The following is a 43,017-nucleotide window of genomic DNA, read 5'->3' as shown; positions in this document are numbered from 1 at the left end:
TTGGCTGGGCAGCAGGCGGACACGGGTGTCTGGTGCGCTGAGCTCGGTGCGCAGTTGTCGGTTCTCGGCGGTGAGTTGGTTGACGACCCGAACGAGGCTTTGTACGTCCTTCCGCAACTGCGCGAGTCCCTCGGCGTCCTTGACCCGCAGTTCCTTAAGCTTGGTGATCTGCTTGCGCAGCCGCTTCTCACTGTCCGGCATCTGCCCACGGACGCGGACCTTGCCGCAGAACTCGTTCTTCAGATCAAGGTGACGCTGGGTGAGCGGGTTGCGCGGGACCCCGGCTTCCATGGCGAGGGCGACCATGGTCAGGGCCCCCTCGGAGTGCTGCGGGGCGCCGGCCAGGATTCGGTCCATCACGGCGCGGATGCGGTCGCGCTCGTCAGGAAAGGGGGTCATGTGGTGGCTTCCTGGCTGGTGATGCGGGTGCGGTCGTGCTCGTCGGCGAGGTCCCGCCAGACGAGTCGCGTTGGCCCGGGCCCGCAGGCGGGTGCCGAGGGGGTCGGGGACGTGGCGGGCGCGGTTGCCCCGGTGAATGGCGTGCTCGCGCAGTTGGCCGGCGTGCCGGTCGGTGCGTGCGATGTTCAGGCAGGATCTGACGCAGCGGTCCAGGCTAGGGCTGCCCTTCACACCGTCGCGGTGACACAAGCCCCGGCCCCGGTTGTAGACGCACATCAGCAGCGTGTTCGGGTTGCCGTAGACGGCCAGGTCGGCGTTGACCGGATCTTCTGGTGGATCAACCTGCGGCAGTAATGTCAGCATCAGCCTCCCGCCCTGGACGCCGTGGCGTAACCTCCGAAGGACTACGCCACGGACCACCAAGAGGGACGCGGACGCGATGATCCAGCCCGGCGACTACGGCCTCCCCGGTTCGCTGACCCGGGTGCTGGCCGACGTGGCAGCCGAACGGGCCGCCCAGGACGCCCGATGGGGCCTGCAAGAACACCCCGACGGCACCGGACCGGAGTACGCGCCCGACGCTGACCTGGCCAAGCGCGCCGTGGCCGATGCCTTGGCCGAGGGCCGGCTGACCTGGCGGCACATCCTGCACGAAGAGGTGCTCGAGGCGTTCGCCGAGGACGACGCGAGCCGCCTGCGTGAGGAGCTGATCCAGGTCGCCGCCGTGGCGGTCACATGGGTCCAGGACATGGACAGGCGTGCCCAGTCCGCCGGCGGCCCGCCATCTGGAGAAGCCATCTCGCCTTCACGGGCCGCCGCGGAGGGAAGCACACCGCCATAACTCGATGGCGAGGGCGAGACCGCTTGTGGCACGGTGTGGACGTGTCCGAGCAGATCTTGTCGCCCCGCAGCGTGGACGAGGCGATCGCCGCGGAACAGGCGGGTTGTGCCCTTCGCTACCTGTACTTCTGGGGCCACCGGCCCGCGCGCGATGGCGGCGTCGGCCCCGGCTGCCTGTCACAGTGGTGGCCGGTCACCTTCACCGAGGACGGCCACACCTACGCCTCCGCCGAGCACTACATGATGGCGCACAAGGCATGGCTGTTCGACGACCCCCAGACCGCCGAGCGGATTCTCTCGGCAGGCCATCCGGGCGAGGCCAAGACGCTCGGCCGGGCCGTACGCGGCTTCGACGAGCAGGCCTGGAACGCCTGCCGCTTCGACATCGTGGTCCGCGGCAGCACCGCCAAGTTCGGCCAGAACCCCGAGCTCCTGCGGTACCTTCTCTCGACCGCGGACCGGGTCCTGGTCGAGGCCAGCCCGACCGATCGGATCTGGGGCATCGGCCTGACCGCCGATGACGACCGCGCCGCCTCCCCCACCACCTGGCAGGGCCTCAACCTGCTCGGCTTCGCGCTCATGGCGACCCGCGAAGCCCTGGAGACGAGACGATGAGCTTCGGCACCTACGCCCGGCGCGTACGCGACCGCACTCTTCCGTACGGCTCGCGCTACCTCGCGCTGCGCTCACCGACAGTTCCTCGGTTGAGCAACGTGCTCGATGGGGGCGAGATGCTGATCAACGTGACCATCGGGATGGACGTCGGTACCTGGAGTTCTGTGACGGTCGCCTCGCCGACTGATCTCCAGGACCAGCTTGACGAGCTCAGCGCCGCGTTTGAGGGTCGTGTGACCGATTACGAAAAGAGCGTCCCAGCGATACGAGACATTCCTGGTTTCCTTAGCGCCATGCGCAGGCTCGCCGCCCTTGATTGACGAGCCTCCGGTCGCTGTCCACCGACCTTCCCCCCTCTACCTGGACGCCGCGGTAAAGCAGCTGCGCGAACAGGGCTTCCCGGTCACTGACGCGATGTGCGCCCGACTGTCGCCGATCTTCTACGAGCACATCGACTTCCTGGGCCGTTACGCCTTCACCCGCGCCGATGTCACCACCGGGCTGCGTCCCTTCCATAAGGCCGCCCAGCAGCCGGAATGAGTACACCGCGCCGGATCGGCGTACATGACCGGCTCCCTGCGGCGGAGTTCTCACCGCGGCGGCCTCGGAGTCGTTGCTGGGCGCCGAGCTCGGCACCAGCGACCCGCCGTTGGGCTGGGTAACGCGTATCGCCACGAACGACTCCCGGCGCGTGACCGGGGGCCGTGACGTTGGACCAGGGTCGGCTTGCTGACCGGCCCCGGTCTGGAGCCGGAGCCCCTGGCCGACGAGTACGTCACCGGTCGCCTCGATGGCCCAGCCCGTTGACCTGCGTCTGTAACGCGCCTCTGAATGCGGTCGAGGACTGGAGACGGCGCATCATGCCACCGCGCCAGTCCCCCCTACTCAGGGCCTGCCGTGGGCCTTGGGCGTCAGGTGGAGTTTGGGGCTAACGCAGATGGGACTCGATGGCCTCGATGATGCGCGGGCGGAGTTCGGCGGCGCGGATGACGGCGTCGACGGAGCCGACCTCGACCGCGCGCTGGATGTTGTGCACGCGGTCGAACTCTGCGGCCACCTCGCCGAGCTTCTCCGCGCGGACCGACGAGCGGAGCTCGTCGAGCTCCGCGGTCAACGCGGCGCGGTCGGCGCCGGAGGTGGCCGCGACGCGGGCCTCCAGGTCCCACATGCGCGGGTCGGCCGCAGTGCGGGCGTTGACGTCGCCGGAGAACACCACCGCGGCGGCGGGGGCGCCGCCGAGCACCGAGGCGAACGAGCCTTCCAGCGCGAGTACGGTCATGTTTGGGTTCAGTGCCTTCGAGAACACCACGAACGCGCCGCCGTGGTACCGCGAGATCACGCAGAACACAATGGGCCCGCGGAAGTTCACGATCGCGCGGCCGATCTCGGCGCCGTACTCCAGCTGCAGCTTCCGCATCGACTCCGGCGAGCCGTCGAAGCCCGACAGGTTCGCCAGCACCACCAGCGGCCGGTTGCCGCTGGCCGCGTTGATCGCCCGCGCGGCCTTCTTCGACGACCGCGGGAACAATGTGCCCGCGGTGTAGGTGTCCGGGCCGTCGGTGGGCGGGAAGCCGCGCCGCGGCACCGCCCGTGACTCGATGCCGAGCAGGCACACCGGCATGCCGCCGAGATGCACGTCCTGCACCACTGCGGTCTCCGCGTCGGCCATGCCCGCCCAGCGTTCCAGCACCAGGTGGTCCTGGTCGGAGAGCGCCCGCATCACGGTCCGGATGTCGAACGGCTTCTTGCGGTCCGGGTTGGCCTCGGCGGAGAAGATCTCGCCGACGGTGGTGAAATCGCTGCCCTCCACGGCATGCGGGAAGTCGGAGATGTCGCGGTCGACGGGGTCGGTCGTCTTCGCGCGCCGCGGCGCCTCCTCGCCGGGTGCGACGTACGTGTGGTCGTAGTACGACATCAGCACGTCCCGCGCGGCGGCCAGGTTCGGCGCCCAGTACTGCGCCTGCCCGTTCGGGCCCATCACCCGGTCGTAGCCGCCGATGCCGTAGTTGTCCTCGGCCGACACGCCACCGGAGAAGTCGAGCGACTGCTTGCCGGTGAGCACCATCGCCGAGTCCGGCGTCATCACCAGGATGCCCTTGGTGTGCATGAGCATCGTCGCCTCGGCGTTCCAGTACGGCTGCGCGCCGACGTTGATGCCCGCGACCACGATGTTGATCTCGCCGCCGTCCTGGGTGAACTCGACGATCCGCTTGAGCGCCGCGGCCACCCAGTCCATGTTCTCCGTGCCAGACTCCATGGAGATCCGGGCGCCGGCGGACAGCGCGTACCACTCCAGCGGAACCCGCATCCGCTCGGCCAGGTCCAGCGCGGCGATCACGCGGCGGCACTCCGGCTCCGACAGCGCGCCGAGCGACTTCGTCGGGTCGCCGAGCAGCACGACCCTGGTGACGCCCTGCGGGTGCCGCCGGGTCGGCGTGGTGACCACGCCCGCGACGATCGCCGCGGTGTTGCGCCCCTTCGGCCGGTCAACCGGCACCAGCGCGTGGTCGTCGTCGAGGTCGTGCTCGACGAAGTCGCCGAGCAGGCCGGTCAGCTCGTACGGGTACACCGTGTTGCGGCTGCTCGCGCGGAGCACCTTCTGCCGGTAGTCGTCGAGCGGCTCGACCGGCTCGACCGACGGCTCGCCGACGGACAGCACGGTGCCGCCGGTGGAGTCGAAGGAGATGCGCACGGCGATCTTGGTCAGCTCGCCGGTCTTCCGGTCACGCTGCCGCGCGATGAACAGGATCTCCTCCAGCCCGGCGCCCGCGGTCGTCGGCAGCACGCGCCCGGCGATCATCTCCAACTCCGCGCGGGTGATGTCGCTCGGCGGCCAGACGTAGACCACGATCCGGTTGGTGTTGAGGCGTTTGTTCGACGGTCGCCGCGACTGCGCGCGGCGGATCGAGTCGAGGCAGGTGGCGATCATGTCCTCGGCCGTCGGCAACGCGACCAGCCTGCCGTCGTGCTCGCGCAGCTCGGTCAGGTCGCGCACCTGCGCGAACGCGACGAGGCGGTCGTCCGACGGGTTCTCCCGCGCCACGCACTGGAAGAGGTAGACCTCCTCGTCCGACGACGGCAGCCGGGTGAGGTCGAACTTGCTCAGCCGCTCCAGCTGCATCCGCTGCGCGATGTACGGGTGCAGGCCGCGGATCAGCCGCTCCTCGGTCATCCCCGTGGTCGACGGGCGGAACGTGAAGTGATGGTGCATCACCGCGCCGCCGCTGCCCGCGACGGTGGCGGTGAGCCTGCGAACCTGGTTTGGCAGCGAGTGCGCGCTAACGACCTTGTGCAGCGCGGCCGCCATCGCGTCGAAGTCCTCCGGCTGCTCCTCCCAGGCGAGATAGATGTCGGCGTCGATGGCCTCCTCGCCGCTCGCCAGCTCCGCGAGCCCGCGCAGAGCGCGGCCCAGCGCTTCGAAGCTCACCGCAGCAGAGACCACGCACGAGCCCGCGCGCTCGGCGACCACGAACGTGCAGCCCACGACCTCGCTGGCGCGGACGCCGGTGAGACCCTTGTTGCCGTAGTACCGCCGGGTCAGCACCTCCAGCATCACCGAATTGTCCAGGTCGGCGCGGACAAGCCGCTGGCCGAGCAGCCGCACCAGCGGCTCGGTGCTGCGCACCATCTCGGCGATGCGCTCGGCGCGGTCCGGCGCGTCCGGGTGCGCGTCCAGGTGGCGCAGGTGCTTGCGAACGTCGGCGTAGACGCGGGCGCGGTTTCGGCGCAGCAGCGGCTGGGCGAACCAGGCGAACACCACGCCGCGCGCGAGGTCCGCGACCACAGGGAAGCGGACCTGCGTCGCGGCCACCAGCCGCTCCAGCGCGAGACCGGCGGGCTCGCGCAGCGTCTCCTCCGGCGGCGGCTCCCACAGCCACGCGCGCAGCAACGTCGCGATCACCGTGGCGTCGGCGGACGCGCGTCGCTGGGCGAGGAAGATCCGGAACACCGCGGCTTCGAGCTCTGGGGAGCGCTCCAGCTCGCTGACACCGTAGTGCCCAAGCGCCTTGGCGAGCTTGGCCTGGAACGCCTCCGGCAGCCCGGCCCGCTCGACGTCGAGGCTCTGCAGGTAGGTGTGGAAGTACTCGCGGGCGCTGTACACGTGGCCGTCACCGCCGCCCTCGGCCGCCGGCCGGTTGCGGCTCAGCTCGGCGAGGTCGGCGAACACGTCGACGAGCTCGAGCTCCTCGGCCAGCGGCCGGCGGCCGTCCTCGATGACCGCCCGGCGCGCGGCGAGGTAGTCGTCGAGCACCCGGCGCTCGTCGTGCGGGTCGACGTCGAAGCCCAGCAGCAGGCTGCGCAGGTCCTCCTGGCCGCGCGTGGTGCGCTCCCGCGCCGGGATCGTCCCGGGCGCGGCGGGCAGGTCCAGCTCGACGGACCCGGCGGCCGAGGTGTCTTCGACTTCGGCGTCGGCGAGCGGCTCCAGCCGCAGCAGCGGTGCCCCGGTCTCCACCTGGCTGCCCACGGACACGACGCATTCCTTCAGCCGCGCCTTGAACGGCGCCCGCAGCACCGTCTCCATCTTCATGCTCTCCAGCACCAGCACCGGCGCGCCCGCCTCCACCTCGGCGCCGACCTCCAGCGGCGTGGCGACGACCAGCGCCGGCGCGGGCGAGCGGACGACACCGCCCTCGTCGCGGCTGACCCGGTGCGTCACGCCGTCCACCTCAACCAAGTGAATCGGCCCATGCGTGCCGGTGACCAGGCGGTACCAGGTGCCGTTGACAACGATCTGCCCGGTGTGCCGGTCGAAGCGGTCGAGCTCGACGTCGGCGGTGCGGACGTCGCCACCCGCTTCGACGCCGACGCGGAACCGATGCGCGCCGACCCGAGCGACGCGCACGCGGTAGCCGACGCCACGCAGCTTGAAATCCAGCGGCCGGCCGCTCTCGTGCTGCACCTGCGGGCGCCCCCCGAACGCCGTCCACAGCAGCCGCTGCCGCTCGGCGCGTTCCTCCTCCTCGTACGCCTCGATGGCGGCGGCCGCCAGCGCGACGCCGGAGTGCCGGTGCGAGACGAGCCTGCCCTCGCCGCGGACGCGGTCGATCCAGCCGGTGTCCGCGCTGGCGTCGATCACCTCGGGCTGGCCGAGCAGGTCGAGCACGAAGCTCTTGTTCGTGGCGCCACCCTCGATGATCACCGTGGTCTGCGCCATCGCCCGGCGCAGCCTGCCGAGCGCCTCGTCGCGGTCGCGGCCATAGGCGATAATCTTCGCGATCATCGAGTCGAAGTCGGCGGGGATGGTGTCGCCCTCGCTGACGCCGGTGTCCACGCGGATGCCCGGCCCGGCGGGCAGGTCCAGCCGCGCGATGCGGCCCGGGGAGGGCGCGAAGTCGCGGTCGGGGTCTTCGGCGTTCAGCCGGGCCTCGATGGCGTGCCCGCGCTCCACCGGCGGCTCGCCTTCGAGCCTGCCGCCTGATGCCACCCACAGCTGCGCCTTGACCAGGTCGAACCCTGTGGTGGACTCGGTGATCGGGTGCTCTACCTGCAGGCGGGTGTTGACCTCGAGGAACGCGAACAGCTTGTCGCCGGGGCGGTAGAGGAACTCGACGGTCGCCGCACCGCGGTAACCGACCGCGACGGCCAGCCGTTCGGCCGACGCCTTGAGCCCGGCTGCCTGCGCAGGGCTGAGCACCGGCGACGCCGACTCCTCGATGACCTTCTGGTTGCGCCGCTGCACCGAGCAGTCGCGGACGCCGAGCGCCCACGCGGTGCCCTCGCCGTCAGCGATCACCTGGACCTCGACGTGCCGGGCACCGGTGACCAGACGCTCCAGGAACACGATGCCGCTGCCGAACGCCCGCGCGGCCTCCTGGCTGGTGCGCTCGTAGGCGTCGGCGAGCTCGGCCTCGTTCGTGATCACGCGGATGCCGCGCCCGCCGCCGCCCGCGGTCGCCTTAAGCATCAGCGGGTAGCCGATCTCGGCCGCCGCCGCCAGGGCGGCGTCCAGGGTCTCGACCGCCCCGCGGCTCCACGGCGCGACCGGTACGCCGACCTCCTCGGCGATCAGCTTCGCGCCGATCTTGTCGCCGAGCTTGCGCATGGCCTCCGCGCTCGGCCCGACGAAGGTGACTCCGACCTTCTCGCACAGCTCCGCGAACGCCGGGTCCTCTGCGACGAAGCCCCAGCCGACCCACGCGGCGTCAGCCCTGGTCTCCACCAGCGCGCGCTCCAGCACCTTCAGGTCGAGGTACGGGCGCTTGGACGCGGGACCGAGATCGTAGGCGATGTCGGCCTCGCGCACGAACGTGGCGGTGCGGTCGACGTCGGTGTACAGGGCGACGGTTTCGATCGGTGTCGCGGTCTCCGCGGCCAGCTCCCGGACGGCGTGGATGAGCCGCATCGCGGCCTCACCACGGTTGACAATGGCGACACGACTGAACACCCGACCAAGCCCCTCCGTTGACTGTGCGCGCCCTTCCCTGCGGCGCCCCGCCCCGCGCCTGTACAGCCTTACCTCTACTGGCCGGTAGGGGAATGTCGCAGAGGGAGCATGCCACGGCTCCGCATTTGTGGATAACGACCAAAAGCACGCATGCGCGGGCGCGCCGGGTGGTCGGCGCGAGCTTGCACGATGGCGCGGCTCGGTGACGGTCCGGGACGGGGCGTGACGTCTGATCCCGCGGTCCAACGACGGTCCAGATGACGAAAGGCCGGATCCCCGATCTTGGGGTCCGGCCTCTGAAATGCGCTAACGTGGTGGGCGATACTGGGATCGAACCAGTGACCTCTTCGGTGTGAACGAAGCGCTCTCCCGCTGAGCTAATCGCCCGGGATGGTCCGCACCTCGCGGTGCCGACGGGGAAAACCATACCGCAACCTAGGGGGTGCTGGCGAAAGCAATGGCGACGAGGCTCGATCGTCCGGCCTTCGCCAACAGCGTCGAAAGGTTCCCCGGAGAGAGCCCGGCGTGACGGTGTGGTGTCATAGCATCGTGATGCCCCATGCTCGACCGATACGCACCACCTAAGATCGTTTGCCCGCAACAGCAGGACCGGGAAGGCTCCAACGACGCGCAAAGTCAGAGTAAACATGCGGCTCTTGACGATGTTTGAGCAGGTAGATGACCGAATGTCAAGCTGTGATCTGCGTTACAGAAGGGCCTGGAAGCGGAATCTTTCCTACGGGTCTCTTCGTTCGTCTCGTAGCACGATTCTCGCAGCGCGAGCAGCGGACGAAGTCCGTCAAAGCAGTGAAAGCCCCTGTTAGGGGACCCGACGACGAAAAGGTTTGGCTGACGATGCACAGCACCACCGTCTCTGCCGAGCTGGGCCTTCGGCTTGTGGTCCCCGACCGTACTACCGTCCCGCTCCTCGCCGGTCTGAGCTATACGGCCGAAGATCCGTACGCCATCCGGATGGCCTTCCACGTGGGGAACGACGAACCGGTCGAGTGGATCTTCGCCCGCGAGCTGCTCACCGTCGGCATCGTGAGGCGCGTCGGCGACGGGGACGTCCAGGTCTGGCCGGCCCGCTCCGACGGCGAGCGCACACTCAACATCAGCCTCACCTCGCCCTTCGGCCAAGCGCTGTTCGAGGTCCCGCTGGCTCCGCTGACCGAGTTCCTGCACCGCACCTACGAGCTCGTCCCCGCCGGTCGTGAGACCGACTTCATGGACCTCGACGAAGAGCTCACCAACATGCTTTGGAGCTCATAAGGCCGCTATGACCGGCCGTCCAGGATCTCCCGCATGCGGGTGATCTCGATCTGCTGGCCGGACACCACGTCCTGGGCCATCTTCCGCATGGCCCGGTCCGTGCCGTCGCGCAGTTCCTCCCCCGCCATGCGGACCGCGCCTTGGTGATGCCTGATCATCAACTGCAGGAACAGGCTGTCGAACGCGGCGCCCCTGGCCGCCCGCAGGCGGTTCAGTTCCTCCAGCGTCGCCATGCCGTACCCCGGCTTGTGATCATGGGCGGTGGGCGCCTCGCGGCCGAGCGACTCCAGCCAGGACGTCATCACGGTGATCTCCGGCCCCTGGCCCGTCGTGATCCGGTCGGCGATGGCGGTCACCAGCGGCTCCGCGGTCCTCGCGCCGGCCAGCCCGGCCATCTCCAGCGCCTGCCTGTGATGGGGGATCATCGCCTCCGCGAAGCGGACGTCCGCACCGGTCGACCTCGCCTCCGAGTCGCCCAGCCGCTGCCCGGGCTTCGCCGTACGGCCGGGCTCTCCTGGGGCTCCGGGGACGAGGACGGGAGCCTGGGAGCCGGCGACGAGCGGGGTGGGCGGGTTGGCGGCCGAGCATCCGGCGAGTGCCGTGCCCGTCACGAGCTCAACCGATACGAGCCCAACCGTTACGAAAGCCGCCCACGCTGATCGCCCGCCCGACATAGTTTCCATACTGGGCTACTTTCCACCCGGCGGGGGAGCCCAGGGAAACCCGGGCCCGATGGGGGGACAAGTGAAACGACCGATTCTCACGGCCGTCCTGGCCGCCGTCCTTTGTGCGGCCGCCTGCAGTTCCCCTCCCCCGGAGAATCACGAAACACTGGGAAACCCCACGTCACGCGCCACCGGCATCCCCGGGCCGGACGAGATCCGGCACAGCGACAACATGAAGGTGATCGCGAACGTCCCGCTTGACGCGCCGTTCAACGGGCCGGAGGCGTGGGGCACCGACCTCGCCTTCCAGGGCGGCTACGCCTTCGTCGGCAACTACGAGGGGTTCACCGTGGCCGACATCAGCGATCCGGCGCACCCGAAGGCGGTCGCCCGGGTGGAGTGCCCCGGCGGGCAGAACGACATCTCGGTCTCCGGCGACCTGCTCTTCCTCTCCATCGACGAGCCGCGCACGGACAACACCTGTGCCAGCTCCCCGGGCGACCCCATGAGCGAAACCGAGTGGGAGGGCATCCGGATCTTCGACATTTCGGAGAAGTCGGATCCGCACTACCTCGCGGCGGTGAAGACCGAGTGCGGCTCGCACACGCACGCCATCGTCCCCGGAACGACCTCGGACACGCTCTACCTCTATGTCTCCTCCCCCGGGCCGACGCCGGGCTCGAAGAGCTGCCCGCCGCCGCACGAGAACATCTCGATCGTGGAGGTGCCGGTCGACAGCCCGGCCCGCGCCAAGGTGATCGCGAAGCCCGAGCTGTTCAAGGACCGGAAGCTCGACCAGAGCGACGCGTACGCCGCGGCCGGATGCCACGACATCACCGTCTACCCGGAGAAGAAGCTGGCGGCGGGGGCGTGCTTCGGTGACGGCGTCCTGATGGACATCTCCGACCCGGTGAAACCAAAGGTGCTCCAGATGGTGACCGACAAGGAGAACTTCTCCATCTGGCACTCGGCGACGTTCAACGACGCGGGGACCAAGGTGGTCTTCAGCGACGAGCTCGGTGGCGGGATCGCCCCGACCTGCGACGGCTCCGGGAGCCCCACCAAGGGCGCGGACGCCGTCTACGAGATCACGGCGGACCGCAAGCTCGTACGGCACGGCTTCTTCAAGATCCCTCGGGTGCAGAGCTCGAAGGAGAACTGCGTGGCGCACAACGGGTCGCTCGTCCCGGTGCCAGGCCGGGACATCATGGTCCAGGCCTGGTACATGGGCGGCGTCTCGGTGTGGGACTTCACCGACTCCGACCACCCGAAGGAGATCGCCTACTTCGAGCGCGGGCCGCTGAAGCCGGGTTTGCAACTGGGCGGGTCCTGGTCGGCGTATTACTACAACGGCTACATCTATTCGAGCGACATCACCAAGGGCCTCGACGTCCTCCGCGTCGACGACCCGCTCACCGACCCCGCCAAGTCGGTCCGCATGAAGGAGCTCAACGTCCAGAGCCAGCACTCGTACGGCGGAGCCTGAACGCCGGCCCCGTCACGGGTCGAGGTCGGCCGCCGACCGCTCGGCGAAGGCCTTCATGGCCGCGAGGGTGACCGGTCCGGGCGCCTGCGGCAGGGCCTTGCCGTCCACCAGGCGGATCGGCTGGACGTCACGGGTCGTGGAGGTGAGGAACGCCTCCTCGGCCTCGTACAGCGCCGAGATCGGGACGTCGGCCTCCTCGCCGCCGCACCACTCCAGGGTGAGCGCACGGGTGACCCCGGCGAGGCAGCCGGAGGCGAGGGTCGGCGTCACGAGGCGGCCGCCGGTGACGATGAAGATGTTGCTGCCGGTGCCCTCGCAGAGGTTCCCGGCCAGGTTCTCGAAGATCGCCTCGCCGCCGCCGCGCTCCTTGGCGTACGCGAGGGCCTTGGCGTTGTCTCCGTAGGACGTGCTCTTGACGCCCGCCAGCGCGCCGCGCTCGTTGCGCAGCCACGGCACCACGGTGACGTCCGCGGTGGCGGGGAACGCCTTCTGCTCGGCCACGACGATGATCGTGGTCGTCCCCTCCGAGCCGCGGTCGGAGCCGAGCGGCCCCGGCCCGCTGGTGTAGGTGACCCTGATCCTGGCCAGCGGCCACTTCGGCGCGGCGGCCAGCGTCCGCCGCACCCCGTCGGCGATCGAGGCCAGGTCGGGCTCGGGAAGGTCCACCCGCTTGGCCGAGAGGGCGAGGCGGTCGAGGTGCCGCGTGAGGGCGAAGGACTCCCCCTCCACGGCCTTGATCGTCTCGAACACGCCGTCGCCGACCATGAGCCCGTGGTCGAACACCGAGACCACGGCTTTCCCGGGCTCGAGGAGCTCCCCGTTCACCCAGATGGGTACAGCCATCTCCACAACTCCATCTCTATGCTTCCGGCCCAATGCCTTCCCGCCCGTTCCGCGACGCGAGCCCGAGGAGCCGGGCCGCCTTCAGCTCGGTCTCGCGCCACTCCAGCCGGGGGTCGGAGCCCCACGTGATGCCCGCTCCGGTGCCGAACCGGAGCGTGTCGTGCTCGATCCAGAAGGTACGGATGCCGACGGCCAGCGCCGCTTCGCGGCGGTCGGCGTCGACCCAGCCCACCGCCCCACAGTACGGCCCGCGGGGCTCCGGTTCGAGCTCGTTGATGATGCGGACCGCCGAGTATTTCGGGGCCCCTGTCACCGAGCCTGGGGGGAACGTGGCGGCGAACAGCTCCGGCCAGCCGACCCCCTCGGCGAGCCTCGCGCGCACCGTCGACACCAGATGCACCAGCCCGGGGTGCTCCTCGATCTCGAAGAGCGAGGGCACCGACACCGAGCCTACCCTGGCCACCCGGCCGAGGTCGTTCCGGACGAGATCCACGATCATCAAATTCTCGGGGTAGTCCTTCTCCAGGAGATCACCCGCGGTGACCCCGGTGCCCTTGATCGGCCTGGACTCGACGACGTCGCCGCTGCGCGACAGGAACAGCTCCGGCGACGCCGACACCACGACCAGCCCGGGGACGCACACCACCGCCGCGTAGGGAGCGGGGTTTCCCTCCGCCAGCCGTACGGCGAGCGCGAGCGGATCCGCCCCTGCCGGAAGCGGGGCGGACAGGATCCGGCACAGGTTGGCCTGGTAGACCTCCCCCTGCTCGATGTAGTCCCTGATCCGCTGGACGCCGCGCTCGTATCCGGCCTGGTCGAGCGAGCTCCTCCACGCCTCGGGGGCCGGTCCGCGCCAGGGGTCGACCGGCCGCGGAAGCGGCGCCCGCCGTACGTCGCCGAAGCGGGCACAGGTCACCTTGCCCTCGTAGGACACGACGACCGCCCACCACCCGGAGCCGTCGAGAGCGGCCAGATCGGTGGTCACCTCCCGCAGTCCGGTGGCCAGATATCCCCCGATATGGGCGAAAGCGTCGCGCACGGGTCCATTCTTTCCGGGCCCCTCACCACGCCGGGCCGTCCCCCCTCTGGAGAAGCCGGAGCAGTGCGCGGGCCGCCGGGAGCGGGGCCGAACGCGGCAGGGCCGCGTAGACGTTCCGGCGCGGCGCGAAGTGGCCGAGCCCCCGGCCGGCACCACCGTCGAGGTGCCCCGGTTGTTCCGGCCGGGCCTGCTGATCGAGATCGAGATGGTGGCCGCCATCGCGTGAGCGACACGGTGCACGGCCGACACCCCGGGTGCGGTGCCCGGCCCACCGTCGGCCGTTCCACCGCTCCGGAGAGCTAGTGTGTCGTTGCGAACAGCGACAGAACGGGGGTTGATCAATGGAACTCGTGCCGGGCAACTCGCTGATCACCGCGAGTCCCGAGGACGGCCGGGCCCTGGCCGTCCTGATGGCCCGCAACACGATCCACGCGGTCCGGCCGGACGTGGAGGTGCTCACAAACACCATGGACTCGGAGACGCTGACCGCCGCGGCCCACATCGTCTCGATCGAGTTCGCCACCATCGCCGCGGCGAACGACTACTGGCGCTGATCCCCCTACGCGAGGGGACCGGTCGCGGTCTCCGCGGCGGCGACCACCGAGCCGTCGCCGACGAGCTGGACCACCGTCTCGATCTCGGGGGCGAGGAACCGGTCCGGCCCCGGACCTTCGACCGACTCGCGGAGCGCCCGGACCACCGCCCCGGTCCCCGCACCCGGCTCGTACGGCTTGCGCAGGTCGAGGGCGCGGGCGGCGGTGAGGACCTCGATGGCGAGCACCCGGGTGAGGCCGTCGATCGCGCGGCGCAGCTTCCGCCCGGCCGACCAGCCCATGGAGACGTGGTCCTCCTGCATCGCCGAGCTGGGGATCGAGTCGACGCTGGCGGGGGCGGCGAGCCGCTTCAGCTCGGACACGATGGCGGCCTGGGTGTACTGCGCGATCATGTGGCCGGAGTCCACACCGGGATCGTCGGCGAGGAAGGCCGGCAGCCCGTGGCTGCGCGCCACGTCCAGCATGCGGTCGGTCCGCCGCTCCGCGATCGACGCGACGTCGGCGACCGCGATCGCGAGGAAGTCCAGGACGTACGCCACGGGGGCGCCGTGGAAGTTGCCGTTCGACTCGACGCGGCCGTCGGCGAGGACGACGGGGTTGTCGATCGCGCTTGCCAGCTCGCGGGCGGCGACCGTCGCGGCGTGGGCGACGGTGTCCCTGGCCGCTCCGGCGACCTGGGGCGCGCAGCGCAGGGAGTAGGCGTCCTGGACGCGGGTGCAGGAGCCGTCCCGGTGGGAGGCCATGATGCCCGAGCCGTCGAGGAGTCCGCGCATGTTGGCCGCCGCGGCTGCCTGTCCGGGATGCGGCCGCAGCGCCTGGAGATCGGCGGCGAAGACGTAGTCGGTGCCCAGCAGGGCCTCGACGCTCATGGCAGCGCTGATGTCGGCGGTCTTGAGCAGCCGGGTGAGGTCGTGGATGGCCAGCACGAGCATGCCGAGCATGCCGTCGGTGCCGTTGACGAGGGCGAGCCCCTCCTTCGCGGCCAGCTCGACGGGCTCGATGCCGCTCTGCTTGAGCGCCTCCGCCGCCGGCTTCAGCCTGCCCTCGGCGTCGCGGACGACCCCCTCCCCCATGATCGTCAGAGCGACGTGGGACAGCGGGGCCAGATCGCCCGAGCAGCCGAGGCTGCCGTACTCGTGGACGACGGGCGTGACGCCCGCGTTGAGCAGCGATTCCAGGACTCTGGCCGTCGTGGGGCGGACGCCGGTGTGGCCGGTGGCGAGCGTGTGCAGGCGCAGCAGCATCATGGCCCGGGTGACCTCGGTCTCCACCTCGGGGCCGGATCCGGCGGCGTGGGACCGGATGAGGCTCCGCTGGAGCCGCGCCCGCAGCGCCGGGTCGATGTGCCGGGTGGCCAGAGCGCCGAAGCCGGTCGAGACGCCGTAGGCGGGCGTGTCCCCCTCGGCCAGCTCCTCGATCCTGCCCCGGGAGGCAGCCATCTCGGCGATCGCGTCGTCCGTCAGCCGTACGGCCGCTCCGTGCCTCGCGACCCGGATCACGTCGTCAAAGGTCAGCGGCTCAGGCCCGACCGCTACGGCCCCGCTGTCGTGCATCGTCCCACTCTTTCCTGGAAAGGTAACCAGCGTATTGCATGTTAGCTCCTTACAGCCGGTCGAGGGCACCACCCGGCCGGCGCCGATTTGGGGAGTCGGCGCGGATTCGATAAAGTGCTCTGCGTGAGTCCGGCCGGCGGACAGCCGGCGGACATCGCGCGGAAGTGGCTCAGTGGTAGAGCATCACCTTGCCAAGGTGAGGGTCGCGGGTTCGAATCCCGTCTTCCGCTCGGAGCTTCACCTGGTGGAGTGGCCGAGAGGCGAGGCAGCGGCCTGCAAAGCCGCGTACACGGGTTCAAATCCCGTCTCCACCTCTGGTAGTTCGAGGGCGATTAGCTCAGCGGGAGAGCGCTTCCCTGACACGGAAGAGGTCACTGGTTCAATCCCAGTATCGCCCACCATCCGCGAGAACCCCAGACCGGCCGGTCTGGGGTTCTCGCGTTTTTGGCCCCCCGCCCCCATCACGCCGTGATCATGCACAGATTCCCTCGCATGCCGTACGACCTGCGCGGACGTACGGCGCGATCATGCAATGCCAGATCACGAGGAACAAAGCCCCAGGCGGAGAGCCGCTCGCCGGAACCCGTGCATGATCACGAATGGTGAAGCGCGAGGTAGGAGATACCGCAGGGAACCTGTGCATGATCACGACATGATCACGAGGAAAGGCGGGCGGGATTTGGGCCCCCGCCACTACTTGACCTGATATATCACCCGATGATCCGATTTAGCTGTCAACAGGTGGCGCCTCGTCTGCTCTGGGTGGAGGCAACGGGGCGCGCGCTCGGCAGAAAGGGAAGCCGTGCATCAATCGACCCGTGCTGGGCTGGTCTTCTTCGCCCTGCTCGCTCTCATCCTCTCCGCCCTTCCGAACCTGGCCGCCCAGGCGGCTACCAACCGCTACGAGGCCGAGAACGCCACAATCTCCCAAGGAGTTCTCGAAACGACCCACACCGGGTTCTCCGGCACCGGCTACGTCAACGGCGACAACGTCACCGGCAGCTACGTCGAGTTCGCCGTGAACGCGCCCGTCGCGGGCAGCGCCACCGTCTCGATCCGCTACTCGAACGGGACCACCACCAACCGGCCCGCGAACATCGCGGTCAACGGGACGGTGGTGTCGGCCAACCGGGCCTTCAACAGCACCGGCACGTGGGACACCTGGGCCACCGCCACCCTCACCGCGACGCTCAACGCGGGCGCCAACACCGTGCGGATCACCTCGACGACGTCGAACGGCAACCCCAATCTCGACTACCTCGAGGTCGTGACCTCGGACACGCCGTCGAGCGAATATCAGGCCGAGAGCGCCACGCTTAGCCAGGCCGCCGTCGCGTCCAACCACACCGGCTTCACCGGCACCGGCTTCGTCGATTACGTGAACACGACCGGCGGCTACATCGAGTGGACCGTCAGCGCCGCGTCGGCGGGCACAGCCTCCCTCGTGCTGCGGTACGCCAACGGCACCACGACCAACCGCCCGCTGGACATCTCCGTCAACGGCACCGTGGTCGCGGCCGGCAAGGCGTTCAACGCCACGGCCAACTGGGACACGTGGGCCGACGCGACCATCAGCGCCCCGCTCAACGCCGGGACGAACACGGTCAGGGCCACCGCGACGACCGCCAACGGCGGGCCCAACATCGACAAGCTGACCGTCATCGGCGGCGGGACGGACGACACGCAGGCGCCGAGCGTCCCCACCGGCCCGCAGGTGACCGCCACGACCGCCGCCAGCATCTCCCTGTCCTGGACGGCCTCCACCGACAACGTCGCCGTCACCGGCTACCGCGTCTACGAGGGGTCCACGGTCGTCGCCACCCCGAGCGGGACCACGGCCACGGTCAGCGGCCTGGCCGCCTCCTCGACGCATACCTACACGATCACCGCCGTGGACGCCGCGGGCAACGAGTCCGGGCACAGCTCCGAGGTGACCGGCACGACGAGCGACGGCAACCCGTCCAACCCGTACGGCGACCCGAACCTGGTGTCGATGTTCAACGGCACGACCCTGGACGGCTGGACGCCGCACGCCGCCAACGGCTGGACGGTCCAGAACAACGCCATCCACGGCACGGGCGCCAGCAGGGGATGGATCTACTACAACAAGAAGCAGGTCGGCAGCTTCCGCTGGATCTTCAACGTCAGGCAGGTGGTCGGCGACCACGCGCCCACCGTGCTGATCTGGGGCACGACCGACCCGATCCGCGACGCTCTCAGCGCCATCCAGTTCCAGCCGCCGAACGGCGGGCACTGGGACTACCGGCCGGGGCACAACGACGGCGGCGGCAGCCTGTTCACTCAGCTTCCGCACACCAAGATCGACATCCACGTCTGGAGCCAGTGCGAGATCGTGGCCAACCAGACCACCGGAGTGGCCCGCATGGCCTGCTGCCCGCTCCCCTCGGGCGCCACGACCTGCAAGGGCGTCGAGGTCCTGCGCTTCAAGGACCCCACCGCCGGACGGGTCGGCCCGCTCGCGATCCAGGTGCACAACAGCGGGATCCAGGACGAGTACCGCAGCCTCTACGTCGAGTCGCCCGTCGTGACGAGCCCCGACGAGTTCATCACGACCTGACGGCTTCAACACGGTCTGACGGCGTGACGACCTGACGGCGGCGGCCGCCCGGGGGTCCGTCCCCGGGCGGCACGCCGTCAGGCGGACTCGGTCAGAAGCCGGTCCAGGAGCTCCAGGGCGGCCTGCCGTACGTCGTCCGGGGTAATGCCGTCCAGCGCGGCCCTGGCCTCGGCGAGGTCCCGTGTGGTGGCGCACGTGATCGCCACCGACTTGGCGGCGGCGTGGCTCAACGACCCGGCCGGCGCGCTGTCCGCGAGTTCCTGGGCGCTGGCGGCGACATCGAGGTTGTCTTTGGTGGATGAGGTCAACGGTTCTCCTCGAGTGGTGGCGGCGCCGCTGACGAGTGCGGTTCCCCGGATTCTCTCATCCCGGGAACGACCGGGTGCGCGGGAGCCACGCGACGAGGCCGCGTCATCCGTGGAGCGCGGCGCGGAAGGCCTGAGCGAGTTCGAGCAGGTGATGATCGTCGCGGGCGGTGAGCTGGAGGTCGACGAAGAGCTCATGGACCCCGGCGGCCGCGGTGGCGGAGAGGTAGCCGGCAACCTGCGACACCGTGCCGGCGCCTCCTCCGGGATGCTCCGTCTTCCCCGGGATAACCGTCCTTCGGAGCGAGCGAGGTCAGCAGCCGGTCGCCGACCCAGAGCCTGTCGGAGCCGAGCGACTCGGCTTCCCGCGCGACGAGCGTGACGATCTCCGGCGACCCGAACCGCCCGTACTGGGCGAGTGCCAGACCGATCTCCACGTCAGGGCTCGCCGTCAGATCTTGCGGCCCACGCCGCAATATATGAGTGACGACTCCGGCGGGTCGATGAATTCGGGCTGGAGGGGCCGCCATTCGGGCAGCCAGACCAGGCCCGGATCCACCAGCTCGAACCCGTCGAACAGGGCGCGGATCTCGTCACGGGTCCGCGGCGTCGCCGATGCGGTGGTCTTGGAGTAGACCTGCGTACCGGCCCTCACTGCCTCGGAGCGGCCGTCGAGGGTGCCGTGTGACAGGACGAGATAGCTTCCCGCTGGCAGCGCCTCCCGCAGAGTGGTGAGGATGCGAGCCGGCTCGTCCTCCTCGGAGATGAAGTGCATGACCGCGACGAGAAGCAGGCCGATCGGCTTGCTGAAGTCGAGGGCCTTGACCACGTCGGCATGGTTGAGGATCTCCTCGGGATCCCTCAGGTCACCCTTGACGACGGTGGTGTGACCGTCCCCTGCCAGGAGCGCTCTGGCGTGGCCGAGCACGATCGGATCGTTGTCCACATAGACAACCCGGGCTCCTCCGACGACCTCGCCCGCGACCTCGTGGACGTTGCCCTGGGTCGGCAGCCCCGTGCCGATGTCCAGGAACTGCGTGATGCCGGACTGCGCGAGAAATCTCACCGCCCGGCCGAGAAAGGCCCGGTTCTCCCGAGCGGCGAGCCGCACCTCCGGGGCGACGGCCAGCAGACGCTCGGCCGCCTCGCGATCGGCCGCGAAGTTGTCCTTGCCACCCAGGTAGTAGTCGTACAGCCGGGCCACACTGGGCGTGTTCGGGTCGAAGGCCCACGATTCACGTTCTTGCCCCAACAGGACTCCCCCGCGCGCGTTGATCCCAACAATGATCAGCATAACTTCCATCTGGATTTGTCAGCACTCGCGTGCCCGAGAAACCGTGCGGAAACCACGAAATCGTGCAAGGCGTCGAGCGCCGACGCCGTGTTGTGCGGGGAGACCTTACGGCGTGCTATCGCCCAGGATGAGATCGGCGGCTACCGACAGGTCCGTGGCGTACCGCTCCACGCCTTCAGGCGGCAGGCCCTGTTTCCGCCACAGCAGGACCGTCTGGATGCCGTGTCTCGCAGGCCCGAGAACGTCGGCCTCCACGCTGTCGCCGACCATCCAGAGGGCGGCGCCGTCGGGCAATGCCGCCCGAGCGGCCTTGTAGGCGAACTCATGCGGCTTTTCATAACCGGTCAGGGCTGAGGTGATGATCGCTTGAAAGTACGGGGCTAGGCCGAGGCGCTCGACCAGGTCGGCCAGCTCCGGTGCGTGGTTGGAAAGGATCACCTGCGGTATGCCGGCGTCGGCGATGCGCCGCAGGGACTCGTGCACGCCGGGGTACAGCCGCCAGCCCACCCCCTCATCCAGATAACGCTCGCGGACCTGGGGAGCCATCATGCGCGCCGACTCGTCGGGATAGCCAAGCCTGCGCAGGACGCCTCCGAGGAGTCCGGTTATCTTGTCCCACCAGGCATCTGGATCGCAAAGTTCGGGATGCCCCTGCTCAGGGGTATGCCAGGGGAATCCCGTGCGCATCAGCGCAGCGATATCCTCCCTGCGAATCGGATCGTCTGGATTCTCAGCCCGCACGATTTCCAGCAGGCAGCCCGACCACAGACCTGGCCGTTCGGCGAGAGTGCCGTCGAAATCCCAGATCACTCCACGGCTTTCGGTCATCTTGCCCTTTCCTTCAAGGGATGCGGCTGCTCGCGGGAATCTCGGCGAGCCAGTCCGGCAGGACGGCGGTCACAGGGAGGATCTCCGGGCGGTGATCAGGAAGTCCTCCACCGTGTCCCGGTCCGGGCGCTCGGGAAGGACGCTTCCGACCTCGGCGATCTGAGCCGCCAGTTCGTCACGCCACCGCCGCACCTCCGGCCAGTCCAGGTCGCCCCGCCGTACGGCGAGCAGGCGGTCGCGGTGGGCGTCCACACGGACGAGCGGCTCGCCGTGGCGGGCCAGGTGCAGGCCGCTGAGCAGCAGCCGGATCATGTGCATGGCCATCTTGCGCGGCCTCACGTCGCCGTCCGGCGAGTCAAGCGACCCCAGGCGGCGGAGCTGCTCATCGGCGTAGCCCGCGAACGTGCGCTCGGCCTTGCGGGACAGGAACGCCTGGCGGATCGCCAGCAGGCCGTCGCCCAGCGGGCCGGAGTGCTCGACGATCGGGGACCACAGGCACTCCAGCACCGTCGGGTTGGCCTGCAGAGCCAACACGCAGAAGCGCTCGATCTCCCAGGAGAACTGCTCCGGCATCGGCCCCTCGACATGCGTCGGAGGCTTGTCCAGGCGCCAGAACAGCGGCGTGGGCGCCACGAAGACCCCCCGCCGGTCGACGTCCGAACTTTCGGTTTCCAGCCCGTACGCGCGCGACCCGACGACCACGGACAGCACGGTGTGACCCGGCACCTGGAGTTCCATGACGGCGGATACTGCCACAGGCGCGCTACCGCCGGGTCAGCCCTTCCAGCCGAAGAGCTCATCAAGCCCGAAGAGGACCACCTCATCGGGATGGTTCCCGGCCTCTTTGAGCAACGCGTCGGAGAAGCCGTACATCGAGAAGATGACCAGCTTGGCGTCGGCGGCGCGGCGTCGCTTCGAGAGAAGCTCGCGGATCCGCCGCAGCCGCTCCAGGTCCTTCATGCCACGTGGCCGCCGTGTGGCCTTCGCCTCACCGATCACCACGATCCGCGCCTTCTTGTCACGCGGCACCGCGTACGGCTCCAGCCCAACGAGGTCGACCTCGTGGTTCTTGCGGGTCTCGGGGTCGTGGACGGTGGTCCAGCCGCGGTAGCCGATCTCGATGCCACGATTGCGTAGCATACGGGAGGCACTGGCGGACACGACCTCCTCGAAGGCCGGGCCCAGGACCTGGGAGCGGAAGCGACTCGCGGAGTGCTCCCAGACCTCGCCCGGATCGCCCGCGTCACGCAGCAGGTCTACCGCCGGCTCGACCACGGCGTAGTGGAAGCGGATGACCGGGTCGCGAAGCCGCAGCACATACTCGCTGGACGGAAAGAGCTCAGAGCGCTCGTCGACGTAGCCCATCGCGACCAGCCGGTCGACGATTGGCTCCATCTCCTCCTTGGGTTTCTCCAGCACACCGCCCACCTGGGTAGCCGTGGTGGCTCCATCGGCGATGGCTTTCATCGCCTGCTGGTAGATGACCTTGTCTCCGGCGCGCGGGTCCTCCCTGAGCAGGTGCCAGATCTCGGTCTCCGTGAGGAAACCCGGCTTGGGGGTGAGCAGAGTCCTGGCGACCCACGAGTCGAAGTCGGCGAGGGTCTGAGGGGGACGCAGGCCGGTGCGATCCTCGGTCAGCTCGAGGTAGCCGGCGGCACCGCCCAGTACGGCGTAGAGCAGAAGAGCGACCTCCCGATCGTGGATACCCCAGAACCGCGCCATGTCGATGTGGTCGAACGGCTCCACGGTCATCGTCCAGGCGAGCCGCCCGAAGAGGGGCCGCGAGCCATGACCCAGCTCTTGCATGATGGACATCGCCGAGCCACAGAGCAGCAGCTTCCCTTGGATAAGCCGGTCGAAGTAGCCGAGCCGCAGCCCGCCACGCGCGCTCTCGCGAGGCCGGAACATACGCGTGTCATACAGCTGGTGCAGGATCGACTGCAGGACAGGAGTGTCGCGGAGCAGGTAGGGGAACTCATCGATGATGACCGGCGGGACCATGTCCTCCGTCCGGCGGGCGAAGGTGACGTCCATCGCCGCCTCCAGCAGCCGGTCCCACGTGTCGGCCTGGCCGAGCGGCATCACGTTGATCTCCGCGGCGCGGGCCGGCTCGTAGGCGGCGATCTCGGCGCGGAGGCGTTCCTGGGCCTCCAGAAGGCTGTCCTCCTGGCGGGCCTCGTAATAGAGACCGCCGGCCTGCTCGCTGAAGCGCCCCAGTAAATAGGTCTTGCCAGCCCTCCGGCGTCCCGTGACAGCCGCGATCGACGCCCCGGGCCGTTCCGGCCGGCGCGGGCGCAGGAAGTCCGACAGGATCTCCCAGTCCTTGTCGCGGTCGACGATCTCCGCGGGTTTCTGCAGCACCTGTCCAGGTTAGGCTGCCGGGATCCGGCCTCGCCGGGCAATCGGGGAGGCGGTTCCGGAGGGGCGTTCCGCGGGGTAAGGCGGAAACCCCGCGGGGGAAAATCGGATGCCGGCCCGGTGGAGGTTTCCTATCCTCGCGAGCATGCGGGACCTCACGCGGCTGCCGAAGGCTCATCTGCACGTTCACCTGGAGAGCACGGTGCGGCCCTCGACACTCCGGGAGATCGCGACCGCGAACGGCGTGGACCTCCCTGGTGGGACACCGCTCGCCTTCAGCGGCTTCCGCGAGTTCGCCGACCACAACTCGCTGGTGCGCGGCTGCCTGCGCCGGCCGGAGGACTTCCGGCGGGCCGCGCTGGAGTTCTGCGAGGACGAGGCGGCGCAGGGCACCGGCTACGCGGAGGTGACGTTCACCGCGGCCTCCCATGGCGAGAGGCTCGGCGATCTGGAGATGCCGCTGGAGGCCGTGCTGGACGGCCTGGCGGAGGGGCGGGCGGCGTACGGAATCGAATGCCGCGTGTTGCTCGACCACTCCCGGCGGCGGTCGGTGGAGCGGGCCTGGCGCACCCTGCAGCTGGCGACCCGCTACGCCTCCGGCGGCGTCGCGGGCATCGGGGTGGCCGGGGAGGAGTCCTACGCGCTGGCTCCGTTCGCCGACGTCTTCCAGGCGGCCGGGGACGCCGGGCTCCATGTGGTGCACCATGCGGGCGAGTGCCGCGGAGCGGAGAGCATCCGCGAGGCCGTCGCTCTCGGCCGCACCGAGCGGCTGGGACACGGGATCCGCGTGCTGGAGGACGACGAACTGGTCGCGGAGGTGCGCGATCGCGGGATCCCGCTGGAGGTGTGTCCATCGTCGAACGTCGCGCTCGGCGTGGTCGGCTCCCTGGCCGCCCACCCGCTGCCCCGGCTCCGCGACGCCGGGCTGGTCGTCACGGTCAACACCGATGTCCCCTCCATCATCGGGACGTCGCTCGCGAACGAGTACGCCCGCGTCAGAGACGCCTTCGGGTACGGCGACGCGGTCATGGCCGAGCTCGCCCGCGCCTCGATCGACGCGTCGTTCGCGCCCGCGGAGACGAAGGACAGGCTGCGCCGCCAGGTCGACGCCTGGCTGGCCCCTCATCCGTCACATAAGTAGACAGGGGTTTCTTCACATAGGGTGCCGACATTCTGGAATGATCTCGGAGATATCCCCGTCGGACATCGAGAGCCAGTGACTGATGCCACCTATTGATCAAATAACCGCGTTCGCGTCGGCCCATCCGGTCGGAACAGTCATCATCTGCGTGTTCGCCCTGGTCCTCCTGGCCCTGGCCTACGTCGCCCTGCGCGCCGCCGTCCGCGCCACGACCCAGCTCTTCCGCCGCTACGCCGCCAACCGCCCCGCCGAGGACATCCTCACCATCGTCGCCGCTAGCATCGCGACCGGCGTGTCCGCACAGGGCATGTGGCGCTTCTCCGGCGACGTGCTTGGATTCGACGGGCCGCTGCGGCTGCTGCTCTTCGCGTTCATCGAAGTCGCCGTGATCACCAGTGCCGTGCGGGCCCGCCGCAACATGCGGGAGAACTACTCGGCGGGCATCGACGGCATCGCCGTGTGGGCGCTCACCGGCCTGTCGGCGGTGCTGTCGAGCATGGACGCCCGCAGCGTCGCCGAGGCGCTGTTCCGGCTCGCGGCCCCGCTGGTGGCCGCGTGGCTGTGGGAGCGCGGCATGGCGATCGAACGGCACCGCATCACCGGCCGTGCCCGGATCAACTGGCGGCTGACCCCCGAGCGGGTGCTCGTCCGCGTCGGCCTCGCCGAGGCCAGCGACCGCACGGCGAGCGAGGTGGACGCCCATCGAAGGCTGACCCGCGTCGCGCTGGCGGCCAAGAAGGCCCGCGCGCTGCGCGAGGCCGGGGCGTCGGACCGCAAGATGCGGACCGCCCTCGCCCAGCTCGACCGGGCGATGGACCGCGCGGTGGAGTACACCGGCCTCGCCATCGACGAGAAGCGCCAGGAGGCGCTGCTGTCGCAGATCGGTGCGCTGTACAACACGTCGGCGCTGATCGACCTGAGCCCGCCGGTGCCGTGGGCGCCCGAGGCGGAGCCCGCTCCCCCGGCGCTGCCCTCGGGAGCCGTCAGGGCCACCATGCTCGATGACGACGACGAGGAGGATTCGGGCGTCGCGGAGCCCGCCGCCCCGGTCGACACGGCCCAGCGCGCGGCACTCGTGCGGGCGGCCCGGGACTACTGGGACCAGCAGATCGAGCGCAAGTTCGTCCCCCGGGCGGCCGACATCGCCCAGGAGATCGGCATCCCGCTCAGCACCGCCCGCGAGTGCCGCGCCCTGTGGAAGCTGGAGCCGCGGGCGCACGCGCTGCTGGAGGCCGCGTACAACGAGCACGGCATCATCGACACGGGCACCTTCCCCGCCATCGAGGTGCCGGAGCGCGTCCTGACGGTGAACGGCTCCTCCGCGGAGCACTGATCCCCCGCCGGTCGCCTACGACACCAGGATCGCTCGCGCCTTCGCCGCCCGCACGGCGGCCGAGAGCGTCGTGATGTCGTAGGCGCCGTGGTGCCGCCGGCCGTTCACGAAGAAGGTCGGCGTGCCCGAGACGCCGCTGATGTCGGCGGAGTCGATGTCCTCGGCGATCCGGGCGGCTCCCACGTGGTCCTCCAGGTCCCGGCGGAACCGCTCGACGTCGAGCCCCAGGCCCTCGGCGTAGCCGACGAGGTCGGGAAGCAGAAGGTCGCCCTGGTGGTCGAGCAGCAGGTCGTGCATCTCCCAGAACGCGCCCTGCTCAGCCGCGGCCTCGGCCGCCTCCGCCGCGAGCTGCGCGGAGGGGTGGACGTCGCGCAGCGGAAGGTGCCGCCAGACGTAGCGGACGTCCCCGAAGTCCCTGAGCAGCTCACGCACGACCGGCTCCGCCATGCCACAGTAGGGGCACTCGAAGTCGCCGTACTCGACCACGGTCACCAGCGCTTCGTCCGGGCCCCGCAGGTGGTCGCGCTCCGGATCGACGGGAGCGGCGAGGTCGATGATGCTCTCGGCGGTGCCGAGCACCGCCCGGGTCCGCACCAGGGGCGGCAGCAGGGCGATGGCGCGGGAGAGGATCCAGGTCAGCACCGACGCCAGCAGCGCCGCCGCCAGAATGCCGAACTTGGCCTCCTCCAGCCGCTCCCCGCTGAAGGCGAGGGTGGCGATCAGCAGGGAGACGGTGAAGCCGATCCCGGCGATCGTGCCGCCGCTCGCGACGGCCGCCCAGCCGACGGGTGGCCGCACGCCGCCCCGGGTCAGGCGGGTGACGAGCCAGCTCGACCCGATGATCCCGATCGGCTTGCCCACGACGTAGGCCAGCACGATTCCCAGCGTGATGGGTGAGGTGAGGGCCCGCGACAGGAAGTCGCCGCTGATCGCGACCCCCGCGTTCGACAATGCGAAAAGGGGCACGATCAGATAGCTCGTCCACGGGTGGTAGATCTGCTGGAGCCGGTCGTTCGGCGAGAGAGCCCGGGCCAGCCCCACACCCGCCGATCTGGCCAGCTCGGGGGTCGGCTGCTCGCGGAAGAGCCGGAACAGGTCGGTCGCACGCTCCAGGTCGCCGCGCGCCGCCGGGGACGCGTAGGCCACCATCCCCATGGCCAGGCCGAGCACGACCGGCTCCACGCCCGACTTGAACAGCGCCACCCAGGCCGCCACCCCGAGCAGTGCGTACACGATGCCCTGCCGTACGCCGAGGGACCGGACGAGGAGGACCACGGCGAAGATCCCGGTCGCGGCGAGAAGCGCGAGCGGCCGCACGTGCTCGCTGTAGAAGATCGCGATCACGCACAGCGCGACGAGGTCGTCCACGACGGTGACGGTGAGCATGTAGGTGTGCGCGCGGGCGGGGAGCCGCCTCGCCACCAGGGCGAGCATCCCGAGGGCGAACGCCGTGTCCGTCGACATCGCGGCGCCCCAGCCGTGCACGGACGGCAGGCCGGCGTTGAACAGAAGGTAGATCGCGACGGGGACGATCATGCCGCCGACCCCGGCCACGAGCGGGAGCGCCAGCCGCCGGCGGTCGCGCAGCTCGCCCATGTCGAACTCGCGCCTTGCCTCCAGCCCCACGACCAGGAAGAAGAACGTCATCAGCCCGGTGTTGACCCAGTGCCGCAGGTCCTGGGACAGGCCCCAGCCGCCGAGGCGGATCGACAGCCCCGTCCCCCAGAGGGCCTCGTACGACCGGAGGTCGATGTTGGCCCACGCCAGGGCGGCCAGCGTGGCGGCGAGGAGGATGGCGGCGCTGCCGGTCTCGGTGCGGAGGAACTCGCGCAGAGGCGTGTCGAAACGCCGCACCCACGCGGTCCGGCCCGACAGGGTTCCCTGGGATTCCGTCACGTCTCATCAGACATTTACCGGCGGCATGGCATTCCCGATCCGCCAGGCAAGCACACTCCTACTTTCTCGTGACATCTCGGGTTGACGGGCGGGCGTCCTGTCTTACATGGAGATCTTGGGGGACGGCGCGGGGAACCGCGTGGCGCGGCTCGCCGGCGGACGGGTGCAGGTCGGGCGGGCGCGCAGGCTGGTGTCGGCGACGCTGGGCCGCGACCATCCACGGCACGACGACTGCGTGCTGCTGACCAGCGAGATCGTCACCAACGCGGTCATCCACTCGCGGTCGGGCGATGGCGGCACCTTCACCATCACCGTGTCCTGCCTGCCGGACCGGGTGCGGATCTGCGTGCAGGACGACGGGTCCGCCAGACCGCCCTGCGCGGGCCACGCCGTGCCGAACGGCTCCAGCGGGCGGGGCCTCCCGCTGCTGGACGCGCTGTCCGACCGGTGGGGAATCGTCCGAGAGGGCGGCCGGAACGAGGTCTGGTTCGAGATCTGGCTCGAGACCCTCAGGGGCCGGTGCGGGACGACTCGCTCAGCGGCACGGCCCGCCCTCCTGAGCGGCTGAGCGACGGGGGCGACCCCCCGGGCGAGGCCCCGGATAGGGCCCTGACCGGGGTGGTACATCATCTGTGATGGAATTCTACGCAGGAGGTAGCATTTCATACTAATCTTGTAGGAAAAGTGGCCTAGAACGAGTGGCCCCGAGAAGAAGTGGCGGAGGATGGCCATGGCCCTGCCCGACTTCCTGGTGATCGGAGTGCCGAAAGCCGGCACCACTGCCCTGCACGCCGCCTTGGCCCGCCATCCGGGGCTTTACCTGTCGGCCGTCAAGGAACCGAAGTTCTTCCTCACCGATGGGCCGCCGCCGGCCAGGGGCGGTCCGGGCGACGCCGAGACCTACCGTGAGCACGTGTGGCGGCGGGATGACTACGAGGCGCTGTTCGAGGACGCCCCCCCGGGGACGCTCCGCGGCGAGTCGACGCCCTTCTACCTCTACGACCTGGCCGCCCAGCGGCGGATCCGGGAGACGGTCCCCGGCGCCAAGCTCATCGTGTCGCTGCGTGACCCCGTGGAGCGGGCGCATTCGAACTGGACCCACCTGTGGTCCGCCGGCCTGGAGCCCATCGGCGACGTGATCCAGGCCTGCGCGGAGGAGAAGCGCCGCGTCGCGGCGGGCTGGGCTCCGTTCTGGCACTACATCGGCCTCGGCCGGTACGGCGAGCAGCTGCGGCACCTGTTCACCCTCTTCCCGCGCGAGCAGGTGCTCCTGTTCCGCTACCGCGACCTGGTGGACCGCCCGGCCGACACGCTGGACCGCATCTGCGGGTTCCTCGGCGTCGAGCGGGGCCTGGTCGGCGAGGTGCCCAAGGAGAACGTCACGGCCCACCCCCCGGAGAGCCGCCGCCACGAGGTCCTCTCCCAGCTCGTACGGCTGGGCGACCGGGTGCTGGGGCAGCGGCTCACGGCGCCGCTCGAACGGGTCCTCCAGCGGGAGGGCCGCGCGCGCCGGCCGCTGACCTGGCCGGAACGGCAGGAGCTGCTGTCCTACTTCGCCGCCGACATCGCAGTCCTGCAGGACGTGACGGACGAGGACTTCAGCGACTGGCTCCGGCCCCGCGAGAGGTCGGGCGGCCTCGTGGGCAGCCGGCCCTCCGGCCAGCGGCAGGCCCGCAACGGCCGCCCGAGAGGCCGGTCAGCGTAGCTCGGTGCGCAGTTCGTGCGCGCCGTCGGGCCGGGTCAGCTCGTAGTAGAGCCGGTGGCCGCCCTGGACGGGGACGATGTCGAGATAGCGCAGCCCGCCGTGCGCCGACTGGGCGGCGGGTTCCGTCCCGGTCGCCGTCAGCGTCGACGGGTCCGGGCCGATCGCGACGCCCGTGCGCTCCTCGTAGTTCTCCTCGGCCGACGCCCTGCCGTCGTAGTAGGCGATCACGGTCTCGCCGGTGAAGCTCACCGCGCTGACGCGCACGCCGCGGGAGTCCCACGCGCCGGGCCGCCGGTCGAGGGCGGTCCCCTGCCACGACCATTCGATCCCGTCGACGCTGGTCGCGTAGTCGGTGACCATCTGGTCGGCTTCCTGGGGGTCGTCGAGCGGGTGGCAGGACGCCCACAGGTGCCACAGGCCGTCGTGGTGCACGATCACGGGATCCTTGACGCCGGTCTTGAGGTCTCCGGGCAGGACCACGCGCGCGTCGCCGGGGTCGAAGGAGGCGGGGTCGGCGGCCTCGATGACCTCCACCCGCCAGTGCTTGGTGCCGTACGTCGCGCAGCTCAGGTACAGCCGCCAGACGCCCTCCGGGGTTACCACGAGGGTGGGTCGCTCCAGCGACTCCGTCTTCATGTCCTCTTTGGTGATCGTGAGCAGGGTCTCGAAGTGCTCCCCGTCGGCCGATCTCGCCACCTCGACCGCGTATCCCCTGCCCTCGCCGATCGGGCGGCGCAGCCGGTAGGCGAGGTAGATCCACCCGTCCTTGCTCACGGCGCTGGGCGCCCCGGACCAGAACCCGGGCCCGTCTCCGGGTGGGGGAACCGCGACGACTGACCGTTCCGGCTGCGGTATGAACACGTCGATCTTCTCCACATAATGACGATGGGGACGGCCCGGACCTCGGCCAAGAGGACCGGCTCTAGGCTCTCCTCATAACAGGGATCGCGGAGGACACCAAGCCTCACTCGCCTCAGAGTGCCATCTCTATACAAAACCCGTCGGGTTTACAGGTTTCCGTCATCATATGTGACGCGGCACACTACCTTGCCTCCCCTTGTGCCAACCGGCTGTGCCGGCTCGGGTGAACCCTCCGGAGTGGGACGGCGTATCTCCCGGCGTAAGGGCATGCCGACGCACCGTCCATAGAGGAGACCCCATGCGGGCACGTATCGTCACGCTCTGCGCCGCGCCGCTCGCGCTGACACTCGTCGGCGCGGTCCCCGCGTATTCCAGCCCGCCGGCCAGGTTCACCGAGGTCGATCTGGTCTCGGACGTCGCGGGCAAGGCCGCCGTCACGGACCCCAAGCTGATCAATCCGTGGGGCCTCGCCATGGGCGCGACCCTGTGGGTGTCCGACGCGGGCACCGGCGGCGCCACCGTCTACACGGGCGGCGCGGGGACCGTGAAGAAGGCCCCCACGCAGGTGTGGATCCCCGGCGGCACCCCCACCGGCCAGGTGTTCTACACCGGCGAGAACTTCACCATCAAGGGAAAGCTCGGGACGGCCCCGGCGTCGTTCATCTTCTCCAGCCCCAGCGGCGCGATCACCGCCTGGAGCGCCAAGGCGGACCCCAACCACGCCGTCATCGGCGCCTTCACCCGGGGCGCCGACTACAAGGGGCTGGCCCTCATGGAGACCGACCGCGGCACGTTCCTGCTGGCGCCGTCCTTCTCGCACGGCCGGATCCACGTCTTCGACGACGACTTCGACCGGGTACGGCTCACGCGGCGCCAGTTCCGGGACCCGTTCCTGCCGCCGGACTACTCCCCCTTCAACGTCGAGGTGGTCGGGGGCTCGGTCTTCGTCGCGTACGCCAAGCGCGACCCGCGGACGGGCAAGCCCGTGGCGGGCCGGGGCAGGGGCTTCGTCAGCCAGTTCAGCCCCGGGGGCCGTTACCTGCGCCGGTTCGCGAGCAGGGGCCCGCTCAACGCGCCGTGGGCGATGACCCTCGCGCCCCAGGGCTTCGGCCCCTACGCCGGGGCGCTCCTCGTCGGCAACTTCGGCGACGGCTGGGTCAACGCGTACAACCGGCGCACCGGCCGCTACCTCGGGCCACTCCGCAAGACGGACGGCACGGCCATCGCGATCGAGGGGCTGTGGGACCTGGAGCCCGGCACGGCGCAGAACGGCGGCACGGACGCGCTGTGGTTCTCGGCCGGGATCGGCAGGGCGCAGCACGGCCTGCTCGGGCTGATCCGACCGGCCGGCGCCGGGACGTCCCCGTCCCCGTCGGCCTCCCCGTCGCACTCGCACTCGGGCGGCTACGGATACTGAGCGGGCGCCGGGCCATGGGGACGCGCGTCCCCATGGCACAGCCGGTGCCCCATCCGACGAGGCGGACGGTATATGACTAGGCATATGGACAACGCAGGTATGGACAAAGCAGATATCGGAGTGACCGGTCTGGCGACGATGGGGCGCAACCTGGCCCGGAACTTCGCCCATCACGGCCACGTGGTCGCGATCCACAACCGGACCGAGAGCCGCACCACGCAGTTCATGGAGGACCACCGGGACGAGGGCGTGTTCATCCCGTCCGGCTCGGTCGAGGAGTTCGTCGCGTCACTCGAACGGCCGCGCAAGGCGATCATCATGGTCAAGGCCGGAGCGCCCACCGACGCGGTGATCGAGGAGCTGGCCGCGTGCATGGAGCCCGGCGACATGATCATCGATGGCGGAAACGCGAACTTCGAGGACACCCGCCGGAGGGAGGAGGCGCTGAAGGCGCGCGGCATCCACTTCGTCGGCACCGGCATCTCCGGCGGCGAGGAGGGGGCGCTCAACGGGCCCAGCATCATGCCCGGCGGCGCCGCCGAGGCGTACAAGACGCTCGGCCCGCTGCTGGAGGACATCGCCGCCAAGGTCGGTGGGACGCCGTGCTGCGTCCACGTGGGCCCGGACGGCGCCGGCCACTTCGTGAAGATGGTGCACAACGGCATCGAGTACGCCGACATGCAGCTCATAGCGGAGTCCTACGACCTGCTCAGGCAGGCGCTCGCGCTCACCCCGGCGCAGCTGGCCGACGTCTTCCGCGAGTGGAACGAGGGCGAGCTCGAGTCGTACCTCATCGAGATCACCGCCGAGGTGCTCGGTCACACCGACGCGGAGACCGGCACGCCGTTCGTGGACGTCATCGTCGACCAGGCCGAGCAGAAGGGCACCGGCCGCTGGACGGTGCAGAGCGCGCTCGACCTCGGCATCCCGGTGACCGGCATCGCCGAGGCGGTGTTCGCCCGAGCCCTGTCCGGCCACCCCGAGCAGCGCGCCGCCGCGCGGTCGCTCGCCGGTCCGCACGCGGCCGCCCAGGACGGGGACTTCGTCGAGGACGTGCGCCGGGCGCTGTACGCCTCGAAGATCGTCGCCTACGCCCAGGGGTTCGACCAGATGGCGGCGGCGAGCAAGGAGTACGGCTGGGACATCGACCTTGGGGCGATGGCCACGATCTGGCGCGGCGGCTGCATCATCAGGGCGCGGTTCCTCGACCGGATCCGGTCGGCCTACGACGCCGACCCCGGCCTGCCGACGCTGCTGGTCGATCCCACGTTCTCCGCCGCGCTCGCCCTGGCCCAGGACTCCTGGCGCCGCGTCGTGGCGACCGCGGCCACCATCGGCGTCCCGACGCCCGGGTTCTCGTCGGCCCTGGCGTACTACGACGGCCTGCGCAGGGACCGCCTCCCGGCGGCGCTCCTGCAGGGCCTGCGGGACTACTTCGGCGCCCACACCTATCGGCGCGTCGACCGGGACGGCTCCTTCCACACCGACTGGTCCGGCGACCGGGTGGAAAGGCCCGCCTGAACGACCTGTACGGCTTACGCCCGCGCGGGGGCGTAAGCCGTACAGGGCCGGGGTCACTCGAAGGAGGCGGACACCGATTCGAGGTTCTCACTCGGGGAGGTCGCGCCGCCCCGGAGCGGGATCTCCTTGATGAAGGCCGCGATCAGCGGGACCAGCACGGCGAACAGGACGGCCCAGCCGAAGACCGAGCTGATCGCGTTGGCGAGCGACTCCAGGAACCCTGTCTTGATCTGCGGCGGCAGGTGATCGAGGGCCGCCGGGTTCATCTGGCCGCCGCCCGAGGTGATCGCGTGGGCGGCCTTCTCGCCGAACCTCTCGGTGAGACCCGACACCAGGTGGTTGTTGAAGATCGCGCCGAACAGGGAGACGCCGAACGAACCGCCGATCGACCGGAAGAACGTCGAGGCGCTGCTGGCCACGCCGAGGTCCTTCTGCTCGACGCTGTTCTGCGCGATCAGCATGCTCGTCTGCATCAGGAAGCCCATGCCGAGGCCCAGCACGGCGATGAACACGCCGGTCTGCCAGACGGGGGTGTTGACGTCCTGGAGCGACAGCAGCCACATGCCGACGGCCATGATCACGCCGCCGACAACCGGGTAGATCTTGTACTTGCCCGTCTGGGTGATCGCCCTGCCGACGAACAGCGACACGACCATCATCGAGGCCATCATCGGCAGCAGGAGCAGGCCGGAGTTGGTCGCCGACGCGCCCTGGACGGTCTGCTGGAACAGCGGCATGAAGCTGATCGCGCCGAACATCGCGAAGCCGAGCAGGAAGCCGACCAGCGAGATCAGCGAGAAGTTGCGGTCGCGGAACACGTGCAGCGGCATGACCGGCTCGGCCGCCCGCCGCTCGATCGGGATGAAGAGCCCGAGCGCGACCACCGCCACGGCCGCCAGCCCCAGGATCTGCCACGAGCCCCACGGGTAGCCGTGCGCCTGGCCGCCCCACGAGGTGATCAGCACGAGCGCGGTGATGCCGACGGTCAGAACGCCGGCCCCGAGCCAGTCGATGCGGTGCTCGGTGCGGTACTTGGGGAGGTGCAGCTTGAGCACCAGCCACAGGAGCGCGACGCCGCCGAGGGGCAGGTTGACGTAGAACGCCCAGCGCCAGTTCAGGTGGTCGGTGATGAAGCCACCGGCGAGCGGGCCCGCGATCATGGCGAGCGACATCATCGCCGCCATGATGCCCTGGTACTGGCCACGCTCGCGGGGCGGAACCAGGTCGCCGATGATCGCCATCACGTTGACCATGAGGCCGCCGGCGCCGAGACCCTGGAGGGCGCGGAAGGCGATGAGCTCCGTCATGCCGTTCGCCGTGCCGCCGAACATGGACGAGCCGGCCATGCCGCAGAGCGCGGAGCCGACGAGGAAGAGGACGATCGACCCGAGGAAGATGTTCTTGCGGCCGTAGAGGTCGCCGAGCTTGCCCCAGATCGGGGTCGATACCGTGGTGCCCAGGACATATGCCGTGGTCACCCAGGTGAAGTACTCCAGGCCGTTGAGCTCGCCGACGATCCTCGGCATCGCCGTACCGACGATCATGTTGTCGAGCATCGCCAGCATCATCGCCAGCATCAGGCCCGGCAGTACGATCATTACTTCCCTCGACCGCTTTGGCGCGGTCGCGGTCGCGGTCTCCGTCATGTGGGGCCCCCTTGAGAACAACTTACTTGCCGACCGGCTAGTGCATCGGGACACGGTATAGTCCTTACTTGCCGGCCGTCAAGCCAATTAAGGGACAATCCACCATGGGCGCACAAACCGATACGCGGACCCGCATCCAGGAGGTCGCTATCAGGCTGTTCACGGAGCAGGGATACGAGGCGACCTCCCTGCGCGAGATCGCCGAAGCCCTCGGGGTGACCAAGGCCGCGCTCTACTACCACTTCAAGACCAAGGACGACATCGTCGCCAGCCTCATGGACGACCGGATGGAGGCCCTGGACGCGCTGATCGACTGGGCGAAGGTGCAGCCTCGGACGGAGGAGGCCAGGCGGGAGATCATCCGGCGCTACTCCGCCGACATGACCCGGGGCCGCCATCACGAGGTCATGCGTTTCATGGAACGCAACCAGACCGCGATGCGCGGTCACACCAAGGCGGAGGCGATGCGCGACCGGATAACCGCGCTCCTCGACGTGCTGTGCGAGCCCGGCGACCCGCTGACCATCCGGCTGAAGCGCTCCATGGCGCTGTTCACCTTGCACGCCGTCTGGTTCGTGGTGCCCGACGAGGACGTGACCGACGAGGAGCGGGCCGAGGCCGCGCTGAACGTCGCCATGGAATTGATCGACGCCTCCTGCGGTTGACGCTCGCCGAAAGGGTAGGTGACCGACATGCTTTTCGGACAGGAACACGTCAGGCGTTACGTCGAGACCGGCGGCGAGGAGGGCCACGACTGGCAGGGCACCACCGTCGCGATCCTCACGACGACCGGCCGCAAGTCGGGGCAGAAGCGCAGCACCCCGCTGATCTACCGGCCGTACGGCGACGCCTACCTGGTCGTCGCCTCCAAGGGCGGATCCGACGATCCGCCGCTGTGGTACCTGAACCTCCAGGCCGACCCCGAGGTCGAGCTGCAGATCAAGGGTGAGAGGTTCCGGGCCAGGGCCCGTACGGCCACGCCGGAGGAGAAGCCGGACATGTGGCGGACGATGACGGCCGCCTGGCCCGACTACGACGCGTACACGAAGAAGACCTCCCGCGAGATCCCGGTGGTCGTACTCGAACGCGTCTAGCGCGCGTCCGCCCGCGCGGATATCTTTCGTGAGGTGACCGACGGGCGCACCGCCGAAATCATGATCGCCGAGGCCCGGAAGGCGTTCTGGGTGATGGTCGGCTTCCTGGGGCTCATCTGGGTCGTCCAGATCGTGAACTGGGCCGACGGCTACGGGCTCAGCTATCACTACGGCATCAGGGCGTGGGACGTCGACCGGCTGCCGGGCATCGTCTCCGCGCCGCTGCTCCACTGGAGCTGGGCCCACATCGAGGGCAACTCGGGCCCGCTGTTCATCTTCGGGTTCCTGGCGGCCTATCGAGGCGTGCGGAAGTTCCTCGGCGTGACCGGGCTCATCGCCCTCGCCAGCGGGCTGGGGTCCTGGTTCACCGCCGACTCCTCCGCCATCGGGGCGGGGGCGAGCGGGCTGGTGTTCGGCTACTTCGGCTACGTGCTGGTGCGCGGGGCCTTCGACCGGCACCTGATCGACATCGTCATCGGCCTGGTCATGGGACTGTGCTTCGCCTACCAGTTCGCGGGGCTCCTGCCGGCCGAGGGGATCGGCTGGCAGGCCCACGTCTTCGGCTTCGTCGGCGGGATCGTGGGCGGCTACCTGTTCCGGGACCGCCGCCCCGCCGAGGCCCCGAAGGCCGCGACCGGCGACTCCCGCTCCGCGCTGCTCAAGGAGATCGAGGACCTCGGTCTGTGACTACCAGGGCAGGGGCCCCTCGTCCCCGAGGAACGCCCCGGTGGGGCCGTCGGCGCCCAGCAGGGCCAGCCGTACGGCGACGGCGGCGCCCTGCGCGGCCGTCCGGAAGCCGGAGTGCGCGTTGAGATCCGTCGCGCAGTAGCCGGGATTACACGCGTTGATCTTCATATCGGCGAACTCCTTGGCGTAGCACACGGTGATCATGTTGAGCGCGCTCTTGGACGACTGGTAGGCGATCCCTATGAGCGAGTAGAACGGGCTCTCCGGGTCGGTGGTCAGCCCAAGGGAGCCCACCTCGCTCGACACATTCACGATCCTCGCCGCGGGCGACCGGCGCAGGAGCGGCAGCATGGCGTTGGTCACGGAGATGACGCCGAAGACGTTGGTCTCGTAGACGGTCCGGGTCATGTCGACCGGCGTCTGGCTCGCCGACGGGCCGCCCAGCGCGATGCCGGCGTTGTTGACGAGGATGTCGAGCGTGCCGTACTCCTCCTCGATCCGCTTGGCTGCCGCGGCCACCGACTCGGGCGAGGTCACGTCGACCTGGATGAACCGGGCACCGAGCCGGGCGGCGGCCTCCTCGCCCCTGCCCGGGTCGCGGGCCCCGGCGAGGACCGTGACGCCCTCGGCGATGAGCCCTCTGGCGATCTCGTAGCCGATTCCCTTGTTGGCACCGGTGATCAGACTCGCCGGAGAGACCCCGGCGCCGGCCTCGGGCCCGAGAAGGGACGTGCCGAGCGGCGTCCTCAACATGCTGGAGGGCCTGGAGGACGTCCCGGCGTACGTGCTCGACGCGAAGTACGACATCCTGGCGTGGAACCGCGTGGCCGGCGCGTTGCTGGGCGACCTGGACACGGTGCCCCGCGAGGACCTCAACGTGATCCGGTGGATGTTCCGCTCCCCCGACCTGGAGCAGCACCTGTGCGACGAGGAACGGGGCCGGTTCGCCCGCTCCGCGGTCCGGGACCTCCGGGCGGCGGCGGGACGCTATCCCGACGACAAGGGCATCCGGGACCTGGTGGCCGAGCTGCTGGCGTGCAGCCCGCCCTTCGCCGAGCTGTGGGCCTCCCATGACGTGGAGGTCCGCAGGGACCAGCGCAAGCGGCTCGTCCATCCCGTCGTCGGCCCGATAGACGTGGACTGCCAGGTGCTCCACGTACCGGACCGCGACCAGCGGGTGGTGATCTACGCGCCGGTGCCGGGCTCGCGCTCGCACGAGGCCCTCCGGAGGCTCAAGGCCCTCAGCGCCTACCGCTCCCCGTCCGGTGGGTGACAGGGGATGCGGGCCGTGAGCGCGAAGCCTCCCTCCGGCGTCCGCCCCGAGGCGAGCCAGCCTCCGACGAGGTTGACCCGCTCCTTCAGGCCGACCAGCCCGTACCCTGACCCGATCCGCGGAGCGGCGGGGTACGGCCGGAGCCGCCCTTCGGCGCTGTTCACCACCGCCACCGTCACCATGTCGTCGCGGGCCTCGCAGGTGATCCGCACCTCGGACGCGGGAGCGTGCTTGCGCACGTTGTTGAGCCCTTCCTGGACCACCCGGTAGCAGGCGTGCGCGGATTCCCTGGCGACCGTCCCCTCGGGGACGTCGAGATGAAGGCTGCACTTGAGGCCGGTCGCGTTGCCCTCCGCCACGAGCTGCGGGATCGCCTCCAGCCCTTCGGCGGACGCGGGCATGTCCCTGCGGTGCAGCACGGTCAGCACCTCGCGGAGCTCGGTCAGCGCCCGCACGCCCTTGTCCTCGATGCTCCTGGCGAGCCGCCGGATCTCGCCCAGGTCCTGGGTGTCCTGGATGAGGCCCGCGTTGAGCACCATGACGGTGACGGCGTGCGTCACGGTGTCGTGCATCTCCCCCGCTATGCGGCGGCGCTCCCGCGACGCGGCCTGCTCCTCGCGTTGCCATACCCCCGCCAGCGTCGTGCGGCATCCTCGCACCCATGTCCCGATCACCGCGGGCACGGAGACCAGCGTGACGGCGCGCACGGCGCTGAGGACGAGGAGGCCGTCCGGGCTCGGGCCCAGGTGGTCGAGCACCAGGTAGGCCGCGGTCATGACGGCCGCGGTCAGCCGCCACCGGCGGACGGTGCCCTCGGCCGTCATCGAGTAGGCGGCGATGGTGACCGCCACGCCCTGTCCGGCGAGGGCGAGGCAGAGGAGCGAGGCGACGATCGAGGGCCATGCCGTGCGCCGCCGTGCCAGCATGCTGAGGGCCGCGGCGACCGCGGACAGGACCGCGACCCAGACAGCGACCCAGACAGCGACCCACGGCGGCACGGGCCACCAGGAAAGGAACCATGAGAACGGCCGGCCCGTCAGCGCCGGCGGGATCGCGTAGGCGAGCACGGCGCAGGCGAGCAGCGCGTCGACGATCCACCCCGAGAACCGGGCGCGCTTCTCCCCCATGAGACCTAGTCTGTGGCTTTGACCTGGCACTTCTCGCTCCGCCACGCCCATGCTCCCGCGCGTCGGTCCGAACACTCCGATCGCTTCGGCAGGATAGGGGGGTGAGCGAAAGCATGAGCCTCATCCGGCACCTCCCCACTGACTCCGAGCCCGACTCGCTGTTCGAGGCGTTCGTGGCCTGGAACGCCGAGCGGGGGCTCACGCTGTACCCGGCGCAGGAGGAGGCGCTGATCGAGGTCGTCTCCGGCAACAACGTCGTCCTTTCGACGCCCACGGGCTCGGGGAAGAGCCTCGTCGCCGCCGGCGCCCACTTCGCGGCGCTGGCCAGAGACGAGGTGAGCTTCTACACCGCTCCCATCAAGGCCCTGGTGTCGGAGAAGTTCTTCGACCTGTGCGCGCTCTTCGGCACGGAGAACGTCGGCATGATGACCGGCGACGCCTCGGTCAACTCGGACGCGCCGATCATCTGCTGCACCGCCGAGATCCTCGCCCAGATCGCCCTGCGGGATGGCGCGGACGCCGACGTCGGCACCGTGATCATGGACGAGTTCCACTTCTACGCCGAGCCCGACCGCGGGTGGGCGTGGCAGGTGCCGCTGCTGGAGCTCCCGCAGGCCCAGTTCGTGCTGATGTCGGCCACGCTGGGCGACGTCGAGCGCTTCGAGAAGGACCTCACCCGCCGGACGGGCCGCCAGACGGCGGTGGTCAAGAACGCCGAGCGGCCGGTGCCGCTGATCTACTCCTACCGGGTGACGCCGCTGCACGAGACGCTGGAGGAACTGCTGTCCACCCAGCAGGCCCCGGTCTACGTGGTCCACTTTACCCAGGCGGCCGCGATGGAGCGGGCCCAGGCGCTGATGAGCATCAACATGGCCTCCAAGGCCGAGAAGGAGGCCATCGCCTCACTCATCGGGAACTTCCGGTTCACCACGCGGTTCGGCCGGGCCCTGTCGCGGCTCGTACGGCACGGCATCGGCGTCCACCACGCCGGGATGCTGCCGAAATACCGCCGCCTGGTGGAGCGGCTGGCCCAGGCGGGGCTGCTGAAGGTCATCTGCGGGACGGACACCCTCGGCGTGGGGGTCAACGTCCCGATCCGCACGGTGCTGTTCACGGCGCTGTCGAAGTTCGACGGCAACCGGGTGCGGCGGCTGCGCGCCCGGGAGTTCCACCAGATCGCCGGCCGGGCGGGGCGGGCGGGCTTCGACACGGTCGGCTATGTCGTCTGTCAGGCGCCCGACCACGTCATCGAGAACGAGCGGGCCCTGGCCAAGATCGGCGACGATCCCAAGAGGCGGCGAGGCTACGCCCGGAAGAAACCGCCGGAGGGCTTCGTCGGCTGGAGCGAGGACACGTTCGAGAAGCTGCAGACGGCCGAGCCGGAGCCGCTGACCTCCCGGTTCAAGGTCAGCAACGCCATGCTCCTGTCGATCATCAACCGGCCCGGGGACTGCTTCCAGGCGATGAAGCGGCTGCTCACCGACAACCACGAGGACCGCAAGGCCCAGCGCCGGCACATCAGCCACGCGATCGCGATCTACCGGTCGCTGCTCGCCGGAGGGATCGTCGAGACGCTCAGTGAGCCCGACGAGCACGGCCGCAGGGCTCGGCTGACCGTGGACCTCCAGGAGGACTTCGCGCTCAACCAGGCGCTGTCCACGTTCGCCCTGGCGACGTTCGAGCTGCTCAATCCGGAGTCCCCGACGTACGCGCTGGACATCGTCTCGATCGTCGAGTCGACGCTCGACGACCCCCGGCAGATCCTGCACGCCCAGCTCAACAAGGCGCGCGGCGAGGCCGTCGCGCAGATGAAGGCCGACGGGATCGAGTACGAGGAGCGGATGGAGCTTCTCGCCGAGGTGACGTATCCGATGCCGCTGGCCGACCTGCTGTTCGGGGCGTACGAGACCTACCGGCAGGGGCACCCGTGGGTGGGCGACCACGTCGTGAGCCCCAAGACCATCGTCCGCGACATGTACGAGCGGGCGATGACCTTCACCGAGTACATCCAGTTCTACGAGCTGGCCCGTTCCGAGGGCACGGTGCTGCGCTACCTGGCCGACGCGTACCGCACGCTGTCCAAGACGGTCCCCGAGCATCTCAAGAGCGACGACCTGATCGACCTCATCGAGTGGCTGGGCGAGCTGGTCCGCCAGGTCGACTCCAGCCTGATCGACGAGTGGGAGAAGCTGGCCAACCCGTCCGAGGCCCTGGAGGCCCGCGACGAGCTGGAGACCCGCATCCGGCCGGTCACCGCCAACGCCCGGGCCTTCCGGGTGCTCGTCCGCAACGCGATGTTCCGCATGGTGGAGCTGGCCGCCCTCGACCGCGAGGAGGAGCTGGTCGAGCTCTACCCGGACGTGGACTGGGCGGCCGCCCTCGACGCGTACTACGACGAGCACGAGGAGATCGGCACCGGCCCCGCCGCCCGCGGCCCCGCGCTCCTGCTCATCGAGGAGGAGAAGGAGCTGTGGCGGGTCCGCCAGGTCATCGAGGACCCGGCCGGCGACCACGACTGGGGGATCAGCGCCGAGGTCGACCTGGCCGCCTCCGACGAGGAGGGCACCGCCGTCCTCCACGTCACGGCCTTCAACCGCCTCTAGCCACCCGAGGTGGCGTCCTCCGCGTCGAGGGCGGCCATCTCGTCCGGGTCGTCCAGCCAGCCGTGCGGCAGCGCGACCTTCGAGCGCTCGCCGCTCTTGCCGCGCGGGCCGTCGGCCTCCGCGGGCCACGGCTGGTCCTGGTCCAGCTCCCCGACGCGCTCGCGGAGCTCGGCCAGGCTCGTGACGGTGGTGAGGGCCCGGCGGGTCTCCGCGCCGATCACGAACCCCTTCAGGTACCACCCCACGTGCTTGCGGAAGTCGGCCAGACCGTGCGGCTCGCTCCCGATGACCTCGCACAGCAACTCGGCGTGGCGGAACATCATCGCCCCCACCTCGCCGAGGCAGGGCCTGGTCCGCTCGGCCGCACCCTCGAAGGCCAGGTCCAGGTCGCGGAACAGCCAGGGGCGGCCCAGGCATCCCCGCCCGATGACCACACCGTCGCAGCCGGTCTCCGCGACCATGCGGAGCGCGTCGTCGGCGCTCCAGATGTCGCCGTTGCCGAGCACCGGGATCTCCGGCACGGCGTCCCTGAGCCGCTTGATCGCGTCCCAGTCGGCCGTGCCGCCGTAGTGCTGCCTGGCCGTACGGGCGTGCAGCGCGACGGCGGCGACGCCCTCCTCGACGGCGATCCGGCCCGCGTCCAGGTAAGTCAGGTGGTCGTCGTCGATGCCCTTGCGCATCTTGATCGTCACCGGCAGCGGCCCGGCGTTCCTGACGGCCTCCCTGAGGATCGCGCGCAGCAGGTTCCGCTTGTACGGCAGAGCCGACCCGCCGCCCCTCCTGGTGACCTTGGGCACCGGGCAGCCGAAGTTGAGGTCGATGTGGTCGGCCAGGTCCTCTTCCGCGATCATCCTGGCCGCCTTGCCGATGATGACGGGATCGACCCCGTAGAGCTGGATGCTCCGCGGCGTCTCCTCCGCGCCAAAGCGGATCATCTGGAAGGTCAGCGGCACCCGCTCCACCAGCGCCCGCGACGTGATCATCTCGGAGACGAACAGCCCGCCGCCCTGCTCCCGGCACAACCTGCGGAAACCGATGTTGGTGATGCCCGCCATCGGCGCGAGCACCACGGGTGGCCAGACCTCGTACGTCCCGATTTTCACCTGCCCATTTTCGCCTGCCGCGGGGCATGAGCCGTACAAGATCATGGACGTGGGGCTTTTGTCCGGTTACTCTAGCGCTCGGGGAGGTAACCATGCTGCTGCGGCTGAGAATCGCCTTGCCGGACCGTCCAGGGTCGCTTGGCCAGGTCACCCGCGCGCTCGGGTCAGCCGGAGCGGACATCACCCAGGTCATCGTCCTCGACCGGGGCGACGGCCGGGCGCTGGACGACTTCACCGTCTACTGGCCGGACGCGGCTCCCCGGGAGTATCTCGTCCACGCGCTGGAGAGCGTCGAGGGCGTCCGGATCGACGGGATCTGGGCCACCAGGGAGGCGCCGGGCACCTACCCCGAGCTGGAGATCCTCAAGTTCCTCACCACGGCGGGCGACCGTGCCCTCGCGACTCTCATCGATTCCATGCCGGTGCTGTTCAGCGCCGACTGGGCGGCCGCCGCGACCGAGAAGCTCCCCCGATCGGTGGTCTATTCGAGCTGGCGGGCCCCGGCCGACGTCCCGCTCCCCGATGACACGCCGGCCCGCCCGACCGCCGGGACGCTCCCGTCCGGCCTTCACGTGATCACCGCTCCGCTGCCCCCG

The 43,017-nt window shown here is 69.9% G+C and carries 39 protein-coding genes and 4 tRNA genes; 24 read left to right on the top strand and 19 right to left on the bottom strand.

The annotated features are described in order from the left end of the window. Positions 1 to 762 (bottom strand): hypothetical protein (locus N5079_RS33395; RefSeq protein ID WP_261588207.1); only part of this gene is annotated, 762 nt, incomplete at its 3' end. Positions 763 to 838: 76 nt separating this feature from the next. Between N5079_RS33395 and N5079_RS33390 the strand changes: the two genes are divergently transcribed. From N5079_RS33390 to N5079_RS33375, 4 genes are read left to right on the top strand one after another with little or no spacing between them, the layout of a single operon-like run. Next, positions 839 to 1,240 carry a hypothetical protein gene (locus tag N5079_RS33390; protein WP_261588206.1) on the top strand — a complete coding sequence of 134 codons (402 nt, stop codon included), beginning with the start codon at positions 839 to 841 and terminating at the stop codon, positions 1,238 to 1,240. A 35-nt stretch (positions 1,241 to 1,275) separates the two neighbouring features. Further along, positions 1,276 to 1,854 carry an NADAR family protein gene (locus tag N5079_RS33385; protein WP_261588209.1) on the top strand — a complete coding sequence of 193 codons (579 nt, stop codon included), beginning with the start codon at positions 1,276 to 1,278 and terminating at the stop codon, positions 1,852 to 1,854. Further along, positions 1,851 to 2,174: a hypothetical protein gene (locus N5079_RS33380; protein ID WP_261588205.1), complete on the top strand. Its 324-nt coding sequence runs from the start codon at positions 1,851 to 1,853 to the stop codon at positions 2,172 to 2,174. Before N5079_RS33385 ends, N5079_RS33380 begins: the two co-directional genes overlap by 4 nt. Beyond that, a complete protein-coding gene (locus N5079_RS33375; RefSeq protein ID WP_261588204.1) occupies positions 2,167 to 2,394 on the top strand; it encodes a transposase in 228 nt (75 codons plus the stop codon). Before N5079_RS33380 ends, N5079_RS33375 begins: the two co-directional genes overlap by 8 nt. Positions 2,395 to 2,782: 388 nt before the next feature. Here N5079_RS33375 and N5079_RS33370 read toward each other — a convergent pair whose 3' ends face one another. Then, positions 2,783 to 8,239 carry a carboxyl transferase domain-containing protein gene (locus N5079_RS33370; protein WP_261588203.1) on the bottom strand — a complete coding sequence of 1,819 codons (5,457 nt, stop codon included), beginning with the start codon at positions 8,237 to 8,239 and terminating at the stop codon, positions 2,783 to 2,785. 312 nt (positions 8,240 to 8,551) lie between these two features. Continuing rightward, a tRNA-Val gene (locus N5079_RS33365) sits at positions 8,552 to 8,626 on the bottom strand. Between the two features lie 468 nt (positions 8,627 to 9,094). On the opposite strand from N5079_RS33365, the gene N5079_RS33360 reads away from it, so the two are divergent. After that, positions 9,095 to 9,511, top strand: a complete 417-nt coding sequence (locus tag N5079_RS33360; RefSeq protein WP_261588202.1) for an SsgA family sporulation/cell division regulator — start codon at positions 9,095 to 9,097, stop codon at positions 9,509 to 9,511. 5 nt (positions 9,512 to 9,516) lie between these two features. On the opposite strand, the gene N5079_RS33355 is transcribed toward N5079_RS33360, so the two are convergent. Then, on the bottom strand, positions 9,517 to 10,122 hold the full coding sequence (locus N5079_RS33355) for a DUF305 domain-containing protein (RefSeq protein WP_261588201.1): 606 nt from the start codon (positions 10,120 to 10,122) through the stop codon (positions 9,517 to 9,519). A gap of 133 nt (positions 10,123 to 10,255) precedes the next feature. On the opposite strand from N5079_RS33355, the gene N5079_RS33350 reads away from it, so the two are divergent. Then, positions 10,256 to 11,662 carry an LVIVD repeat-containing protein gene (locus N5079_RS33350; RefSeq protein ID WP_261588200.1) on the top strand — a complete coding sequence of 469 codons (1,407 nt, stop codon included), beginning with the start codon at positions 10,256 to 10,258 and terminating at the stop codon, positions 11,660 to 11,662. A 12-nt stretch (positions 11,663 to 11,674) separates the two neighbouring features. Here the strand turns inward: N5079_RS33350 and N5079_RS33345 are convergent, their stop codons facing one another. Further along, positions 11,675 to 12,505: an aminotransferase class IV gene (locus N5079_RS33345; RefSeq protein WP_261588199.1), complete on the bottom strand. Its 831-nt coding sequence runs from the start codon at positions 12,503 to 12,505 to the stop codon at positions 11,675 to 11,677. A 16-nt stretch (positions 12,506 to 12,521) separates the two neighbouring features. Next, positions 12,522 to 13,544, bottom strand: coding sequence for a chorismate-binding protein (locus N5079_RS33340; RefSeq protein ID WP_261588198.1), 1,023 nt, complete (start codon positions 13,542 to 13,544; stop codon positions 12,522 to 12,524). 130 nt (positions 13,545 to 13,674) lie between these two features. Between N5079_RS33340 and N5079_RS33335 the strand changes: the two genes are divergently transcribed. Then, positions 13,675 to 13,770 (top strand): RidA family protein, encoded by a 96-nt coding sequence (locus tag N5079_RS33335; RefSeq protein WP_261588197.1) that lies wholly within the window; start codon positions 13,675 to 13,677, stop codon positions 13,768 to 13,770. Between the two features lie 115 nt (positions 13,771 to 13,885). Then, positions 13,886 to 14,098, top strand: coding sequence for a hexameric tyrosine-coordinated heme protein (locus N5079_RS33330; protein WP_261588196.1), 213 nt, complete (start codon positions 13,886 to 13,888; stop codon positions 14,096 to 14,098). Between the two features lie 5 nt (positions 14,099 to 14,103). On the opposite strand, the gene hutH is transcribed toward N5079_RS33330, so the two are convergent. Then, complete coding sequence (gene hutH, locus N5079_RS33325) at positions 14,104 to 15,651, bottom strand: histidine ammonia-lyase (RefSeq protein ID WP_261588195.1); 1,548 nt, start codon at positions 15,649 to 15,651, stop codon at positions 14,104 to 14,106. A gap of 158 nt (positions 15,652 to 15,809) precedes the next feature. On the opposite strand from hutH, the gene N5079_RS33320 reads away from it, so the two are divergent. The 4 genes from N5079_RS33320 (at position 15,810) to N5079_RS33305 (ending at position 18,229) form a co-directional block, all read left to right on the top strand. Further along, positions 15,810 to 15,881: transfer RNA gene (locus N5079_RS33320), tRNA-Gly, on the top strand. A gap of 13 nt (positions 15,882 to 15,894) precedes the next feature. Then, positions 15,895 to 15,965: transfer RNA gene (locus tag N5079_RS33315), tRNA-Cys, on the top strand. Positions 15,966 to 15,977: 12 nt separating this feature from the next. Beyond that, positions 15,978 to 16,052 (top strand) — tRNA-Val (locus N5079_RS33310). Between the two features lie 401 nt (positions 16,053 to 16,453). Further along, positions 16,454 to 18,229, top strand: coding sequence for a CBM35 domain-containing protein (locus N5079_RS33305; protein WP_261588194.1), 1,776 nt, complete (start codon positions 16,454 to 16,456; stop codon positions 18,227 to 18,229). 77 nt (positions 18,230 to 18,306) lie between these two features. Here the strand turns inward: N5079_RS33305 and N5079_RS33300 are convergent, their stop codons facing one another. The 6 genes from N5079_RS33300 to N5079_RS33275 all read right to left on the bottom strand — a co-directional run bounded on the left by N5079_RS33300 (position 18,307) and on the right by N5079_RS33275 (position 23,017). After that, complete coding sequence (locus tag N5079_RS33300) at positions 18,307 to 18,537, bottom strand: hypothetical protein (protein ID WP_261588193.1); 231 nt, start codon at positions 18,535 to 18,537, stop codon at positions 18,307 to 18,309. A 103-nt stretch (positions 18,538 to 18,640) separates the two neighbouring features. Then, positions 18,641 to 18,781 (bottom strand): hypothetical protein, encoded by a 141-nt coding sequence (locus N5079_RS33295; protein ID WP_261588192.1) that lies wholly within the window; start codon positions 18,779 to 18,781, stop codon positions 18,641 to 18,643. A gap of 204 nt (positions 18,782 to 18,985) precedes the next feature. Continuing rightward, positions 18,986 to 19,786 (bottom strand): SAM-dependent methyltransferase, encoded by an 801-nt coding sequence (locus N5079_RS33290; RefSeq protein ID WP_261588191.1) that lies wholly within the window; start codon positions 19,784 to 19,786, stop codon positions 18,986 to 18,988. A gap of 147 nt (positions 19,787 to 19,933) precedes the next feature. Next, complete coding sequence (locus N5079_RS33285) at positions 19,934 to 20,656, bottom strand: HAD family hydrolase (protein WP_261588190.1); 723 nt, start codon at positions 20,654 to 20,656, stop codon at positions 19,934 to 19,936. Positions 20,657 to 20,725: 69 nt separating this feature from the next. Then, a complete protein-coding gene (locus N5079_RS33280) occupies positions 20,726 to 21,394 on the bottom strand; it encodes a nucleotidyltransferase domain-containing protein (RefSeq protein WP_261588189.1) in 669 nt (222 codons plus the stop codon). Between the two features lie 36 nt (positions 21,395 to 21,430). Continuing rightward, the gene (locus N5079_RS33275; protein ID WP_261588188.1) at positions 21,431 to 23,017 is read right to left on the bottom strand and encodes an AAA family ATPase; all 1,587 of its coding nucleotides are present in this window, start codon (positions 23,015 to 23,017) and stop codon (positions 21,431 to 21,433) included. A gap of 142 nt (positions 23,018 to 23,159) precedes the next feature. Between N5079_RS33275 and add the strand changes: the two genes are divergently transcribed. Together add and N5079_RS33265 are read left to right on the top strand one after the other, a co-directional pair. Beyond that, positions 23,160 to 24,155, top strand: coding sequence for an adenosine deaminase (add, locus tag N5079_RS33270; protein ID WP_261588187.1), 996 nt, complete (start codon positions 23,160 to 23,162; stop codon positions 24,153 to 24,155). A gap of 82 nt (positions 24,156 to 24,237) precedes the next feature. Then, positions 24,238 to 25,488 (top strand): hypothetical protein, encoded by a 1,251-nt coding sequence (locus tag N5079_RS33265; RefSeq protein ID WP_261588186.1) that lies wholly within the window; start codon positions 24,238 to 24,240, stop codon positions 25,486 to 25,488. A 15-nt stretch (positions 25,489 to 25,503) separates the two neighbouring features. Here the strand turns inward: N5079_RS33265 and nhaA are convergent, their stop codons facing one another. Beyond that, positions 25,504 to 27,384, bottom strand: coding sequence for a Na+/H+ antiporter NhaA (gene nhaA / locus N5079_RS33260; protein ID WP_261588185.1), 1,881 nt, complete (start codon positions 27,382 to 27,384; stop codon positions 25,504 to 25,506). 106 nt (positions 27,385 to 27,490) lie between these two features. Here nhaA and N5079_RS33255 point away from each other — a divergent pair, with 106 nt between their 5' ends. Continuing rightward, positions 27,491 to 27,952 carry an ATP-binding protein gene (locus N5079_RS33255; protein WP_261588184.1) on the top strand — a complete coding sequence of 154 codons (462 nt, stop codon included), beginning with the start codon at positions 27,491 to 27,493 and terminating at the stop codon, positions 27,950 to 27,952. Between the two features lie 162 nt (positions 27,953 to 28,114). Beyond that, positions 28,115 to 29,089, top strand: coding sequence for a sulfotransferase family protein (locus tag N5079_RS33250; protein ID WP_261588183.1), 975 nt, complete (start codon positions 28,115 to 28,117; stop codon positions 29,087 to 29,089). On the opposite strand, the gene N5079_RS33245 is transcribed toward N5079_RS33250, so the two are convergent. After that, entirely contained in the window at positions 29,081 to 29,965 is an 885-nt protein-coding gene (locus N5079_RS33245) for a hypothetical protein (RefSeq protein WP_261588181.1), read from the bottom strand. The two genes, N5079_RS33250 and N5079_RS33245, sit on opposite strands and share 9 nt — an antisense overlap. 283 nt (positions 29,966 to 30,248) lie before the next feature. On the opposite strand from N5079_RS33245, the gene N5079_RS33240 reads away from it, so the two are divergent. Both N5079_RS33240 and gndA read left to right on the top strand, forming a co-directional pair. Then, positions 30,249 to 31,367, top strand: a complete 1,119-nt coding sequence (locus N5079_RS33240; protein ID WP_261588180.1) for a TIGR03118 family protein — start codon at positions 30,249 to 30,251, stop codon at positions 31,365 to 31,367. Positions 31,368 to 31,466: 99 nt separating this feature from the next. Further along, on the top strand, positions 31,467 to 32,888 hold the full coding sequence (gene gndA / locus N5079_RS33235; RefSeq protein ID WP_261588179.1) for an NADP-dependent phosphogluconate dehydrogenase: 1,422 nt from the start codon (positions 31,467 to 31,469) through the stop codon (positions 32,886 to 32,888). A 53-nt stretch (positions 32,889 to 32,941) separates the two neighbouring features. On the opposite strand, the gene N5079_RS33230 is transcribed toward gndA, so the two are convergent. Beyond that, a complete protein-coding gene (locus tag N5079_RS33230) occupies positions 32,942 to 34,534 on the bottom strand; it encodes an MDR family MFS transporter (protein ID WP_261588178.1) in 1,593 nt (530 codons plus the stop codon). Positions 34,535 to 34,638: 104 nt separating this feature from the next. On the opposite strand from N5079_RS33230, the gene N5079_RS33225 reads away from it, so the two are divergent. From N5079_RS33225 to N5079_RS33215, 3 genes are read left to right on the top strand one after another with little or no spacing between them, the layout of a single operon-like run. After that, a complete protein-coding gene (locus N5079_RS33225) occupies positions 34,639 to 35,199 on the top strand; it encodes a TetR/AcrR family transcriptional regulator (protein ID WP_261588177.1) in 561 nt (186 codons plus the stop codon). A gap of 27 nt (positions 35,200 to 35,226) precedes the next feature. Continuing rightward, entirely contained in the window at positions 35,227 to 35,628 is a 402-nt protein-coding gene (locus tag N5079_RS33220) for a nitroreductase family deazaflavin-dependent oxidoreductase (RefSeq protein ID WP_261588176.1), read from the top strand. Positions 35,629 to 35,661: 33 nt separating this feature from the next. Beyond that, positions 35,662 to 36,315 carry a rhomboid family intramembrane serine protease gene (locus N5079_RS33215; RefSeq protein WP_261588175.1) on the top strand — a complete coding sequence of 218 codons (654 nt, stop codon included), beginning with the start codon at positions 35,662 to 35,664 and terminating at the stop codon, positions 36,313 to 36,315. Here the strand turns inward: N5079_RS33215 and N5079_RS33210 are convergent, their stop codons facing one another. Further along, positions 36,316 to 37,068 carry an SDR family oxidoreductase gene (locus N5079_RS33210; protein ID WP_261588174.1) on the bottom strand — a complete coding sequence of 251 codons (753 nt, stop codon included), beginning with the start codon at positions 37,066 to 37,068 and terminating at the stop codon, positions 36,316 to 36,318. It abuts the gene before it with no gap. Here N5079_RS33210 and N5079_RS33205 point away from each other — a divergent pair. Continuing rightward, positions 37,046 to 37,588, top strand: coding sequence for a DNA-binding protein (locus N5079_RS33205; protein ID WP_261588173.1), 543 nt, complete (start codon positions 37,046 to 37,048; stop codon positions 37,586 to 37,588). The genes N5079_RS33210 and N5079_RS33205 overlap by 23 nt on opposite strands. On the opposite strand, the gene N5079_RS33200 is transcribed toward N5079_RS33205, so the two are convergent. Then, positions 37,564 to 38,715: a sensor histidine kinase gene (locus N5079_RS33200; RefSeq protein WP_261588172.1), complete on the bottom strand. Its 1,152-nt coding sequence runs from the start codon at positions 38,713 to 38,715 to the stop codon at positions 37,564 to 37,566. The genes N5079_RS33205 and N5079_RS33200 overlap by 25 nt on opposite strands. Positions 38,716 to 38,828: 113 nt before the next feature. On the opposite strand from N5079_RS33200, the gene N5079_RS33195 reads away from it, so the two are divergent. Beyond that, a complete protein-coding gene (locus tag N5079_RS33195) occupies positions 38,829 to 41,318 on the top strand; it encodes a DEAD/DEAH box helicase (RefSeq protein ID WP_261588208.1) in 2,490 nt (829 codons plus the stop codon). Here N5079_RS33195 and dusB read toward each other — a convergent pair. Further along, on the bottom strand, positions 41,315 to 42,421 hold the full coding sequence (dusB, locus tag N5079_RS33190; RefSeq protein ID WP_261588171.1) for a tRNA dihydrouridine synthase DusB: 1,107 nt from the start codon (positions 42,419 to 42,421) through the stop codon (positions 41,315 to 41,317). The genes N5079_RS33195 and dusB overlap by 4 nt on opposite strands. Positions 42,422 to 42,513: 92 nt before the next feature. On the opposite strand from dusB, the gene N5079_RS33185 reads away from it, so the two are divergent. Continuing rightward, positions 42,514 to 43,017 (top strand): ACT domain-containing protein (locus tag N5079_RS33185; protein ID WP_261588170.1); only part of this gene is annotated, 504 nt, incomplete at its 3' end.

Source organism: Planotetraspora sp. A-T 1434, assembly GCF_025420585.1.
Lineage (GTDB): Bacteria > Actinomycetota > Actinomycetes > Streptosporangiales > Streptosporangiaceae > JAOEGB01.
This window is presented reverse-complemented; position numbering and strand designations above follow the sequence as displayed.

Coding starts and splice junctions, on each gene's coding strand:
- N5079_RS33250 (WP_261588183.1), top strand. CDS start 28,115: ATGGCCCTGCCCGACTTCCTGGTGATCGGAGTGCCGAAAGCCGGCACC.
- N5079_RS33345 (WP_261588199.1), bottom strand. CDS start 12,505: ATGGCTGTACCCATCTGGGTGAACGGGGAGCTCCTCGAGCCCGGGAAA.
- gndA (WP_261588179.1), top strand. CDS start 31,467: ATGGACAAAGCAGATATCGGAGTGACCGGTCTGGCGACGATGGGGCGC.
- N5079_RS33390 (WP_261588206.1), top strand. CDS start 839: ATGATCCAGCCCGGCGACTACGGCCTCCCCGGTTCGCTGACCCGGGTG.
- N5079_RS33220 (WP_261588176.1), top strand. CDS start 35,227: ATGCTTTTCGGACAGGAACACGTCAGGCGTTACGTCGAGACCGGCGGC.
- N5079_RS33210 (WP_261588174.1), bottom strand. CDS start 37,068: ATGTTGAGGACGCCGCTCGGCACGTCCCTTCTCGGGCCCGAGGCCGGC.
- N5079_RS33225 (WP_261588177.1), top strand. CDS start 34,639: ATGGGCGCACAAACCGATACGCGGACCCGCATCCAGGAGGTCGCTATC.
- N5079_RS33285 (WP_261588190.1), bottom strand. CDS start 20,656: ATGACCGAAAGCCGTGGAGTGATCTGGGATTTCGACGGCACTCTCGCC.
- N5079_RS33330 (WP_261588196.1), top strand. CDS start 13,886: ATGGAACTCGTGCCGGGCAACTCGCTGATCACCGCGAGTCCCGAGGAC.
- N5079_RS33200 (WP_261588172.1), bottom strand. CDS start 38,715: ATGGGGGAGAAGCGCGCCCGGTTCTCGGGGTGGATCGTCGACGCGCTG.
- N5079_RS33255 (WP_261588184.1), top strand. CDS start 27,491: ATGGAGATCTTGGGGGACGGCGCGGGGAACCGCGTGGCGCGGCTCGCC.
- N5079_RS33230 (WP_261588178.1), bottom strand. CDS start 34,534: ATGACGGAGACCGCGACCGCGACCGCGCCAAAGCGGTCGAGGGAAGTA.
- N5079_RS33195 (WP_261588208.1), top strand. CDS start 38,829: ATGAGCCTCATCCGGCACCTCCCCACTGACTCCGAGCCCGACTCGCTG.
- N5079_RS33360 (WP_261588202.1), top strand. CDS start 9,095: ATGCACAGCACCACCGTCTCTGCCGAGCTGGGCCTTCGGCTTGTGGTC.
- N5079_RS33265 (WP_261588186.1), top strand. CDS start 24,238: ATGCCACCTATTGATCAAATAACCGCGTTCGCGTCGGCCCATCCGGTC.
- add (WP_261588187.1), top strand. CDS start 23,160: ATGCGGGACCTCACGCGGCTGCCGAAGGCTCATCTGCACGTTCACCTG.
- hutH (WP_261588195.1), bottom strand. CDS start 15,651: ATGCACGACAGCGGGGCCGTAGCGGTCGGGCCTGAGCCGCTGACCTTT.
- N5079_RS33240 (WP_261588180.1), top strand. CDS start 30,249: ATGCGGGCACGTATCGTCACGCTCTGCGCCGCGCCGCTCGCGCTGACA.
- N5079_RS33380 (WP_261588205.1), top strand. CDS start 1,851: ATGAGCTTCGGCACCTACGCCCGGCGCGTACGCGACCGCACTCTTCCG.
- N5079_RS33280 (WP_261588189.1), bottom strand. CDS start 21,394: ATGGAACTCCAGGTGCCGGGTCACACCGTGCTGTCCGTGGTCGTCGGG.